The sequence below is a fragment of the Longitalea arenae genome, from assembly GCF_016924755.1.
Taxonomy (GTDB): domain Bacteria; phylum Bacteroidota; class Bacteroidia; order Chitinophagales; family Chitinophagaceae; genus Niastella; species Niastella arenae.
This window is the reverse complement of sequence record NZ_JAFFJX010000015.1, coordinates 1-57,671: the sequence shown is the minus strand read 5'-3', so window position 1 is coordinate 57,671 and position 57,671 is coordinate 1. Positions and strand designations below refer to the sequence as shown.

Here is a 57,671-nt window from a genome sequence, read left to right as displayed (position 1 = left end):
ATCCCGGAATGGATGTTCATTGATCCAAAGGCGGATACCGTTTATACGCAGGTTGATGAACGGGCCCTCGCCATCATGAAAAAAAGCGGAGTGCCGATAATGCCCATCCTGTCGAACAATTATCAAACCCGCTTCCTGGGCGCACCGGTGCACCGCATTTTAACCGATCCCAGGAAAAAAGAACGGCTGATCAATGACGTTATAAATATTTTGCAAAAGAACCAGTTCATTGGCGTGAATGTCGACTTTGAAGAGCTGGAGGAACGCTCCGACGAAGTACTCATTGCTTTTCAAAAAGAATTATATACCCGCCTACATGAAAAAGGCCTTCTTGTGACCCAGGACATAATGCCCTTCAATGCAGATTACAATTACGGGCAACTGGCAAAGTACAACGATTACCTGTTTTTAATGGCCTATGATCAGCATGCCGAAAATACCGATCCAGGTCCCATTGCCCACCAGCAATGGATTGAAGCAGCGGTAGATAAAGTAGCCCGCTATATTCCATCGAAGAAACTGGTACTCTCACTGGCAGCGTATGGGTACGACTGGCCTCAGCACAGCGCAGCTACCAGCATCACATATCAGCAGGCCCTGACCACCGCCCGCGAGTCGGAGGGCAGCATAGATTTTGACAATGACTCCTATAATCTGCATTACCGTTATTACGACGATAACGACAAACCGCATGAGGTATATTTTACTGACGCTGCCACCACTTTTAACAGCCTGCGTTTTGCCGCTGAATACGGTTTGGCCGGAACCGCTTTGTGGCGGCTGGGCAGTGAAGACAGCCGCATCTGGAAATTTTATAACCGGGATATGCGAAAACAGGCCCTGGCCACTTTCAATCTCAAAAACATCACCACCGTACAGGCGAGCAATGACGTAGATTATCTCGGCGAAGGGGAAGTACTCGATATTCTTTCTACACCCGTTAATGGACGGATCAGGCCCGAAATGGACAGCACCGATATGCTTATCAGCGAAGAACATTACGACAGTTTGCCCAGTATGTTCGTCGTCAGGAAATACGGAAAAGCCGACGCAAAGAAACTGGTGCTCACTTTTGATGATGGTCCCGATCCGGTGTGGACGCCCAAAGTACTTGACATCTTAAAAAAAGAAAATGTACCTGCCGCTTTTTTCGTGGTGGGAATGAATGCCGAACAAAATATCCCGCTCATAAAACGCATGTATCGCGAAGGTTATGAACTGGGCAACCATACCTTCACCCATCCTGACATAGCCAGTATTTCACCCAGGCGGGCCTTGCTGGAAATGGAAAGCACCCGGCTCTTGCTGGAATGCATCACCGGTCACTCTACCGTTTTGTTCAGGGCGCCATACAATGCCGATTTTGAGCCGGAGAAAATGGAAGAGCTGCTGCCAGTGGCCATCGCCCGCACTAAAAATTATCTGGATGTAGGCGAATCGATTGATCCACTCGACTGGGAGCCCGGTATTTCCGCAGACAGCATTGTAGCCCGGACCATCCGGCGTAAACAGGCGCTCACCGCCGCTGGCCTGAGCGGCAACGTTATTTTACTGCACGATGCCGGTGGCAATACCCGCAGCGCCACCATCGCGGCATTACCGCGCATTATACAGTATTTTAAAAAACAGGGCTACCAGTTCACTACAATTGCCGGCCTGCTGGGAAAACAAAAGACCGAGCTGATGCCTGCCGTACCCAGAGGGAAAGGATATTACCTGGTACAGTTCAATTACCTGCTCGCAGAATCGGGCTACTGGGCCGGCAAGCTCTTGTTCTTCCTCTTTGTTGCATTCATGGTATTATCCATGGCCCGGCTGGTCTTCCTTGCCTGGCTCGCCAACCGGCAACGACGCAAAGAAAAGCTGCTGCCATTCGCAGACGCGGGCCCCGAAAACGAGGCATGCCGTGAACAGCCGCTGGTATCGGTGATCGTGCCGGCTTATAATGAATCGGTGCATGCGGTTGATTCCATAAATAATCTGTTAAAGACGAACTGGCCCAACACCGAGATCATCTTTGTTGATGATGGCAGCAAAGATGGCACCTATGAAAAAGTATACAATGCCTTTCATAAACATCCGGCGGTAAAGGTGTTTACCAAAGCGAATGGCGGAAAAGCATCGGCTTTGAATTTTGGGATCCGGGAGTCGAAGGCAGATTATGTGGTTTGCATTGATGCCGACACCCGCCTGCACCACGACGCCATTCCGAAAATGATGCGGCATTTTATGGCAACGAACACTTGCCCGGGTGTTGTTCAGGGCGGGCCCTGCCGCACAGGAACCATCGGCGCCGTGGCCGGCAATGTAAAAGTGGGCAACCTGGTGAACCCGCTCACCCGCTGGCAAAGCATCGAATACATCACCAGCCAGAATTTCGACCGTAAAGCTTTTGCCTCGCTTAACGCTATTACCGTTGTACCCGGCGCCATTGGCGCTTTCCGTAAAGAAGCCGTGCTGGCTGCCGGCGGTTTTACCACCGATACGCTGGCAGAAGATTGCGACCTCACCATTCGCATCCTGCGCCAGGGGTACACCATAACGAATGAACACCAGGCCCTCGCATTTACCGAGGCCCCCGAAACGGTGACCATGTTCATCAAACAACGCTTCCGGTGGAGCTTCGGCATCATGCAAACCTTCTGGAAGCATCGGGAGCTGCTGTTCAGCAAACGGTATAAAGCACTCGGTTGGGCAGCCTTCCCCAACATCCTGCTCTTCCAGTTCATTATACCCGGTTTTGCGCCCTTAGCTGATCTTTTCATGCTTATCGGTTGCTTCACCGGCCATGCAGCTCATATGTTGTTCTATTATGGATTATTCATGCTGGTAGATGCTGCAGTATCCATACTGGCCTTTCATTTCGAGGGGGAAAAGAAATCACGCCTATTATGGTTACTGCCCCAACGGCTCATTTACCGCTGGCTGATGCTGATAGTACTGTTCAAAGCGATGCTGAAAGCCATTAAAGGCGAATTACAGGGCTGGGGTGTGCTGAAACGAACAGGAAGTCTGCAAAAAGAGAATGCCTCCTATGAGCTTGTGCCCGGCAGGTAGGCCAACCCGGCCGTGGTTGGAACCATGGCCCGCTACTCAGGTAACAAACCTAAACTTATCAAAAAAACTTTTCAATTATGCATCCTGCTAAAGTCAAATACATCACCAGCCTGCTCGATACCGAGAATGAACACCTGAATAAACTGAATGAAATAGTGCTACAATCGATAGAACAGGAAAACTCATTACTGCAGAGAATGGCTGAACAGCAGGAGGAACAGCTCAGCCTGGGACAGCGCCTGGCCGACCGGGTGGCGCGTTTTGGTGGCAGCTGGAAATTCATTTCCTGGTTTGCATTGCTGCTCTGCGTCTGGATCGGTATTAACCTGGTGCTGGCAGGCCGCCACCGGTTCGACCCCTACCCTTTCATTTTACTGAACCTGCTGCTGTCCTGTTTGGCAGCCATTCAGGCGCCGGTGATCATGATGAGCCAGAACCGGCAGGAGGAAAAAGACCGGAAACGCAATGAGAATGATTATGTGGTGAACCTGAAAGCTGAGATCGAGATCAGGGCCCTTCACCAGAAAATGGACCTGCTCATACAGGAACAATTTAAAAAGCTGATAGAGTCCCAGGCCGAACAGATCAAACTGCTGGAAATGATCATCAGGGAATTGAAGCGCAATAACCATAAGTAATGCAATGGGTAAATGCCAATAGATAATTGGCAATGGCAATGATCGATCGGCCTGAGGCATAAAAAAACGCCGCCCACCCGGAGCGACGTTTAAACCCTAAAGAAACCGACCTTCTTTGATGCTTGAGCTGTGTTTATTATGATCTGTGGTATCAGTGAATCTTGCAGCTGGCTGAATCGTATTGACACTGTGAAAGTATTCAAATGAGTTGCCCGGGAAAAATTTTACGGCCTGCTTAACCGGCGATTAACAATCATTATAACCTTGACCATCTGTAACAAGCTTCGTAACTTTCCTTAACAAGCAGTTAACCAGATTGCAAAAAATCTAAACATAATGGGTAGCAAATTTGCCTACAGAAGTTTATCAGATTATATGCGATCATCAACACTCAGATGGCTGGTATTATTGGCCAGTATTTTAATAATGCTGATCATGACCGTGCAGCTGTTCTGGCTTAATAAAGTGTATTCATTCGAACAGAAGACCTTCAATACAAACGTAGTTAAAAGCATCCGCGGCCTGTATGAAGACCTTGACCTGGTTGACACCCGCGTTCACCACCTGCAAGACCTTATCGAACATCCGAGCACCGATTATTTTTTATTTCGCGTCGATAATTTTCATACCGAAGACTCTATCGCCTATTACCTGCAGCATGAGCTCAATGATTTTGATGTATTGACCGATGTATATATTGCTTACTACGACGCCGGAAGAACTTCCTATAAGGACACAACCTATATCACGGCAGCGGCATCGCGCTATCCGCCCAGCATCATCAACCTGGCTGTTTACCATCGCAATTTCAGCTATGTATTGCTGTATTTTCCGCACCGCAATAAATATGTGCTGCAACAAATGAATTTCTGGTTCATCAGCAGCGCTATCGTGTTCGTGGTGCTGATCGGACTGGCCGTTATCCTGTTCTTTTTCTACCGGCAGCGTTTCCTGGCAGAGATCCAGAAAGACTTCGTGAACAATTTCACCCACGAATTCAAAACCCCGCTGGCGGTCATGAAAATCTCCGCAGAAGTTTTGTTGCAGGATAAGATCACCGCCCAGCCCGACCGGTTACGGAAATATGCCACCATCATAGAAAATCAAACGCAGCATCTGCAAGACCAGGTGGAAAGGCTCCTGCAGATCGCGCGATCAGACAGAAAGGACCTGCCCATTGAGAAAAAACAGGTAGCGCTGAAAGACCTCATTGAGCAGGCCGTTGCGAAAGTGCAACCCCTGATCGATGAGAAAAAAGCAGAAGTCAATATCCAGGTCGATGAAGAGCTGCAAAACATAGCGCTTTCTGCAGACCGCGCCCACCTGGAGCTGGCCATTGTTAACCTGCTCGAGAATGCCCTGAAGTTTTCGGCCAAGCCACATATTATCGTTTCCATTGGCGAAGAAGAGGGTAATATTTACATTTCTATTAAAGACAACGGCATTGGCATTGAAAAAAAATACCAGAAACGCCTCTTCCAGAAATTTTACCGCGTGCCCACCGGCGACGTGCATAATGTTAAAGGATTTGGATTGGGATTGAACTTTGTAAAACGGATCATCGATGCCCATCACGGCACCATTAAAATAAACAGCCTGCCCGGAATAGGAACCGAGTTCAGGCTTATTCTTCCAGCAACCTTAAATAGCTGATCATGCTAACAAAAAAAGTGAAAGTACTACTGGCCGAAGACGATCTGTCATTAGGATATGTCATAAAAGACAATCTGCAGGATGCAGGTTATGAAGTGGTGTTATGTCCCGACGGACAAGCTGCCATCGATCAATTCGATAAAACGCAATATGATATTTGTTTACTCGACGTGATGATGCCCAATAAAGATGGCTTCACTGTTGCCCGTAAGATCCGTCAGCAGAGCGACATGATCCCGATCCTGTTCCTCACCGCCAAATCAATGGAAGAAGATAAGATCAAGGGGTTCCTCACCGGCGCCGATGATTATATTACCAAACCTTTCAGCATGCAGGAACTGTTGCTGCGCATGGATGTATTCGTACGCCGTTCGCGTAAACTGCATGCCGACAACATTCAGGAATTCAGTATCGGTAACATGAAGTTCTCCTATACCGATCTGAAACTGCATGCACCGGCAGAAACCTTTACCCTCACTCAAAAGGAGGCTGACTTACTGAAATTCCTCTGCGAACATGCCAACCATATCTTAAAACGTGATGAAGTCTTGTTGAACGTGTGGGGTAAAGACGATTACTTCCTTGGCAGAAGCATGGATGTGTTCATGACCAAACTGCGTAAATACTTTAAAGCCGATCCCAATATCATGCTTGAAACCATTCACGGGGTGGGATTCCGGTTCAATGCAGCAGTAAGTTAGCCTGTAGATGCCGGTTACCGGCTACCGTCTACCGGCTCATGTGCATTCGATGGCACATTTTTGAAGCTCGTATTGCCAACTAGCAGGCAACTTCATTGTACGCGGTGGTAACAATATCTTTCAAGATCGTTTTTCGCACTTTCTTCAGGTTCACGAGTGTCCAGCCCTGTTTGCCCCATTTATTATCAACCGGGTAAATCATGGTTTTGTCAATGGCGCAAAAAACGGATTGATCCACTTCCGACAGCTTTACACAAATAATATCGCTGCCGGGAGCATGAGTGGCAAAGATCTTTTTCTTCACCCTGAAAGAAGTCTTTTCAAAGTGAGGCAGTTCTTCAACGCCGTTCAACGAAAGCACCAGTTGTTTGAAAGCATCAATAGTAACCATTGCCTGAGTGGATCAGCAGGTCGATGAAGAAAATACGTAAGTTTTTTTGCGTTGTGCGCCTCCCGCCTTCGGCGGATTCTGCCTAAACGGCAAAGGAGGTTCCGCAGCCGCAGGTTTTGCTGGCATTGGGATTATTAAAGGTAAAGCCACGGGCGTTCAAGCCATCCGCCCAGTCGATCTGCATTCCCATCAGGTAGATGCCATGCGATCTGTTCATGATAAAGGTCTGTCCCTCGAATTCAAATACCTCGTCGTCGGCCTGTTTATCATCGAAACCTAAGATGTAAGAAAGGCCTGAACATCCCCCGCCTTTTACACCAACGCGCAGGAATTTGGAACTGTCAAAGTCCGGAGCGTTCATGAGGCGACGGATCTCGGCCAGGGCGCCGGCAGTAAAACTCACAGGAACGGTCATTGTCATTTCCATACTTCGATCTTTTATATTGCAAAATTACGATAAAAGGGCTTACCGGGTGCCAGTTACCGGTCACCGGTTTGAACAGCATAGCTGTCTTTGATGTGATTTAACAGAACTTGTTGCAATGCCTGAAAACCGGCAACAGGCAACTGGTACCGGGGAACATTTGTTTTATATACTGTAACCCCCGGCTTTTCGTTTAAATAACTTATTACTAAGAACTTAAAACTAAGAACTATTTTTGTTCACCTAAAACCTATTGAATGCAACTTACTACCACTCAAATGGTACTTTCCATTGTAATTGCCCTTACCCTCGGCGGCGGCCTGGCTTATGCATTGTGGAAACAACGGAAAGAAGCCAAAGAACTGCTGGATAAGCACGAAAAACAAAAGGCAGCGGCGCCTTCTGCACAACCCCTTCAATTACAAGCTTATGAGCGTTTGATGTTACTGGTAGACCGGATTGCATTGCCCAATATCATCAGCCGTACCAGCCAGGCCGGATTAAGCGCCCGCGATATGCAGGCACTGTTAACCCAGCAGATCCGCCAGGAGTTTGAATACAATGTTACCCAGCAGATCTATGTTTCGCAGGAATCATGGGAAGCTGTGCGCAACCTGAAAGATCAGAATATCTTGATAATTAATCAGATCGCTTCGTTTTTACCGGCCGATGCCACTGGCCAGGACCTTAGCCGCAGCATTCTGGAAATGTTAATGCAATCACCCAAGGCCTCGCTGCACAATGTGGTAGCGGATGTGCTCAGCTATGAAGCGAAAAAACTGATGGTCTAGGAAACGAGTAAAAAACGGTCATGCCAGAAAAAAAACTATATACCGATAGCGCCATTGAAATAAAACAGGTGTACACCGCTGCCGATGTACCCGCTGCCCATCACGAAATGCCTGGTCAGTTCCCTTTCACCCGGGGCGTGCAGGAAGATATGTATCGCGGGAAATTATGGACCATGCGTCAGTATGCGGGCTTCAGTACGGCAGAAGAAAGTAATAAACGATATCATTACCTGTTGTCGCAGGGCGTAATGGGATTGAGCGTGGCCTTTGACCTGCCCACCCAGATCGGGTACGACAGTGATCATCCGCTCGCTGAAGGTGAGGTAGGAAAAGTAGGTGTGGCCATCGACAGCATTGAAGACATGCAAACCCTGTTCGGAGGCATTAAGCTGGAAGAAGTGTCCACCTCCATGACCATCAATGCCACCGCTTATATTCTGCTTTCGTTCTATGTAGCGTTGGCCAAACAACAGGGCGCCGATCTGAAAAAGATCACCGGCACTATTCAAAATGACATTCTGAAAGAATACGCCGCCCGGGGCACTTATATCTATCCCCCGCAGCCTTCCATGCGTATCATTACCGATATATTCGAATGGTGCAGCAGGGAACTGCCCAAATGGAATACGATCTCGATTTCAGGTTATCACATACGCGAAGCCGGCAGCACAGCGGTTCAGGAAATTGCTTTTACGTTGAGCAATGGCAAAGCCTATGTAAAGGCAGCACTGGCAAAAGGACTAGACATCAACGTATTTGGCCGGCGCCTTTCTTTCTTTTTTAATGCACATAATAACCTGTTTGAAGAAATAGCCAAGTTCAGGGCTGCCCGGCGCATGTGGGCCAATATCATGAAGGAACTGGGCGCTACAGATCCTAAAGCCATGATGCTGCGCTTTCATACCCAGACCGGTGGCAGCACACTCACCGCCCAGCAACCACAAAACAATATCAGCCGGGTAACGGTACAAACCCTGGCCGCTGTACTGGGCGGTACACAGTCCCTGCACACGAATGGCTACGACGAAGCATTGAGCCTGCCCACCGAAGAAGCAGCCCGTATAGCGTTACGCACCCAGCAGATCGTTGCTTTTGAAAGCGGCGCAGCCGACACGGTTGATCCCCTGGCCGGCTCTTACTATGTGGAAGCGCTGACCAGTGAAATTGAACAAAAAGCCTATGAGCTGATAGCGACCATCGATGCCATGGGCGGCAGCGTATCGGCCATTGAAGAGGGATTCATCCAGGATGCCATTGCCCGCAGCTCGTATGAATACCAGCGTAAAATTGAGAACGGAGAAAAGATCATTGTAGGCGTTAATAAATTTCAGTCGGCCGAAAAAGATAACACCCCCGTCTTTAAGATAGATGACTCCATTCGCCATGTACAGACCCAGCAACTGGCCAAACTGCGCAATGACCGCGACCCGGCCAAATGCGACCAGGTATTGCAGTATCTGTCTGACAAAGCGACTTCCGGTGAAAATATTATGCCCACCGTTATTGAAGCTGTTGAGCAAAAATGTACGCTCGGCGAAATTGCCGATACATTGCGGGAAGTGTTTGGGGAATACAAATAAGTTCTAAGTTTAAAGTTCTAAGTTTTTAGCAGCCGGTGTCAACGGTGAACTCAGAACTGTGAACTATAAAGTTTACCAGATAAACTTCTTACTATCAGTTACTCCGTTACCCGCAAGCCGGATCACATACAGTCCATGCGCTAATGAGCCCAGCGGCAATCTAACCAGGTGTACCCCGGCCTGGCGGTCAACTTTTATTTGCTGCAGTACCACGCCATTCAGCGAAAATACCGAAAGCATGTATACACCTTTTTCAGGCACTTGCAAGGAGGTAATTAATGATTCACCCTGTACACTTGTATGATCGATCATCGGCTTTGTAACAGTACCGTTATTTACGGTAACTACCGGCGACAGAAAGCTGCTTCCATCTGGCCTAATACCCTGGATGCGGTAATACAACTTTGAAAAAACAGCCGGTACATGCTGGTCGGAACAGGTGTAGGAATTCGTAGCCTTGTATTCTTTTTCCTTGTAATTATTGACAGTGGTAAAATCGGTGCCGTTTGTCGAACGCTGCACCTCAAAAACAGTTCCCGCCTGCACATGGCTCATCTGCCATTTCAGCTCAATTCCATTGGTATTATTGCGCAGCGCCTGTATGTTATTTACCCTTGCCGGCAGTACAGCTCCAATCCCCTGAATACTGATATTATCCAACACTAAACGGCTAAGCCCGCCACCGCCCGATACAATGGCATTGTATCCATATAAACGGAAAGTCACGGGTGTATACACATGCAAAAAACCACTGCCTAGATTAACCGTATAATCATTATAACTGGTGGTTAAGCTGTTTGAACCAAGATTTGAAGTGTAGCCGTCCAGGCTCGACCGCAGGCTCCATGAAGTAGGTCCTGATCCCGAAGCCCCGGTAGTGCTTCGGCGGATGCGCAGAATAACACTGGTAAGATCGAGTTGGTAACCGGTGTTCGGACTGATAGTAAACTGCAAATAAACGGCAGGATCAGCAGCGCCGGCCGGCCAACCATCTTCGCCATAATACTCGGAAGCGCCATGATACACTTTGGTAGGAATAGCCGTACTGAAATCTGCAGGCGAAACGGTATTAAAGGTGCCGCCCGTGCCATTGGTTGAACCGGTAAAGGTCCAGTTACCGACAGGTTGTGAGAAACAGGGTATGGTGGTAAATGTAAGCAGGAGTGCACCGCATAGGGTTAAAAACCGGAAAAGCCTGCCATGGGTTATGGCAGTTCTGGGTAGGGCAAAGTGCATTTCGGAACGGGTTTTCGGGATTAAAACACTTAATAAACGATAAATATATTTGCTTATTACACGTATGGCCGTCAATCGATTATAAACAATATAAGTACCATATAAAGTAGATTAAAAATCATATGTTTAGTCGGGGTGGCAACTCATAATTTTTTTCTACATTCAGAAAAACAATCCAGCATGCCACTAAAACAGTCAATTCGATGGATCCTGCAACCTCTTCTACTCTTCCTGATCACCGGCGTTCAGGCACAGCAAAAAGGCCAGGCGCTCGTCGATAAACAGGCAGCCGCTATGCTGCCGAGGGTCATTGAATGGCGCCGGTATTTGCACCAGCATCCCGAATTATCGAACCGCGAATTTAAAACGGCTGAATATGTTGCCGCTCATTTAAAAAAGCTGGGCCTCGAAGTACAAACAGGCATTGCAAAAACCGGTATCGTGGCCATATTACGGGGCGGTCAACCGGGACCTGTAGTGGCCTTGCGGGCCGACATGGATGCGTTGCCGGTAAAAGAACGTGTGGACCTTCCGTTTAAATCTACCGTAAGAGCCGAATACATGGGCGACACGGTATCCGTCATGCATGCCTGTGGCCACGATAGTCATGTAGCTATGTTAATGGGTGCTGCAGAAATACTGGCTTCTATGAAGAAAGACGTTCCCGGTACGGTCAAGTTCTTCTTTCAACCAGCAGAAGAAGGTCCGCCCGGTGATGAAGAAGGCGGAGCGCCTTTGATGGTGAAAGAAGGTTGTATGGAGAATCCCAAAGTAGATGCCGTTTTCGGAATGCATATTGAATCGGATATTGAAGTGGGGAACTTTGAATACAAGTCCGGCGCATTCATGGCCTCTTCCGACTGGTTTACCATTCACATAAAAGGTAAACAAAGCCATGGCTCACAACCCTGGAAAGGCGTTGATCCCATCGTAGCAGGCACTGAAATTGTGAACGCCCTGCAAACCATTGTAAGCCGTCAATCGGAGCTTACGAAGGCACCGGTTGTTATTACCGTTGGCAAATTTCATAGTGGGGTTCGGCCCAACATAATTCCGGAAGAAGCAGTGCTGCAGGGAACCATCCGGGCCCTCGACAGCAAGATGCAGCAGGAAACACATGAACGCATCCGTAAAATAGCCACGACCATTGCCTCGGCGATGGACGCTAAGGCAGAAGTTACGATCGATACCAAAACCCTGGTCACCTATAACGATCCTGCCCTGGTTAAAATGATGCTGCCTACACTCGAAAGAACGGCAGGTAAGGAAAATGTAAGGGAACGTGCATGGGTGACCGGCTCGGAAGATTTTTCATATTATGGTGAGAAGGCGCCGGTGTTTTTTATCTATTTCGGTGGTATGCCCAAAGGCGCTGACAGATCAAAAGCGCCACCGCATCATACACCTGATTTTTTCATTGATGACAGCCGGCTCGATGTGGGTGTGAAGGCGTTTTGTAATCTTGTTTTCGATTATGCGAGGGCCCATTCCGAACTAAGAGGTCGGAAGTAGGAAGTAAATGGAAATCAGCAGTCGGAGATTTAAATAAAAAACCTGTCAGGCTCTATCGGTCATTCAACATCACTATACCGATTTCGTTCCTGACAGGTTTTTTTATGTATGTACTTCCGATTTCTGACTTCGTTAAGCCTTCTTCTGCTCCTTTGCCCAGGTATCTTTCAGGGTAACCGTTCTGTTAAACACCATTTTCTCTTCAGATGTGTCTTTATCCAAACAGAAATAACCTTTACGCAGGAACTGGCAGCGGTCGCTGAAACGGATATTCTTCAAAGATGGTTCTGCATAGGCAGAGCTGATCACCTGTAAAGAATTGGGATTGATATAATCTTTAAAATCGCCTTCTTCGCTGGTGGGGTCTTCTACGCGGAATAAACGGTCGTAGAGGCGTACTTCCACATTAATGGCCTGCGCCACGCTCACCCAATGCAAAGTACCTTTTACATGTATGCCTGAGGTATCAGCTCCGCTTTTACTTTCAGGCAGGTAAGTACAATGCAATTCCGTTATTTTTCCGTTGCTGTCTTTAACAACTTCATCACAGCGGATGATATAAGCGCTTTTGAGACGGACCATTTGTCCGGGCGCCAGGCGGAAGAACTTTTTGGGCGGATTCTCCATGAAATCTTCCCGCTCGATATAGATCTCCCGGCCAAAAGGTATTTCGCGGTGGCTTGTGTTCGGATCTTCTGGATTGTCCTCGCTTTTGACGATCTCAAATGAACCATCGGCCGGATAGTTCGTAAGCACCACTTTCACGGGATCAAACACGACCATGCGGCGCAGCGCGATCTTGTTCAGGTGTTCACGCACACAGAACTCAAGCAGCGATACATCGATCATATTCTCGCGTTTGGCAATCCCTATTCGATCGCAAAACTCCCTGATGCTTTCGGGTGTATAACCCGCCCGGCGTAAACCCGAGATGGTTGGCATGCGGGGATCATCCCAGCCGCTTACAAATTTATCGTTCACCAGTTGCAGCAATTTTCTTTTGCTGGTAACAGTGTAATTCATATTGCGGCGGGCAAATTCATATTGATGCGAAGGATATATTTCCAGTTTTTCGATCAGCCAGTCATACAGCTCACGATGTGGCACAAACTCCAGCGTACAAATGGAATGGGTAACATTTTCAATAGAATCGCTTTGACCGTGCGCCATGTCGTACATGGGATAAATGCACCATTTGTCACCGGTACGGTGGTGATGCGCATGTTTAATGCGGTATAATACGGGGTCGCGCATTAACATATTGGCATGCGTCATATCGATCTTGGCCCGCAGGGTACGCGAGCCATCGGGAAATTCACCGTTTTTCATGCGGGCAAAGAGGTCGAGATTTTCCTCTACTGAGCGGGTGCGAAAGGGACTGTCCTTACCGGGTTCGGTAGGCGTACCTTTCATGGCAGCGATCTGTTCTGAAGTAGAATCATCCACATACGCCAGTCCTTTTTTGATAAGCGTAACAGCGAATTCATACATTTTATCGAAGTAGTCAGAGGCATATAATTCATTCTTCCACTTAAAACCGAGCCAGCGGATATCATCTTTTATGCTTTCGACATATTCAGTATCTTCCGTTACCGGGTTGGTATCATCGAACCGGAGATTGGTATAACCGGGATATTTTTGGGTGAGCCCGAAATTTAAACAGATACTCGAAGCATGACCAATATGCAGGTAGCCATTGGGCTCGGGCGGAAAACGGGTGACAATAGACTTGTACTTGCCCGATCTCAGATCCTCTTCAATGATCTCTTCAATAAAATTCAGACTTTTTTCTTCCGGTGTGGTGATCTCTGCCATAACTCAATAAATTGAATTTGGCAAATTTACGTAATTCTGGCGGCTTAGTGGGAGTGCAAACGATCCTTCTCGCAGGGATTGGATTTTTTTTCGCCGGTCAGCCACTGCAGCGTGCGAAACGCTTTGGCTTATTAGGGACAAATCGCCCCCCCCTCCGGCGAGTTTCATTCCGATTAAACCGGAATGAAACTTAAGGGCAGCTATGACAAAACAAATTCGTGTTCAGTGTAAGATCCTCGATTATAGCCATACTGCGCAAAAGCGTCAGTTACTACATTCTTTTTACATAGATCTGTTGAACCATTTTCGATTCAGTGGCCAGCTCAAATTTGTGGCTTTTGTTGTTGCTGTCACGGATGATGATCACCAGTTTACCATTTTCAACCGGCGCTCTGAATACTTTACTGAAATTCTTGCCGTTGAAAGTAGCCCGGTACAGGTTGTCGCCATTAACGTCATTTACCAGTACATCGAAACGGCCACCGTCAGCGTTCTCGAACTTAACATTAAAGTAGATCTGGCCTTCTTCCATTTTAAGGCACGATACAGTAGCATTTTCATCATCGATCGTAGAATCAGCAACTTTCGCTGACGCAGATGTGAGGGTTATTAAAACCGCCACCAGTAATAAAGCTGATTTCTTTCCTGAAGAAATAGCATTAAGCATGATTGATTTCATATTCGTTTTGTTTTTAGATACAAAAATTATTAATATGAAAGCAAATCGTTTATAAACTAGGCAAGCTTGGCAAGCGGCTGATTAACCAGAGAAGGCAAGCAGCGTTGAGTGGAAGGAGTTAAAAGAACGATTAATTCTGTTGCAAATTTATACAAAAAACGGAAAAAGGTAACCCAAACGTATGGATTGTGACTAAAATAATATTTTGGTAATATCATCGCCGCAGTAACCGGTTCTGTATCAATTGTTGCAGTACAGCTTCCCGTTCGGTGCGGCTGATGGGAATATGGTGTGCTCCAATACTTATTTCATTCCCTTCAATGCTTTCGACCTTTGCGGCTGCCACAATATATGATTTATGCGTACGAATGAAACGGCTGGCAGGTAAATGGCTTTCAATGCTGTGAAAAGTGAGATAAGTGATATACTTTTTCGTTGTTGTATGCACTGCTACATAATTCTCCAATGCTTCTATAAATAAAATATCATCGTACTGGATCTTCACCAGCTTATTATCCGCTTTTATAAAAAAGTAACCCGGATCTTCGTGAGTTCTGCCCCCAGGTTGGGTTATGGCTTCATGCATATTACGCGCTTTCGATACCGCCTTCCAGAAACGGTCAAACGAAAATGGTTTCAACAGGTAATCGATGGCATTCCACTCAAAACCTTCCACGGCATATTGCGGATAAGCCGTAGTGAATATCACCATGGGTGGGTAAACCAGGGTCTTTAGAAATTCCAGCCCCGTCATCCTGGGCATTTGTATGTCGAGGAACAAGAGGTCGATCTTTTCTTTCGTCAACAGCTCGGCTGCCTTTAACGGATTATCAAATTCCCCCGCCAGCTGCAGGAACGATGCATCCTGCATATACTCCTTCAACCCTTTCCGGGCGATAGGTTCATCATCGATTATAACGCAGCGGAGGATCATGTTAACAGCAGGTTCAGTTCAATTTTAAATCTATGGGCACTGTTCAATATCTGTAAGCCATGTTTACCCGGATACAATAATTCCAGCCTTCGCTTTACATTCGTTAAGCCGATGCCGCCTGTTGGTTCTGTGCTGCGCTGCTGATCGTCTTTCGAGTTCTCAACGATAAAAGTAAAGGTTCCGTTTTGCCGTTCCAGATCAACCCTGATAAAATTCTTTTCCTGGCTGTCGTGTGAAATATGCTTGAACGCATTTTCAACAAATGGAATCAGCAACAGGGGCGTGATACGAAAGCCTTTTACCTGCTCCCCTACCCTGATGCCTACTTCATATTGATTATCCTTTCGAAGTTCCTGCAGGCGGATATAATCCTGCAGGTAATGAACTTCTTTTTCTATTTCTATGGTATGGCGGTTACAATCATACAACTGGTAACGCAGCAGGCCGGCCATTTGCAATAAAGTGGTACGGGCTTCTGTATTCTGTTTATCGATCAAAAAATAGATAGTGTTCAGTGAATTGAATAAAAAGTGCGGATTCATCTGTGATCTCAAGAAATTCAATTCCGTTTCGGCTTTTTCTTTAGCCATCTCACCCAGCCGCCGCTGGGCATGCGCATGATCGGTTAACAGTTTAATGGCTGCGCCGGTGCTTACCAGCAAAAAATGCGGGATCACATTGTCGTACACCCGAACTTTAAACCGGTCCCAGATGTCAAAAGAGCTTTGCAGCAGGGCTGCTTCTATATACATCTTGCCAATGCTGAACGTAAAAACCAGCGCAGTAAATAGCAGGACAAACAGAAAGTATCTTTTCTTATACAGCAAACGGGGAATAAGCAGGTAATTGGTGAGGTACACCATCAGGGCCAGGTCGGCCACTTTTATAAAGGTAATATACCATCCTTTACCGGGGGGATAATCCTGGTACCGGAAAAAATGCCATCCGAAGAACAGCAGTCCCCAGCCAAGCAAATGATGCAGGTAATAACGTTGTATTAAACCAGCCGTATTCATACCGCTAAATAAATATACAAAATCGGCGTGGGATAAACTCTTACAGGTACTGCACTGTTTGCTTGATGAAATGCGGTTTGGGGGAAAAGAAAAAAGAGCTGTAGAAACAGCCCTTTACCATTAATCAATAACCTATGAAAAACACTATTTAATTATGTAAGTCAAAGATATACAGTGCAGTGCCTGCTTCATAATCAATTCGATGTTTGAATATAAAACCCCGATGAATATGCCGGAATATCCGATAAGCTATTTTTGGCGGGCGCCAAATAACAGGCTGCCAATGCGAACCATATTGCTTCCTTCTTCAATAGCCAGCTGGTAATCACTGCTCATACCCATCGATAGAGTATCAAAAGCGGCGTTACCCGGTAAAGTAGCAAAATGGTCGAACAGCATTTTAAGATAAGTGAATTCTCTGCGTACCTGCTCCATGTCATCGGTAAGCGAAGCCATGCCCATCAGGCCCCTTACCTGCACATGCCGAAGCTCACCTACATGTTTATACTTATGCACTGCATCGATGACCTGCACCAGTTCTATTTCATTAAAACCGAACTTGGTTTCTTCCTGGGCTACGTGTACCTGTAACAGGCAGTTGATCACCCGGTCGGATTTACGCGCCTGCTTATCTATTTCCAGCAATAATTTATAGCTGTCTACGCCATGTACCATGTGAACGAAAGGAGCAATGTATTTGACCTTGTTCGATTGCAGGTGTCCTATGAAATGCCAGCGGATATCATTGGGCAGCACCAGCTGTTTTTCGGCCAGTTCCTGTACATAGTTCTCGCCGAAATCACGATGCCCCTGGTCATATAATTCCTGGATATCTGCAACCGGTTTGGTTTTGGATACAGCAACCAGGGTTACTTTTTTTGCCTGCAACTGTTCCTTAATTTCCAAGTAAGCTTCTCTATTGACCGCCATCAAGAGTTCAATTTATTCAATGATAAAAACCTTTGCCTTATGAGCGGCAAAGGTACATTGATTGACGGTAAATAATAATGCCCTTACTTTAATATGGAGCGGCTGATTACAATACGTTGCACTTCGCTGGTGCCTTCGTAGATCTGGGTGATCTTGGCATCCCGCATCAGGCGTTCTACGTGGTATTCTTTTACATAGCCATAGCCGCCATGTACCTGTACGGCTTCCACCGTTACCCACATGGCTGTTTCACTGGCAAATACTTTGGCCATGGATGAACTTAATGTATAATCGAGGTGCTGGTCTTTTTCCCAGGCGGCTTTTAAACACAATAAACGGGCGCATTCGATGCGGGTAGCCATATCGGCCAGCTTAAACTGAATGGCCTGGTGATGCATGATCTCCTTACCAAATGCCTTTCTTTCCTTCGAATATTTTAAAGACAGCTCATAGGCTCCGCCGGCAATGCCCAATGCCTGTGCCGCAATTCCAATACGGCCCCCTGCCAGGGTCTTCATGGCAAACGTAAAACCGAAGCCATCGCCGCCAATCCTGTTCTCTTTCGGTACTTTTACATCCGTAAAACTGATGGAATGGGTATCGCTGCCGCGAATGCCCAGCTTATTTTCCTTGGCGCCCACTGCTACTCCCGGCCAGCTTTTTTCTACAATAAATGCATTGATGCCTTTACTTCCTTTGGAAATATCTGTCTGCGCCATCACCAGGTAAACGGAAGCAGAAGACCCATTGGTGATCCAATTCTTGGTACCGTTCAATACATAATGATCGCCTTTATCTTCGGCATAAGTGCGTTGCGAGGTGGCGTCGCTGCCGGCTTCCGGTTCACTTAAGAGGAAAGCCCCGATAAACAGCTCTCCGTTCTTCCGGCCCTGTGCGAGCGGCGTTAAGTATTTTTGCTTTTGTTCTTCCGATCCGAATTTTTCAAGCCCCCAGCAAACCAGGCTATTGTTTACACTCATACACACGCTAACGCTGGCATCAATCTTACTGATCTCTTCCATGGCCAGTACATAACTGATGGTGTCCATACCCGATCCACCATAATCGGGGCTCACCATCATGCCCATAAAGCCCAGTTCGGCCAGTTTCAATACCTGTTCCCGGGGAAATTTCTGGTGCTCATCACGTTCGATGACCCCCGGCAGGCACTCGTTCTGGGCGAAATCGCGGGCAGCCTGTTGGATCATTAAATGTTCTTCAGTAAGTTGAAATTGCATATCACGAATTTAATACTTGGCCGCAAAAATAACGGAATTGATCACAAAACTAACATTTGTTCGTATTAATTTTCATCTGTTAAGCCGGATTCGGTATATTTGATGCCCTTGTTTTTCCCTGCATAACTAATTAAAGACCAGCAAAAAATTAATAGATCTATGTCGCATAAAGAAAAGAAAATAGTTCAGGTTAGTTCAGAGATCGGCCGTCTGCGACGATTATTAGTACATAGTCCGGATAGTGGTGTAGGCAAGGTGGTGCCTTCGAAAGCCCAGGACTGGTTGTTTGAAGACATTGTGCACCTGGAAACCATGCGTAAAAAAGAGTATGATTATTACACCAAAATATTATTGTATTTCCTGGATCCGCAAAAGATCAGGGGCCGCCTGCGGGAAATAGACGCCGCCGAAAGCAGCCGGGACTTTTACAAACCAGGCAATTCAGCATTTTATGGGTCAGATAAGGTGGTTGAACTGGAGTGGTTGCTGGCCGACATTCTGCAGGACCAGGAGATAAAGCTGAAGATCGTTTCGGCGGTTTGTGCGGTGGAAGGCTGTTCTTATGCCACCGAGAATCAGTTGTTGAAACTATCGCCCCCTTTATTGTCAAAGGCCATTATCAGTGGCAGCATCGATGACGATCACCTGATCTTTCCGCCGATCCCCAACTTTATTTTTACCCGGGACATTGGCATTGTTATCAATGAATATGTATTATTGAACAAACCGGCTAAAACGGCCCGCTTCCGGGAAGCCCTGCTGGCCAAGTACATTTTCTTCAATCATCCGCTTTTTGCAGCCTATCGCGACAATATCCTGGAGATACCTGATATTGTGCACCATTTCCTGTTGCCCGGTGACGGTGAAGAAAAAAAAGTAACGCTTGAAGGCGGAGATGTAATGGTCGTACACAAAGAGCACCTGCTGGTTGGTATAAGCGAACGCACCACCATGGAAGCCGTTCACCTGCTGATAAACATGTTGTTTGAAAAGAACATCGTGAAGAAGATCTCGGTGATCAAAATACCCCGCCGGCGCGATTATATGCACATCGATACCATCTTTACCCAGGTAAAACGCAACGTGTGGGTAATGCTGGGGTCCTTCAGCAAGAAAGTAATTAAACACGAGGGGGCGGATGCGGTAGAACGCATCCTGGAAGGCAGTAAAAGAGAAGAGAAGATCAGGATCATACAGTTCAGGAAGAAAGCCCCGGAAAACCCGGTGTATTTCGATAACCTCGAAGATCTGCTGATCGATATCAGTGAGAACGACCTGGAATGCAAGTCAAAAGTAAAATTCATTTATTCCGGCAACAACCAGTTCCCCTTCGACAGCCGTGAACAATGGACGGATAGTTGTAACCTGCTGGCATTAAAGGAAGGCGTGGTACTTGGTTACGATCGCAACGATAAAACCATAGAAGCTTTCCGGGAAGCAGGTTTTACGATCGTACATGTAAAAGAGCTGCTCGACCAGTTTGAAAAGGAAGAAGTGATGCCCGACGACCTGGAAAACACCCTGATATTGATTCCATCGGCCGAATTATCCCGGGCGCGCGGTGGTTTTCATTGTATGAGCATGCCTTTACTTCGGGAAGATATAAATTAATGCGTTATGCAAACGACTTCACACATTCTGATGATAAGGCCGGTGAATTTCGGCTTCAATGCCCAAACAGCGGTGAACAATGCTTTCCAGGTGGCAGGCGCCGATGCAGCCGCTCAGGAAAAGGCCCAGGCAGAGTTTGATAATTTTGTGACCCTGTTGCGTGAAAATGGCGTAATTGTCACCGTTATCGACGATACACCCGAACCGCATACACCGGATTCTGTTTTTCCCAATAACTGGATCTCCTTTCATGAACAAGGCACCATTTGTTTATATCCCATGTTTGCCGAGAACCGGCGACAGGAACGTAAGCCGCCCGTGATCAAACAACTGCAGGAAATCTTTGCGATCACCAATACAATTGATCTGTCGGGCTATGAGCAGGAACAGCTTTTCCTGGAGGGTACTGGCAGTATGGTGCTCGACCGCGATCATAAAATAGCCTATGCCTGCCTCTCGCCCCGCACGAACCAAACCGTACTGGATGATTTCTGTAAAAAGATGGGTTACCGCCCGGTTTTGTTCACCGCGGTGGATGGGGCCGGTAAAGCCATTTACCATACCAACGTGATGATGTGCGTGGCTGACCGGTATGTGGTCATTTGTCTGGAATCGCTGCCGAACCATGCAGAGTTTCAAATGGTGCAGGAATATGTCGGTAAAACGGGCAAAGAACTGATCTCCATCAGCTTTGAACAAATGAATCATTTTGCCGGTAATATGTTGCAGGTGCAGAACAGGGCCGGAGAAAAACTGCTGGTAATGTCTACCCAGGCATACCAGTCGTTACGTGCCGAGCAGATCAAAAAGCTGGAAACTTATAACCGCATACTGCATGCGCCGTTGACCACCATTGAAACCAATGGCGGCGGCAGTGCAAGGTGTATGATGGCAGAAGTGTTCTGATGTGCTGATTTGCTGATGTGCTGATTTGCTGATTAAACCAGGGTTATCGAAAAAGGCATTATCACATTATCGAATTATCAAATTATCAAATTGTCAAATTAAATTCAGCGCTTCATCAAACGACATAGGTTCATAGCCTAATTCTTTTCTTGCTTTTTCTATAACAAACCCTGTTTTCAATGGCCGGCGGCCAGGTTGTTTGAAGGTAGAAGCATCCACCTTCACGATCTTGCTGGCATCGAGCTTGAATTTGTGGGCCGTTTTAATAGCGATATCATAGGGCGTTAACCAGTCCTTCCCCGAAATGTGATAAATGCCGGTCGCCTTTTTTTCAATGATCAGGGCAATGCCTTTTGCCAGGTCTCCCACATAGGTGGGCGTGCGCAGCTGATCGCTGACTACCTGAATGGTTTTGTTCTGTTCAAGACTTTGTTTCACCCAGCTTACAATATTGCTGCGGGTGCCTTTCAACAGGTTACCATATACGAGGCATGTACGCACGATAGCGAAGGGGATCTCGCTGGTTTCAACCATACTTTCAGCCTGCAGTTTGGTAAAGCCGTATAAACTGATCGGTTTTGTATCATCCTCTTCGGCATAATTTCCCCGCTCGCCATCAAAAACAAAATCGGTTGAAATATAAATGAAGTGACTGCTAAAAGTTTCAGCATCTGTAAGCACCTGCGAAGTACCCTGCACATTCACCCGTTCGCATTGTTGCGGGCGCAGCTCACATTCATCTACCTGGGTCATAGCTGCGGCATGCACTACTACATCGGGTCGTTCGAGGTTCATGATTGCAGCAGTTTCCATTCCATCGGCAATATCCATTGGATGATAGGTATAGTTGGCTGATGGTTCAAATGGCAATCGCGATTCGCCCCGGCTTGTTGCCACTACCTGATAGTGCTTATCAAGTAATAATTTGGTCAAATGCTGACCTAATAATCCATTAGCTCCGGTGATCAATACTTTCATTAAAAATTATTATTGCGTTTAACCAGATACCCGCCGGATGATAATCAAATGCAGGCTCTGGGCGTTTCATATTCCTTTACAATATTTCGTTTGCTTTCATTCAACAGGCGCTGTAACCGCAGGCATACGGTTGCTTAATTTATTAAGCATTTCTTTCTCACACATTTACTATCTTGAACCTCGAAAAGGCGTTCAGCTTCAACCGCATACCCTAAACCCGTTTCCTTAATAAAACCACAATAATGGATAAAAAAAATAGTGTTTCGCAAAAAAAACATCAATTTATAAAACAATTTTAGTGTTTTTTTGAGTCAGCGTGTACTTAATACGTGTATCAAAACAAAACCTTATTTTTGGGCCGCCTTTCAAAAAACTGGTAAACAGCCTTTATCGATTTCCTTTGCAGATTCGAAGATTTATAAATAAAACAGATTTTATTCATGGCAAAAAAGGTGACTAAAATCGGTGTCCTTACCTCGGGAGGTGATTCTCCGGGTATGAACGCCGCCATACGGGCAGTTGTGAGAACCGGAAATTATTATGGATTGGATGTGTTTGGTATCATGCGCGGTTATAGCGGTATTATTGAAAATGATATTGTACCCATGCACTCGCGCAGCGTAGCCAATATTATTCAACGGGGTGGAACGATCTTGAAAACAGCCCGCTGCAAGGAATTCTTTCAACCCGAAGGACGTCAGAAAGCTTATCAAAATCTTAAAAAACTGGGCATCGACGGCCTGGTGATCATTGGCGGCGACGGCTCTTTCAGAGGCGCCGACATTTTCAGCCGTGAATTCGACATTCCCTGTATTGGTTTACCCGGTACCATCGATAAAGATATTGCCGGAACCGATTTTACCATCGGTTTCGATACAGCCGTAAATACTGCGGTGGAAGCAATTGATAAGATCCGCGATACGGCCGATGCACACGACCGTTTGTTCATTATTGAAGTAATGGGCCGCGATGCCGGCTATATTGCCCTGCACAGTGGTATTGCCACCGGTGCCGAACATATTTTAATACCTGAACGTAAAACGGATATTGAAGAGCTGGTAGCTTCGCTTCAGGAAAAAGAACGCCGTAAAAAGCTGGTGAATATGGTGGTAGTGGCCGAAGGTGATGAATTCGGGGGCGCTAATGAAGTAGCCAAAGTGGTAAAAGAACGCCTGCCGTTCACCGATACCAGGGTTTGTATCCTGGGTCATATTCAACGGGGTGGTTCGCCAACCTGTCTCGACCGCCTCATTGCCAGCCGCATGGGTTATGCTGCTGTTGAATCATTGCTGGAAGGCCGGCACAATGTAATGGTGGGCATCCTGAATAACCGGATGCACTACACCTTGCTGGAAAGAGCGGTAAAATCTAAACAAAAGATCAGTGAAGAATGGATCAAGATCGTAAAGATCCTGGCCAGCTGATCATTGTTATATACCATATACCTGCATCGATTAAACCTGAATTTTAGAAACAAGAAACAAATACAATGGCACGAGATATTACCAAGTACCTGCATAATGAAATGGATAAGGAAGCAGGCATTCAACATAGTACGCATAGAACCAAAATTGTAGCTACCGTAGGGCCTGCCTGTGACACCTATGAAAAATTGCTGGAGCTGGTAAAAGCAGGGGTTAATATTTTCCGCCTGAATTTTTCGCACGGTACGCATGAAAACAAAGCACAGATCATTGAACATATCCGTGCTATCAACTCTAAAGAGCCTTATAATATTTCCATACTGGCCGACCTGCAGGGCCCGAAATTACGGGTTGGTGAAATCGAGAACGGCGCCCTGCTGATTGAACCCGGCGATATCCTCACATTCACTTCCAAGGAAAAAGTAGTTGGCACCAAGGAAAAGATCTATGTCTCCTACCCTAACCTGCACGAAGATGTGCAACCAGGCAACAAGATCCTCATCGACGATGGCAAACTGGAAGTGGTAGTAGTTGACGTTACAAAAGCCGGTGATGTAAAAGTACAGGTAACATATGGCGGAATGTTACTGCCTAAAAAAGGCGTTAACCTGCCAGATACCAAGATCTCTCTTCCGGCATTAACCGAAAAAGACCTGGTTGACCTCGACTTTATAATCGACCAGAAAGTAGATTGGGTGGCCCTGTCGTTTGTGCGGAAAGTGGATGATATCATCGACCTGAAGAAAAGACTGCTCGACCGCAACAGCAAATCAAAAGTTATTGCCAAAATTGAAATGCCTTCGGCCCTGGCCGACCTGCGCAATATTATTCTGGAATCAGATGGTGTAATGGTGGCCCGTGGCGACCTGGGTGTTGAGCTACCGGTTGAAAAAGTACCGTTGGCGCAACGCGACATCATTCGCAAATGTATCCACCGCGCCAAACCGGTTATCGTCGCAACCCAAATGATGGAAAGTATGATCGACCGCGTAAAACCCAACCGCAGTGAGATCACCGACGTGGCCAATGCCGTGCTCGAAGGCGCCGATGCGGTGATGCTGAGTGGTGAAACCGCCACCGGTAAACACCCGGCCCTGGTAGTAGAGACCATGCGCAAGATCATCCTCGAAGTAGAACGCACAGAATACCGCTATAACCGCGAAGAGGACCTGAAACCGCTGCCGCACTCACCTTCTTTCTTAAGCGACGCTATCTGTTATAATGGTTGTAAACTGGCTAAGGATACCAAGGCGGATGCACTGATAGGTATGACGCAAAGTGGTTATACCGCTTTTGTGCTCAGCAGCTATCGCCCCTATTCGCCCCTGTACATCTTTACCAAGGAAAGAACACTGGTAAACCAGCTGAGCTTAAGCTGGGGGGTTCGGGCCTTCTTCTATGACGAAGAGGAAAGCCTTGATGATATCATGTTCGACCAGATCAGGATCCTGAAAGAAAGAGGCTTCCTGAAAACCGGCGATGTGGTGGTGAACACTGGTAGTACACCGGTACACCTGCATATACCGACCAACGTACTCAAGATCACGAAAGTAGATTAATACAAAAGTGTTGTAAACAGCAAGTGGCGAGTGGGACTGTCCTACCCGCCACTTGCCGTTTTAAAGACTTCTGCCACACTTAAAAAAATATGGCTCACCGGTGCTAACGGCCAAAAATCAGAATGGCACCTCATTTAGAGATGCCATTCAGCAAATATGGTGATACTGCTATTGGTATTGAATGTAGATAGGCTGTGGTTTCAGTTTCAAGACTTCTGCGGGTTGCAACACATGGCTGTTGGCCTCGCGCAGGTCGTTCTTGTAGAATATCTTAAAACCAGTGAACTGTACGGGTTCTTTATAAACGAATTGTTTATAGGTGTTGAATTTGCGAGCCTGGTGTCCCCAACCATCCATATCCATAACGATCTGAACTTCAGGCTGTAATTTGATCTGTTTGTAATTAGTTACCATACCCTGGGTAAAGCGGTGCACTACCAGGATCTTGGGTGGCAGGTTATGGGCTTTCACCAGTTTGGCCAGGTAGTCGGTGGTGTAATTGATGTCGGCGGCATCCATAGTGCCGATCACGGAACCAGGCTTTTTACCCGTTTTCATCGAGAATTCAGGATCAATACCCAGGTGCACATTCGGCATTTTCAGGTATTTCTCGAGCTGTGGCACTTCTTCCTGCAGCGTGCTTAAAGCTATTTGAATATCGAGGAAGACCAGTGCGTTCATTTTCTTCGCCATATTGATCGCCCTTTCAATATGAGAAGCAGGCATGCGTAGCCGGTATTTACCGGTTTCACCGGGGCTGCCCTGGGCCGTTACGGCTATATAATGTATCGCTGGGATCACTTCGACCGAAGTATCAGCTGCCTGCCATTTTTTTACTTCGCCATTTAATTTATCGATAACCACATCCTCAGCATATTCTCCCAATACACCCATTTTTTTGGAATAGAAATTACCATAATAGGCTATAACACGTTTAAAGGGGAAAATAGCACCTGGTTTTGGATAAACACCTTTTACCGGCCATTTGCCGCTTGAGTCGCCATTGGCGTTCTTTAGCAGTTTTGCCTCATATAATGCCGTATCCAGTGGTGGTATGGAAGGTTTTACAACGTCTGTATCACTTTTTACAGCCAATTTGCCACTGTCCCCTGCCAGGCCTGGCTGTCCCTTGGCATCGCCTGGTTTACACATACTGAAAGATAACGCGGAAACGGAGAGTACGAATAGTGCGCCTGACCAAATACGGGCAGATTTCTTCATGGTAATTGATTTTTTAACAGAAGGCCACCAGGCCTTATTTTGGTAATTCATAAGTTACTCTACAGAAAGGGGGTAAAGATCGGGTAATTTGTTAACAACGCCTTATATGTGAATATATTTTAGCAGCTGATTGATTTAGCAGTCTCTTTACATTTTGAAATTTTAGGCTGGCATGGCCTGATATAAAAATTTCAAGTGTAACTTTATAGTACGTTAACAGTTAGCGGGTTGATCCGGTTACTATGTTAGCGGGTTTACCCATTAGCATTTTACAAACTTTAAAATGTCCTGCCATGGGTACGCTTCAACAAATTCATCAGTGGAGCCTTACACATCATCCCCGTTGGCTGGTAGTGCTGCGGGTAGCTTTGGGCATCTGTCTCTTTGTTAAAGGCATTTTCTTTCTTGTAAATACGAGTACCTTGGAAGAACTGGTAAAGGGGAGTCTTGTTGCCAACCGGTCTGACTGGCTGGTTATTTTTATCACCTGGTCGCACCTGCTGGGTGGCTTTTTGATAATCATCGGATTGCTGACGCGGTGGGCTGCTTTACTGAATATACCAATATTAATGGGCGCCATTATTTTCATTAACACCCAACGGGATGCCTTTGGCAATTTTGAATTGCCCTTTGCCTTCATCGTATTGTTGTTACTTATATTATTCCTGGTGGAAGGAGGCGGGCCAATTTCGCTCGACAACTTCTTCAGCAAACACGAAGCTTAATTCGATTTTGAGATTGCGGGATTTCGGGATTTCGAGATCTGAAAATCTTAGGTTTCCCAATCATGCGCTTATTGAGATTTGCCGGAAAGTTCACTCCAGTGAATCACAACATCTCGCAATCCCGAAATCAGAAAGAAATCACCCTAATCTTAGCACAGAAGCTCTACTTAACTATTCTCCCTCATAGATAACGCCTGAAGTGGGCGTTTCATGCAGTTCAATGCGATGCATGGCCGGCAATGCTGGTTTCAGTTGATCCCAGATCCATACGGCAATCAGCTCGCAGGTAGGGTTTTCCAAACCGGGAATATCGTTCATAAGCTTGTGATCGAGCTGTGTCACCACCGGTTTGATGATCTTTTTCAGTTCAGCAAAATCAATGATCCAACCCAGCCTGGGGTCTGGTTTGCCTTTCAGCCACACACGCAAACGATAAGTATGGCCATGAATGTTCTTGCACTTATGTCCCTCGGGCACATTGGGCAAAAAATGAGCTGAATCAAATGTAAATTCTTTATAAAGCAGCATAGGAGCCGCAAAGGTAAGAATATTGTACTAATGTGATAATTTGATCATTAATCCTATTCACCATTCACCCTGGACGATAAAATACCTGGCAACCGATGCTGCCAGCAGTTGAAGTATCGCTGATTGATCCCTGGCACATGTATATAAATATATTGGGCCCAGGGCACCAATCCTTACATACATAAAAAGGTTTCCATTGATTTCATTTTCGATTGGTTTGCTTTGAATCAAAAACAATTCAGCAGCGTTTAAAATTCTTATGCATCTGTACTCGAAAATTGTACCTATAAATGTATTCACATATCCAACTAAATACTGTCTGTAACGCACACTGCTTTTTTTGAAAAAATTATCCGATTACCATCCATAAACAACCTGCTGATCAAACCTTCTGATAAATTAACAGTCTACCCTCTACTGCCGGCCGCTTCTTTTTAATAAATATTTTTAGTCCACCTTTTTTGTAGACTTAGTAAATTGATGTATCATTGTGATGAAATAGACCACCATGCGACTTTATTATTCAAAAGCACGATGTTGATCCTATAACCTTAGGGGTATATATTTTTCATCATTAAATATCGACGCATGAATCGCATATATCGCAATAGCTGGTTGATTGCGTTACCGGCTCTTATTTTGCTTACATCAGCTGTTTTTCCGGCCAAACCATATAGAATAGAAGGTGCTGTTAAGAATAGTGCTACAGGGAAATACATTGAGAACGCGTATATCTATGTGACTTCGGGGGAAGAAGAAGCCCTTTCAAATAACAAAGGCGCTTTTACGGTTTCAACCTGGCAGGAATTACCGGTCACTTTATCAATAGAGCATCCTGTATATAATAAAAAGAAGATCCGGATAACAGATGCATCGCAGTATCAACTAATAAAACTGGATCCGAAACAATAAAGCAAATATCCGCACCAATTTTTACCGGTTATGAAATTGAACCTGCTGGCACTGGCAGTGCCCTTTTTTGTTGTTTTCATGGCCCTTGAGTTTTTTATAGCACGGCAAAAAAAGAAGCCCGTTTTTAATCTGCACCATTCCATTGCGAATATCAGCGTAGGAATTGCAGAACGGCTGCTGGATGTATGGGTTACCGGTTTGTTCTTTTTTATATATGATTATTTGCAGAAAAAATTCGGGCTGTTCACCATTCAACCGGGCATCCTGTTATGGATCGTACTGTTGTTATGTACCGATTTTCTCTGGTACTGGTATCACCGGCTGGCGCATGAGATCAATTTGTTTTGGGCCGTACATGTTGTGCATCACCAGAGTGAAGATTTCAATTACACCGTTTCAGCCCGGATAACCGTGTTCCAGGCTTTTGTACGCACCGGCTTCTGGGCAGTATTGCCTATACTGGGTTTTCCGGCATCCATGATCACCAGCATTCTGCTGGTACATGGGTTGTACCCTTTCTTTATTCATACACAATTGATCGGAAAACTGGGCATACTGGAATATATCCTGGTAACTCCTTCACACCATCGGGTACACCATGCCAGCAATGAACATTACCTCGATAAAAACTATGGCGATGTATTCATTATCTGGGATAAACTGTTCGGTACATTTCAAAAAGAAGAGGATGATATAACTATTCAATACGGGCTAACCCATCCGCTTAAAAGTTATAGCTTTCTGTGGCAGCATTTCCATTTCATTGCTGAATTGCTGTTAGCTGCCCGCAAAACCAAAGGAATTGTAAATAAAGTGAAACTGCTCTTTGGCAAACCCGATTGTATAGATCACCGCTTTCGCGACCAGGCGGAAGCAAAACTGCTGGTACGAAAGAATGATATTCCGGTTGATAAACCGCTTAACAGGTATGTGGTATGGCAGATCGTATTGAGTATCGTGTTGCTGTTTGTGTTCATTCTTTTTGAACGATACCTGCCCCTGCATCAACAGTTACTTATCACGCTGGCTTTATTGCTCACGCTGATCAATTGCGGGGCTATAATGGAACAGAAACAATGGGTGGTTCATGTCGAATTCCTGCGATTGTTAACTGTTACCATTGGAGTAATGATCGCCTATTCAACCGGATGGTATATCGTATGGCTGATACCGGCTGCTGCGATCATATTCACTTACTATTTTGACGATATCAGGATCTGGTATTTGAGATGCATCTACCCTCCATCCGTTAAAGGCGAGCAATAAAGTGCTTCAAGTTCACTATTTCTTACATGAGTTACGTGGCCGAGGGGGAAGGCGGAGGCTAGCAAACCCTCTTACGGTGGTTCGAATCCACCCGTAACTGCTGTTTTTCATATGGCAAGCAATCATTCATTCATTCATTCAGGGCGGTGTTTCTACACTGCCTTCTTTTTGTACGGGCATAAAAAAAGCTCCCGGAACCGGGAGCATGTATGAACAGGCAATCGTTATAATTTAAATGATTAACCAAAGTTTCTTTTTTCTCGCCAATCAAACAAGTGTTAGTGCGGAATTTGGCGCCGCAACGAGCCTGCAGGCATTATATTAAATAAAATATCATGTTTTGTTTCTGATTGCTGAATTCATCTCCACCTGCAAATTGAGGCCATATTCTCGTGATCTCAACTCAAAAATGCTTTAGTGTGGCAGAAATTCACGTGAATTCTTTAGCTTTTTACTATCCATTGGAAATTCAATGTCTGCGAAAAATAATTTTAATTTTTTTTTAAAAGGGCGCTTCAAAGCCTGCTTTTTGGTAAAAAAAGGGAATAAAAAGCAAAAAGGTGCTGTATTCACAACACCTTTTTACGTACACTTCACCCAGACCACCATCCGTTTCTCACTAATGTTTTCTTTATCCACCGATCGCTTACCGGCCTTTATTCATGGTCTGTAAGTATAGTTAAGCCCTTTTACGCTTAACAGTATGGCATTCTTCCTCAATGGCCCTTGCTAATTCGGGCTGGCTAAGCCTGCCATGGTACACCCGGTCATTAATAAACAAGGTAGGTACATTGCGAACCCCTTTATTCAATCCTTCCAACAGGTCAGTCCGCACGGTCCAGCCGTATTTACTTTCTACCAGGTCGGGCAAAAAATTCTTACTGGTCACTCCCGCTTCCCGGGCATACTCCCGTAAGCTGATGGTGCCCAGCCGGCGATGGTGCGCATACAACAGATTGTGCATTTCCCAGAATTTACCTTCCTGGGCGGCTGCCACTGCGGCTTCAGCCGCTTTATGCGCATGCTGATGGATCTGGGTCATTGGAAAATGCCGGTAATTGAATCTGATCTTTTTGCCATGCGAATCGAGCAGTTTTACAATCACCTTATGTACTTTGGCACATTCCTCACTTTCATAATCGCCATATAAAACGAGACTTACCGGCGCATCCGGCTCACCAGCCCACAGCCCTTTGGTTGAAATGATATCCTTGTTTTTATCATTTTTTACAGGCATATATCGCTCCTCTTTGTATTGTTTTTTTGCTTTTATGGATCGACGAAAAAAAGCCACTCTACTTACAGCAGAGTGGCCTGGTCTCAACTAACTAATAATTCCTCAAATTCACCTGTTCATACAAAACCTGTCAGGTCTACCCCAAAATCTTTACCTCGTAATGGACCTGACAGGTTTTTGTTCACATGTTTTCTCTCACTCACATTAAATAACATCATCTCGATCATATAGTTCTCAGCTGGCGGCAAATCCCATTCTTTTAACGATTCATTAAAAATTCTACCAACATCTCCTGTCATATTATTACCACTTTGCTTATTTCACTCTTTCCGGCGCCTCATTCCTGAACACCACTACTCCATCAAATACGTCGACCATGACTGGTTTCGACTTATCGATGTCGGCGGCCAGGATCTTTTTACTCAGGGGGTTAACGATCTCCTTCTGGATCAGCCGCTTCAAAGGCCGGGCGCCAAATTGTATATCAAAGCCCTGCTCGGCCAGGTATTCGAGCGCATAATCGCTGAACCGGAGATCGATCCCATTTTGAAGCACCTGCTTTTTCAGGTGATTCAACTGGATCTGCACAATACCAATGATCTGTTTCTTCAGCAATGGCTGGAACATGATGATCTCATCTACCCTGTTCAGGAATTCCGGTCTTATGGTTTGCCGCAGCAAATTCATCACTTCCACTCTGGCCCTTTCAGTCGCTTCGTCTACCGCATTTTCCTTTACATCCTCAAACGCCTCCTGTATAAGGTGGCTGCCAATATTGCTGGTCATGATGATAATGGTATTCTTGAAATTCACCACCCGGCCCTTGGCATCGGTCAGGCGGCCATCGTCCAGTACCTGCAAGAGCACGTTCCATACGTCAGGATGCGCTTTTTCAATTTCATCGAGCAAGACCACACTATATGGTTTACGACGAACCGCCTCGGTAAGTTGCCCGCCTTCTTCATATCCTACATATCCGGGAGGCGCACCCACCAAACGGCTCACGGTATGTTTTTCCTGGTATTCGCTCATATCTATACGGGTCATCATGCTTTCATCGTCGAACAGGTAATCGGCCAGTGCTTTTGCCAGCTCAGTTTTACCAACACCGGTAGTTCCCAGGAAAATAAATGAACCTATCGGCTTTTTGGGATCATGCAATCCCGCGCGGCTTCTGCGAATGGCATCCGCTACCGCCGTAATTGCTTCGTCTTGTCCTACCACACGCTCGTGCAGCTTTTCTTCCAGGTACAACAGCTTCTCTCTATCACTCTGCAACATACGGCTCACCGGTATGCCGGTAGCTTTAGCGATTGTTTCGGCAATATCTTCTGCATCCACTTCTTCTTTCATCAACCGTTTGTTCTCGCTGATGGCATTCAATTGGTTTGAATACTCGTTGATCAGCTGCTCCTGTTCTTTTATTTTACCGTAACGGATCTCTGCCACCGTACCATAATCACCATTCCTTTCCGCCTGCTCGGCCTGTTGCTTCAACTGTTCGACTTTTGCCTTGGCATCCTGCACTTTATCAACCAGTTCTTTTTCTTCCTGCCATTTGGCTTTTACAGTATCCCGTTCCACACTCAGGTTGGCTATTTCGGTATTCAGCGCTTTCAGCTTCTCTTCGTCGTTCTCCCGTTTAATAGCCTCGCGTTCAATCTCCAGCTGGCGTATTTGCCGTATCAAATGATCCAGCTCTTCGGGCATGGAGTTCATTTCGAGCCGCAATTTCGCGGCAGCTTCATCGATCAGGTCAATCGCCTTATCGGGCAGGAACCGGTCGGTAATATAACGGGTCGACAATTCCACGGCAGAAATGATCGCTTCATCTTTAATGCGCACATGATGGTGGGTTTCATAACGGTCTTTCAACCCACGCAGAATTGATATCGCATCCTCAACCGATGGTTCATCTATCATTACTTTCTGGAACCTGCGCTCAAGGGCTTTATCCTTTTCAAAAAACTTCTGGTATTCATTCAGGGTAGTAGCGCCAATGGCCCGCAATTCACCCCGCGCCAGGGCGGGTTTCAGGATATTGGCGGCATCCATAGCGCCTTCACCGCCACCGGCGCCTACCAGGGTATGAATCTCATCGATGAACAGAACGATCTCGCCGTTGCTCTCGGTCACTTCTTTCACTACACCTTTCAGCCTTTCCTCAAACTCCCCTTTATATTTGGCGCCGGCGATCAGTTGTCCCATATCCAGCGCATAGATCACCTTTGTTTTCAGGTTCTCCGGAACGTCGCCATTGACGATCCGGTGGGCAATTCCTTCGGCAATAGCCGTTTTACCCACGCCCGGTTCACCTACCAGGATCGGGTTGTTCTTGGTGCGGCGTGATAAGATGTGCAATGTTCTGCGGATCTCTTCATCGCGGCCTATAACCGGGTCTAATTTGCCACGGCGCGCCAGATCATTCAGATTCCGCGCATATTTATTCAGGGCATTGAATTGGGTTTCCTGCGTTTGCGAGTTCACAGTGGCGCCCTTGCGTAACTCTTTAATAGCTGTTATAAGGCCTTTCTCGCTTAGTCCCGCCTCTTTCAACAAGCGGGCGGTGGAATCATTGCCCTGGACTATAGCCAGCAACAAATGCTCGGGGGTAATAAATTCATCATTGAACTGCTTCAATGCCGCACCAGCCCTTAATACCACGTTGTTCGTTTCCCGGCTAACCGTCTGTGCCGCATCGCCCGTTGTTTTGGGCAATTTACCTATAGACTCCTGCAACTTGTTTTCGAGCAGGTTTACGGTCACATTGTTCTTTTTCAAAAGGTACTCAACCGGAGAATCCTCCTGGTCGAGCAATGCCTTCAACAAATGCTCCGTTTCAATATTCGGACTTTGTGAATTAAAGGCCAGTTGCTGCGCCTGTTGAAAAGCCTCTGCCGCCTTTATGGTAAAATTTCCTAAGTTCATATGATTAATGTGATGATTTGATAATGTGATCATTTGATAATTGAATACAATCCAACCAATTCATCCTGCTGTTTTTTCCAACCCTTTACCCATGCTCAACGTAAAAATCAACGATCCGGTTTTTTACCGGGGCCATCATATTCAATTATGCTGTACATTACCTGCAAATCACAATCCAGGCCAAAAATTTATGCATTTATGTCACTAAAAACTAAATCCATCTGCCTCAGTTGCAGTCTTTTAACCCTATTCCTGTTAATCTTTCAGTTTTCTATCGCCCAATCCGATTTCAGCCAGGTTGATGCGCTGCTGAAAAAGAATCAGAAATTGTTGGGTAACGACCTTGTTGCCCTGGTATATAAAGATGGCAAGCTCATTTACACCAAAGAACTGGGTGAGTTCAATGCCAAAACCCCGGCTCCTATCGCCAGCGCCAGTAAATGGCTGACCGCTGCGCTGGTAATGATCTTTGTCGATGAGGGCAAGCTTGACCTGGATGCGCCCGTAAGTAAGTACCTGCCCGTATTTGATAAATACATGAAGAGTTATGTAACCATCCGGCAGTGCCTGGCGCATACTACCGGTATTGAGAACGATAAAGGCAGTTTATTGAAGATCATGCAACGCAGCAAATACATGAACCTCGAAGAAGAAGTGAACGCCTTTGCGGCCAAAGAGATCTCAAACAATGCAGGAACGGAGTTCCATTATGGGACCATTGGGCTCAACGTCGCCGGCCGGGTCTTGGAGGTGATCGCCAAGAAACCATTCGACCGCCTTATACAGGAAAAGCTATTACGTCCGCTGAAAATGAGGGCCACATCGTTCATGAATGAGAACGGTTATGCACCCAATCCCTCCGGTGGCGCCCGCAGTACCGCGAATGACTACATGAACTTTTTATCCATGATCCTGAACAAGGGAATGTTTGAAGGCAAAAGGATCCTGAGTGAAAAAGCCATAGAAGAAATGCAGAAACCCCAGTTCACCAACCTGCCTGTAAAATATACGCCCAAGGTGGCCGAAGGTTATCACTATGGATTAGGCGAATGGATCCAGGAAGAGGATGCCAATGGCAATAGCACAGTAGTAAGCAGCCCTGGTTTATTCGGCACCTGGCCTTATATTGATAAATGCCGCAACTATGCCGCTATCGTTTTTGTGAAATCGTTGTTAGGAGAACAGAAGAAAGAGCTTGTAATGCAATTTAAGAACGCTGTTGATGGCGTGGTTGGTGGTGGCTGTAAATAGTCATGATCACATTAGCTAATTAAAAAAGGGCATTCCGGTTTCCGGAACACCCAGGTGTTCATCATCAGTCGTAATTCGGTTATGAGGAGTTCAGTTTATTATACTGCTTTGGGGCGGAAAAATAATCACTCTTGGTAACCTGGAGGAGTAGCTGAGATTACAAAAATGGCAAATACACAAAACCACTTAATACAACTAGTAATAAACAATGTGATCATTGATAATGTGACGATGTGATAACTGCTTCTGCGCGCCCCTGTGACCATTCACCATCCCCGCACTCTTAACTACCTGTATTGTTAAATCCATGTAATTCCGCATTCCGGGCGCTTGCAAAACCGGCCGGATATGCTTATATTTAATTAATCAGCTATATTTCCGAACCAGACCGTACTCTTATGAAAGCAATCTCTTATATGGTGCCAGTTGTGATGTTATTATTATCCTTTCTTTACAATAACAACCCCTTTATCGTTAAAGAGGAAGCTCAACAGGCTTTTCAATTATTGAACGCTATTCGAAACAACCCGGCAAAATATTACAGGGAATTACACCTCGATGCAAAATTGCCTGTCACCAAAACGCCCTTGCGCTGGAACGACACGCTGGCCAGGGTAGCGGAAGCCAAGGCCATGGATATGGCCAAACGCAATTATTTCGACCATGTTAATCCCGAGGGTTACGGCATTAATTATTTCATTCACCAAAGTGGTTATACGCTCAATGCCGACTGGCTGAAAGATAAAAAAGAGAATTTTTTTGAATCCATTGGCTCCGGGCACGATTCGGGTGTAGAGGCCATAAAATCCCTGATCATCGATGCAGAAGACCCTGGCAAAGGCCACCGCGATCATTTGCTGGGCATCGGCAAATGGGATGCTACCCTTAAAGATGTGGGCATCGGCTTTGTCAAATGCGACGGTGGTAAATATCAATCCTATATCTGTATCATTATAGCCAAACACAACTGGTAGAACATCATATATAATAAATGCCACCCCGATATTATCAGGATGGCACTCATAATGTATAGCCAGGCTACCTATTTTGCTATTCCCATGGGCGAGAAGTACATAAAGGCGGCAATGATAAACAACAACACGATCAGCGTTAATATTACATCCTTCTGATTCCAGCTTGCTCTTGAAGCGGCTTTGTCTTCTGCCACTGTAGTAGCAAAGGTCAATCCTTTTATCTGCTTTTCATTGGGTGGCGGTGAAGCCAGACTTACAGCGATCATCAATACCACTGAAAACGCAAACAAGGCGATACAGAAGTATAAAAAGTTCATGGTGGCGAAATCGTACAGAATGCCCGAGAGGCTTCCTTTCATCAGTTCGAACACCAGCTTCAAAATACCAATGATAAATCCTGCTACCATAGCAGTATATGCTCCTCTTGCATTAATGCGTTTTGAAAAAACGCCCAACAGGAAGGCAGCTGCAATAGGCGGCGCCAGGTACGATTGTACGCTTTGCAGGTACCCATACAATCCTTTTGAAATGTTCTTCATCAACGGGATCCAGATCATACCCAGCAGCACCACAATACCGGTTGCAATCCGGCCAACCCGCACCAACTCGTGGCTGCTGGCATGTGGTTTCATTTTCTGATAAATATCCATGGTAAATAAAGTTGAGCAGGCATTATATACCGAAGCCAGCGAGCTCATTAAGGCAGCCAGCAAGCCACCCGCCAGCAGTCCTCTCAGCCCTACCGGCATAAGCGCCTTTACCAGGGTTGGAAAGGCAGTGTCTGTATCTGACATGTTTAACTTGCCCTGCTGATGTAACACATAGGCGATCAATCCCGGGATCATGAAGATAAAGAAAGGAAGCAGCTTTAAATAAGCAGCGAAAATGGTTCCGCGTCTGGCTTCCTTTTCGTTGCGCGCCGCCAGGCAACGTTGCACAATATGCTGGTCGGTACACCAGTACCAGATACCCACAATCGGCGAGGCAAACAAAATTCCGGCCCAGGGGAAATCAGGGTCTGATAACGGCGGGAACATATTTACTTTTCCTTTAGGCAGCGCACTCATCAGCGCATTCCAGCCGCCCACTTTATCCAGTCCCATAAACAATAGCACTGCCGAACCCAATAATAAAACAATGGCCTGTATGGCTTCGGTATACATTACAGCATGCAATCCACCAAAAATGGTATATACCCCGGTAACCACCACCAGGATGATGGCGCCCGTCCAGAAGTCGACCCCCAGCAGCGAATTAAATACCAATGCGCCTGCATAGATGGTTACCGCCGCTTTGGCGATCACATAACTGATCAGCTGAATGATCGACAAGAGCCATCTTGCTTTGGCATTAAACCGTCTTTCCAGGAACTCAGGCATGGTGTACACCATACTTCGCATATAAAAGGGTACAAATACCCAACCCAGCGTAAGGATGATCCAGGAGTGCAATTCGTAATGCCCCATCACCACCCCACTGTTGGCGGCAGTTCCGGCCAAACCCACGATATGTTCAGAACCTACGTTGGAAGCCAGTATAGAGGCGCCTATCACAAACCAGCCCAGGTTACGGTTAGCCAGAAAATAATCAGACGGAGAGTCTTTTGCTTTTTTGATTGACCAAATGGAGATCGCTGCAATCACAGCCATGTACAGGCCTATGAAGAGCCAATCGATTGGACCAAGAAATTGCATATGGCAAGCGTTTTGTTTTTACAATCGTTATACCCGGTTTCCTTGTGAATATGGCATGTGTTAGTAAACCAGGCGGGGATTTCTGATCTCGGGATTTAAGATTTTGAGATTTGTTGATGTTTGAACACCCGGACAAATCTCAAAACCCAAAATCCATAGATCCCGGAATCCCAATATCCCGAGATCGCAACATCCGAAGATCCTAAATGTATTGATTGATGATGTTCTCCAGCCACTCCTGTTTACCGCTGATCTGTTTGGGCTCGCCGTTTGACAGGGCGTACTCGCGCAGGTCTTCCAGCTTCAGGGCGCCGGTCTCAAACTCTTTTCCTTTACCACTGTCGAATGAAGCATAGCGGTCTTTACGGAATTTCAGGTAAGGCGATTTCTGCAATACCCGGTCAGCGATCGTCAGCGCGCGGGCAAATGCATCCATACCACCGATATGTGCAATAAAGATATCCTCCAGGTCAGTAGAATTACGGCGCGTTTTCGCGTCGAAGTTTACCCCGCCTCCCGCAAAGCCACCGGCTTCCAGGATGATGAGCATGCTTTCTACTAATTCATTCAGGTCAATGGGGAACTGGTCGGTATCCCAGCCATTCTGATCATCGCCCCTGTTGGCATCGATGCTTCCCAGCATGCCGGCATCGGCAGCTACCTGTAATTCGTGCTGGAAGGTATGTCCGGCCAGGGTAGCGTGGTTTACCTCAATATTTATTTTAAAGTCTTTATCAAGCCCGTAATGACGCAGAAAACCGATCACGGTAGCGCAGTCAAAATCGTATTGGTGTTTGGTAGGCTCGCAGGGTTTGGGTTCAATGAAGAATACGCCCTTGAATCCCTGTTTGCGGGCATAGTCGCGCGCCATCGTGAGGAAACGGCCCAGGTGATCGAGCTCCCGTTTCATATTGGTGTTCAGCAGGCTCATATAACCTTCCCGGCCACCCCAGAAGACATAATTTTCACCGCCCAGCGCAATGGTAGCATCCAATGCATTTTTTACCTGTGTACCGGCATAAGCCACGGCAGCAAAGTCAGGGTTGGTGGAAGCTCCATTCATATAACGGGGATTTGAAAACACGTTGGCTGTACCCCACAATAATTTCACGCCGCTTGCCTGTTGTTTTTGTTTGGCATAGTCCACAATATTTTGCAGGCGGCTTTCATATTCTTTTAAGTTAGCCCCTTCATCAACCAGGTCAATATCGTGAAAGCAATAGTAGGGAACGCCCAGTTTGGTAATGAATTCAAAGGCTGCATCCATTTTGTCTTTCGCACGTTGGTTGGCATCGCCGGCTGCATCCCAGGGAAAATGTTTTGTGCCTGGACCAAAAGGATCGGCGCCGGTGTTACAGAAGGTATGCCAGTAACACACTGCAAACCGTAAATGTTCTTTCATCGTTTTGCCGGCTATTACCTTATTTTCATCATACCATTTAAAGGCCAGTGGATTGTCGCTTTCCACACCTTCGTATTTGATGGAACCAATACCTTTGAAGTATTCTTTTTCTCCTGTTATGATTTTCATATGCGTTATAGTTATTTACTTGATTTTTTTTGCAGAACGCTGAACGCTTAGGGTGTAATAAACATTTTACAAGTTGTGCCTGCGTTCATTTTATTTAGCCGAACTCGTCCCGGCTTCAGTCAGGTCTATCACATTAGCACATTGTCTAAGAGTTCCTTCCATTCCTCATAAACCGCTTTATACTCGTTCTTCTTTGTAGGCTCAATGACCGTCAGGGGCTTTACCTGGGTGAATGCTTCTTTCGGTGTTTTATATACGCCGGCGCCAATACCAGCGCCGATAGCTGCCCCTACACTGCCATCGCAGTTGTATAATTCAACCGGTACATGCGTGGTATTTACAAATGCTTCTATAAAAAGATCGCTCAGGAAGAGATTGGCTTTTCCGGCCCTGATCACCTGGGGGTTCATACCGTTCTCCCGCATAATGTCCAGTCCATACCGGAATGCACAGGCAATGCCCTCCTGGGCAGCGCGGAATAAATGGGCCTGCGAATGCAGGTTCAGGTCAATATGATGGAAGTGTACGCCGATGATCTGGTTTTTCAGCATACGTTCTGCACCATTGCCAAAGGGCAATACCCGCAGGCCATCGGCGCCTACAGGCACTTTCGACGCTTCATTGTTCATTTGCGAATAACTGATAGCCGGCGTGAAGATATTTTTAACCCAGCGGTTCAATATACCCGTGCCGTTTATACATAACAATACACCCAGTCGCTTCTTTTCATTGGTGTAATTAACGTGCGCAAAGGTGTTCACGCGCGATTCAGGATCATAGGTAAGCTCATCGCTCACTCCGTAAATAACACCTGATGTACCCGCCGTTGCTGCCACTTCACCGGGCTCCAGCACATTTAACGACAATGCATTATTGGGCTGATCACCGGCTTTATAGGTAACGGGAATTCCCGGCTGTAAGGATAAAACAGCCGCAATACTTTCCGTTAAGCGGCCATGATCGGAAAATACATTTTGCACCTCGGGTATCAGCTTGCCGTCAAATGCAAATTGATCCATTACATCTTTACTGATACTGTCGTTCCTGAAATCCCAGAAGATACCTTCCGATAACGCAGAAATGCTGGTAGTGATGTTTCCTGTCATTTTCATGGCAATAAAATCACCGGGCAGCATGATCTTAACGGCTTTATTATAGGTAGCCGGTTCAGCTTCCTTTACCCAGGCCAGTTTCGAAGCGGTAAAATTACCGGGCGAGTTCAGCAGATGTGACAGGCTCTTTTCCTTACCAATGGCTTCAAAAGCTTTATCGCCTATTTCAACAGCGCGGCTATCGCACCAGATAATGGAATTGCGCAAAGCTTTCTGGTCAGCATCAACCATAACCAGCCCATGCATCTGGTAAGAAATACCAATGGCGCCAATATCAGCGGGATTATACGCCTGGCTTGCATGTGCTTTTTTAATAGCCAGTTGCACGTGTTCCCACCACATGTCGGGCGATTGCTCGGCCCAGCCAGGTTGCGGTGATATAATAGGAGACTCTGTTTCGGGATATTGAGCAGATGCTTTTACGGTTTGTGTTTGGGCATCTACAACAGAAACTTTGATAGAGGATGTGCCTACATCAATTCCAAGCAATAACATATGGCAGCTTAATTTCTGATTTCTATGTGAGAAAAATAATTGCAGGATCCATAAAAGGCAGCAAGCTCGAGATAGTTCTGATTCTACGCCCTACACCTGCTGCCCTGTTAACCAAAAACCTTTATCGAAGAATCGAAATTATTAGATAATAATAAATTAGCCTTCCACTTTATTTTCGAAAACATAAACTATTTTAATATAACTGATATACAATATGTTTATTTTTGCTTAAAATAGTGTAACGGAGGGGCTAAGGCATGAAACCTTTAGTTGAAAAATTACCGCTTTCCCAGAACACCTCATTTGTAGCGCGCACCTATCGTACGCCGCATTTTGAAGTGCCCTGGCACCAGCATATTGAATACGAGCTGATCCTGTTCATTGAAGGCGAAGGCACCGCCTTTATCGGGAATTATATTGGCGAATTCAAGACCGATGATGTTTTTTTCCTGGGCAGCAACCTGCCGCATACCTTTCAAAAAGCCCATAAAGACCTTATCACGGCTGCTGTGGTGGTGCAGTTCACCGACGATTTCTGGGGACCGGATTTTATGCATTTGCCCGAAAGCAAAAGCATTCAGAAATTATTCGCCGCGGCCATGCAGGGCCTGAAGATAAAAGGCGCCACCCGGCAGCAACTGAGACCCTTATTAATTGAGCTGGAATACCTGGAAGGCTTCGCCCGCATCATCCGGCTCTGCGAATGCCTGCAGGCCATAGCCGCCGCTCATGAATATGAAACGGTCTCTACCCAGGAAGTGAAGACCTTTCAGGCAAAAAATAAGGACCGCATCGACCGGATCTTCCAATTCACCATTGATAATTTCCAGGAACCGATCGCCCTTTGTGATGTAGCGGCTACCGCCGGTATGAGCATTCCGGCCTTTTGCAGTTACTTTAAAAAATGCACCAAGAAGACCTATGTCGATTTCTTAAATGAAGTACGCATTGGGCATGCCTGTAAGCTGTTGATCGATACCCAAAAGACTGTACTGGAGATCAGTATTGAAAGTGGTTTTAATACCCTGGCTAATTTCAACAAACAGTTCTTAAAGCTGAAACAGCTTACCCCATCTGGTTTCCGTAAAAAGTTCCGCATCCAGGAGCAGGAAGATTATTTACAGGATGAATTCAGAATACTGAATGCGGAAAGCTAAATGCTGAACGAAAAACGCCGAAGGCGACAATAACAACATAAACTATAAACAATAAACCACAAACTTAAACATACCGAACAAATTAAGTCCTTCGTTCGTGAACTGGGTTTCGACTTTTGCGGCATAGCCCGGGCACAGCGCCTGGAAGAGGATGCCCGGCGGCTCGAGCAATGGCTGCAACAAGGCCTGCATGGCAACATGCAGTATATGGAAAATTATTTCGACCTGCGCATCGACCCCACCAAACTGGTGCCGGGCGCCCAATCGGTGATCACTGTATTGCTGAACTACTTTCCGCAGCAACAACAAACAAGCGGCACACCCCGTATTTCAAAATATGCCTATGGAGCAGATTACCACGAAGTGATCAAAAAAAAGCTGCATACCCTGCTGGCGCTTATCAATGAACATATCGGGGAAGTACAGGGAAGAGGTTTTGTGGATTCAGCACCGGTACTCGAAAGAAGCTGGGCCCAGCGCAGCGGCCTGGGCTGGATCGGCAAGAACGGTAACCTGATCACCAAACAACAGGGTTCTTTCTTTTTTATTGCCACCCTCATCGTTGATCTTGAGCTGGAATACGACGATCCCATTGCCAAAGATTATTGCGGGAGTTGCCGCCGCTGTATCGATGCCTGCCCTACCGGTGCTATTTCGGAAGGCAAAGTGATCAATGGCAGCCAGTGCATTTCTTATTATACGATAGAATTAAAAGATCTTTTACTGCCTGACGATAAAAAAGGCCAGTTCGCCGACTGGATGTTTGGCTGTGATGTATGCCAGGATGTTTGTCCCTGGAACCGCTTCGCCCAGCCTACCCGTGAAACGGGTTTTACGCCAATACCCGAGATCCTCAACTTCACTACCAAAGAATGGGAATCACTGACAGAAGAAGCATTCAAAAAGATCTTCCGTCATTCCCCACTAAAACGCGCCAAATTCCAGGGCATACAACGAAACGTAAGATTTTTGAAAGGTTGAAGCTGTGCCGCACTTCTTGTACATCCGATTAAGTAAGTGCGGCAGACCTTATAACTGCACGCCGATCTTCACAGATAACCGGTGCAAATAGCTTTTGTAGGTTTCAAACGATTCATAACAACGGCTGGCAGGACAAGCTGGGCTGTATTCATAATAGCGGTTTATATTTTTATAGCTATAACCGGTGCTTACCACCCAATGACCTTTGCCCTGAAAACCAAACTTATAACCAATACCGGCATCCGCATACCACCCATTGGTGTACCTGTTATGATACCATTGACTCAGCTGCTGTTTTTTTTGCTCAACGAAATGAAGGCCACCATCCACATACAGGAAGGGGGTCGATGGTCTATCGAATACATACTTCCTCAGGTCTAAAAATACCGGGAATCCCAGGCGGTAATAGTGATCAAGCCCCACCCCTATACCAGCAAACCAGGTTTTATACCGTATACCATTAACCGTCTGAAGTTGAAAATACTCGCCCCGGCCGCCATGTAGTACGCCTGCCTGGTTTATTGAACTGAAGGAACAGGAACAGCCTTTACTGGCAGGCCGTTCCTGTTTTGCTTCCTGTGCACTGGTTATGAGAACATACCCAGTGAGAACAACTAATAGAAAGATCTTTATGCGCATATCAGTTAATTCAGGCTTATTTTACTGAGTAAGCGGATGTGATTTACATTGGAATAATCAAACTGATATAAACCATCTTTCGCCACCACCAGCGCTTTTTTATTCCAGGCAATTACATCATAGGTTTCCATACCACTGATCTCCTTTATCAGTTTCAGGTTGGCCGGTTCAGCAGCATTGTACACTTTAACGCCGGCCTTGCCATCACAGATGAACAATATATTCCCTTCTTTCCCTAACCCGAAAGGATTGGTTAGACTATAGGTCTTGATCAATGTAGGCTTAAAAACATCCGTGATATCGATGGCTTCCAACTGGTTTATGTTGCCGCCACAAAAGGTACCCGAACGCAGGGTAACATAAGCGGTATTGTCATCGGCGATCACGGGGTCACAACTGCGGGCATGGGTGAACTGCGCCTGTTTAATCGGATTGCCCGGCGTTGATACATCATAGATGAACATACCTTGCGTAGAGCCAATGAATAATTTATTCTTGAACGGATAGATGGTTTCGATGGTCTGGTTATCTATATATGACTTTTTAACGAACTGCGGATCCTGTGGGGCAGAAACATCGAACGCATACAACTCGCGTTCAGTTACCGTATACAGGTAATTATTCAACAAGGTAAAGCGGGCCATCGATCCGCCAATGCCGCTTTTGCCGGTGGCAGCACTTGCAAGGCCGCCGGTGCTCGAGAAATAGTCCAGCCCGATAATGCCACCCGGATAACGGTCTACAGGAAGCGTTGTATCATGCCTGATCCAACTTACGGGAACTTTAATGGAATCAGGATTCCTGGTGTTATAATTCCTGTAATAAGGTATCCGATTGGGAAAGGCATCGGTCGTAAATTTTTTGGCCACTACAGCCTGCGGATTGCTGATATCGAATGTTACCAGGTCGCTATATGCATCGGCATATAAAGTAGTTCCGTTCACCGCCAGGTCAACATTGCCGGGGATGGGAATAAACGAAATTCTTCTGGGCGCTGTGGGCTGACTGTTATCAATGATATGAATACCTTCATTCTGCTCATTCAGAAATATGTATTTTCCATACATGTAGATCTTACCGGGATTCTTAAGAGCATGTGCCGGACCACTTTTCATTTCGGCCCGTACTTCAGTCAGTGTTTTATAAACCGGTTCATACCATGTATAGGTGCGGGTGGCTTTCTCTTTATCGCAGTTAGAAAAAAAGGTGATGAGTATTACAGTCACCATTAACTGTAAAAGCAGTTTAGGATGCCGTTTCATAAGTTTAGCTTTTCATAACTGACAAACTGCATGAAACAAGCGTTGCAATAACCTGAAATTTTTACAGGACCGCTTTTACAATCTTCCCAGCATCATTTTAACGCTAAGTCCGGTAGACCAGAGGTATTGTCCGGCAGATACTTCTTTATTAACCAGGCCCTTGAGTGCATATCGCAGGTTAGGCCCAATCCAAACAGGATGTTTGCTCTGTTGGAACAGACCAACATTCAGGCCGGTCACAAAATTGAACTGGGTTTTGTTCAACAAACTGTTGTCTTCGTAGTACACGCCCTTTACACCTTCAAAATGTAAGGCTTGTGCAGAAATGAGGTGGCCTATAGAAACGCCGCCTTCAAAGGCAATAGGTGGTAATCTTCTTCCTTTATTTATTTGCCAGTTCAACAGCAAGGGAATTTCAATGTAATGAAATTTATACCGTTGTTTCTGACTGTAAAACACTCTGTTCCGGTCCTGGCTCTGGTAATTTGCAGATGCCCCCCCGCGCATCGTATCTATATAACCCGGGCTGTCATAATAGTGAGGAACCACTTTCAGGTTACTCGTGCCAATGTTAACGTCAATGGCCGAATCGAACCTTTTGCCTACCTGGGTATTTACGCTTATAAATGCATATTCCAGTCCGAGCGATATTTTAAGCCGCGGCGATAAAGTACGTTGCACAAACACACCCGCTGAAAACGCAAGATCGGGTTGAATGGCCGATGCTTTTCTCACCGCCATCGTATTGGCCGTAACGTTGATCAGGGAGTTGGGAGAAGCGTTGGACGGATTTACGCTGGCTGCGCTTCGGGCCGACAGATCTTCGGCTAAGTATTTGTCCTGGCCAAGTAATCCCCTCAACTGAAACAATTTACTTTCAGAAATACGCGAATACCCGGCATCTGCAACGATACCCCAATGCCATAAAGAGCTTTTCCTCCGCGGAATAGATACTGTATTGGCCTTGCTGCTGCTCAATGAATCGGGCGTCGGCAAAGTGGTGAACCGGCTGCCAAAAGGTGCTGGCGCCGCTTTATTGGTAGCAATTGAATTGTAAGGTCCTTCAACCAATGCAGGTAGTGAATTATTCAAAACAGGTGCTTCTGCTTCCGGTGATTGTTCAACATCATTAAATGTGATCAATTCCTGTTGAACCGGTTTATGCTGTTGTTTAGAAGTTGTACCGGTCCCTTTCTTTTTTCTGTACCGGGGTTTTTCAATGCTGTTCTTATTATTCTGGCTAGTGGTAAAATTGGGACTAGTGATAAGTGGTGCAGCAGCAACCCTTCTGTCGGCGATGATGGCAGGCGACGGTGGTATTTCATTCGGCGTACTGCTTTGTTCGCCAGCTTGCGGCGCAGTTACCGGATCTTGCGTAGCGGGTTGGGTGCTGCCGGTTTGCGGTGAGGAAGCGTTTGCCTGTCCCTCACCGGAACTTTGCACATGCTCAGTTGCAGGTTGAGCTGCCGTATTATTTTTATGGATAGCAGGTAAAGTAGAATTAGTCGATTCAGTAGATTTTTGGGTTGAAGAAGACATGGAAGCAGCTTCGGCAACTTCTGTTCCGGATGCGGTTTGCCAGCTATAGTGGTACAGGAAGTAACCGCTGGAAGTTACTCCTACAAAAAGGGCGGCCATCCACAACCACATAAAGCGGCGGCGGCGTTTGCCTAGACGGATATTTTTTTCCACCTCCATCCATACCGAATCAGAAGGACGCAGCTTGAGCTCCTGCATCTTCTGATGTACCTGTTTCTCAAATTCGTGGTCGGACATACGTTTCCTTTTTTGATTCTACGGTCGTTTTTTTTAACCAGGTGATCAATAATGCACGTGCACGGGCATATTGTGACCGGGAAGTTCCCTCATTAATTCCAAGCATTTTACCTATTTCTACATGAGAAAATCCTTCAACTGCATGCAGATTGAATACAGTTTGATAGCCGGCCGGTAACTGGCGGATCAACTCGGCCAGGTCCTTTGCCTGCAGTGCCACTTCGGGGTTATCATCTGACACCGGGTGCAGGCTTGTTTCAGGAAAGGATAGATCGGTTTGATACCGGCTGTTCTTTTTGAGATAATTTAAAGCCGTATTCACCATGATCCGGCGGATCCAGCCGCCCAGTTCTCCCTCAAATTTAAACTGGTGCAGGTTGCGGAATATTTTAATAAACCCTTCCTGCAAAACGTCCTCTGCATCGGCAACAGACTTGGTATAACGATAGCACACGCCCAACATACTCTCAGCAAAATGCTCGTAGAGCTGTCGTTGGGCCTCCGGCAGCCCCTTCAAACAATCTTTTACCAGCCTGTTATAATCCATTTCTTGTAATGTGGTTGACAATACCCGACGCCTTTCCGTTGCACCTGTTATACAAAAAGCAATTTTATAATTATTATCGGCTTTATTGAAATCGTGTTTTTCCATATATATTACCGGCGAGGCAGTAGGCAGTTGGCAATTGGCGCTTGCCCCCTTCCATTGAAAACTGCCAACTGAAAACTGCCAACTGTGAACTATTTTTGCTCCCCTTATGGCTACATCACTTACCGAAAGAGATAAAAAGGTTGTATGGCACCCCTATACGCCCCAGAAATCGATGCCGGAACCCATTCCCGTCGTAAAAGGAGAAGGTGTTTATATTATTGATGCAAACGGGAAAGCCTATATCGACGCCATCAGCAGCTGGTGGGTCACCATTCATGGGCATGCCAACCGCTATATCGCCGATAAAATATACGAACAGGCTAAAACCCTGGAACAGGTGATATTTGCGGGTTTCACGCACGAACCGGCGGTTCGCCTGGCAGAACGGCTGCTTGATATCTTGCCGGGGCAGTTTGCTAAAGTCTTCTATTCAGATAATGGTTCTACCGCCGTTGAGGTAGGCGTAAAAATGGCCTTACAATTTTGGTGGAACCGGGGTAATACCCAACGCAATAAAGTTTTGGCGTTAACCCATAGCTACCATGGCGATACCTTTGGCACCATGAGCCTGAGTGAGCGGGGTGTATTCAATATTGCCTTTCATGACAAATTATTCGAGGTGATTTTCATCGATCCGCCCCAAAAAGGTAATACCGGTTATAATATTCCCTGGAACGAGATCGCCTGCATGATCTATGAGCCATTGTTACAGGGCGCCGGAGGCATGAATATGTATGAAGCAGCCGCCCTGAACGAATTGATGAAACAGTGCCATGACCATGGGGTGCTTTGTATAGCCGATGAAGTAATGACGGGCTTTGGCAGAACCGGCCGGCTTTTCGCCAGTGAATATGTGGAAGAAAAACCGGATATTATTTGCTTATCAAAAGGGTTGACCGGTGGCACCATGGCTTTGGGAGTTACTGCCTGTACCGAAAAGATCCACAGCGCTTATGTAGACGATGACCGGCGGAAGACTTTTTTCCATGGGCATTCCTTTACCGCCAATCCCCTCGCCTGCGCCGCTGCCCTGGCCAGTATGGATCTCCTGCTGCAGCCGGATTGCCGGTTAAATATGGAGCGAATTACCGATCAGCATAAGAACTTCGTTCAACAATTAAAGGCCGATATACGGTTTGCCAAGCGTATTAAAAATCTGCGTTCACTGGGAACCATCATGGCTTTTGAAATAGAATCAGGGCCTGATGGCTATTTGAATGCAATTGGCCTTGAAATCACCCGCAAAGCGCTTGAACAGGGTGTGTATTTACGTCCTTTGGGTAATACCGTATACATAATGCCGCCTTATTGCATCACACAACAGGAGCTGGAAAAAGTGTATAAAGTGATAATCAGTATTTTGGAGGCTTAAGCGCCCCAATCATCCGCCGAAAGCTCGAATCGGATCTCGCCATTAGGCATTTTACCGGTCTCTGCAAAACCAAAGCTTCGGTAAAAATCAGCGGCCCGGGTATCAGGGGCGGTACTTAACCAGATGGTCTCGCGGGTTTGACTGTAATACCAGTCGAGTAAAGTGATCAACAGCTCGCGGCCAACGCCCTGTCCTTCATATTCGGGCTGCACAAACAGCGCCCACACATTATGCTGTACCAGGTCGCCGATGGCAAAACCTACCACCTGGTTATCCATCTCACACACCCAACCTTTTCCCCGCTTTGATAAAAAATCAACATAATCCTGTTGAGATGCCAGGCCGGGATTGGACAACGCATTTTCTTTTACGGCCTGACGAACCTCATTCATTTGCGGTATATCGGTTACAAGGGCTTCTCTTAAATTCATATTATAATTTTATCTCCGTCGTTTTTTAGACGAACTTATCTTAAGAAAAAATATGATACCCGATAAAGTAGCCGTGATCCCGTTGGCCAACATTAAAGGCGTATCGTGAATATACAACCCATAAATGAACCAAAGTATGGTTCCAATAAAAAGCATTGAAAAAGTAACAAGTGAAAGATCTTTGGTTGATCTCGTTCTGATGGTTTTATACGCCTGCGGAATATAAGCCGCTGTGGTAAGCAGGGCAGCGATCATGCCGATAGTGGAAATTGCCATAGATAACAAAACTACAGAATCATATTCCGACAGCTCCAATTACTTTAACAATTTTACTTTGATATCCCTCAAATATATAGATGTATTGAGAAATAAACCGGTGAGCACCCATTATTTGATATTCATCAACCAAAATCCATAAAAAAACCCTGCTGTAAACAGCAGGGTCAAATCTTAAACGAACTGTATGATCAACAAATGTTAAAAACTGGGGTCTGTGGGCGTATTGGGATTATTATCATGTTCCTGGAACGGATAAGGCAGGTAACTGCGCTTACGCTCACTAACGGGGCGGTTGAACCGGCGATTGTCGATCAGTCGCAAACCCGACATATACAGTTCTATCGCCCGTTGACGATAGATCTCCTCCAGGATGGCCGCCTGTGTAATGGCCCCTGTATACGGCAGCAGGCCGGCGCCTACCCCAAATGGATCGTTAGCCGGCTGCTTGGTAAGTACCTTATTCAACTCCACCACCGCATCCGGCAGGTTCGACTGGCGGGCATAGGCTTCCGCTTTGGTCAGGATCATTTCACCGGGTAAATAAACAGGAATGGCCATGGTGGAAGTGGCGCCAAACCCGCTGATGCGGTATCGCGGCGCCGTGGTGGCATTAATAGCAATATAGAATGGCACCCGTTTATCGGCTAAATTCGGTTCCAGCGATTGCGGTAAACCCATGGTGGAATCAATGGGCTGGTACACGTTATTGGTAGAAGTTGCCGTTTCAAAGATCGGGTTCAGGGTAACCAGGTCGAAGTTCAAAGTCGACTTCTTGGTGAGGTCAACGGCATTCGCCGCAGCTAACGCCTGTGCATAGTTGCCGGTGAACAAACTGTAGCGGGCTCTCAGGGCCTGCAGTGTGTTCACGATATCGATTCCAGCCGGAATATTCGACAGGAAGGAAGGACTGATGGCATTGGCATTTACGGTCGCCAGCGCATTGTTCACCACATTCAAAGCCCTGTTAAAGCCTTCGGTATTGGCAACAAAACCTGCCTGTAGGCCAACGCCCGTGGTATCAGGCACCTGCTCCCAGAACATCGACATGTTGGCGATGGCCAGCGCTTTAAAAATGCTGGCGTAGGCAATTAACCCACTGGCATAGTTCTTATCGCCCAACTCAGGGGCATAGTTCAAAACTATATTGGCATCGTAAATCACCTTATTGCTGTTGGTCCAGAACGATAACACCATGGTATTGGTAGGGTCTACCCGGTCGCCGCCCAGAAAGAACTGGTACTCGGCTGTATTACCCTGGTTAATGATATTCAACTGCCTGGTGAGAAATCCATCGGTGGTGATCAGGTTGTATAAAGAGCTGGCCCTGCCGGCTGAATAAGCTCGCTGAACGCCGATAGCCACACCCGTTAAACCTGCGGCGGAAGTAATTCTGTCGGCAGCTGCATTATTGGGATCAGTAAATTCTTTTTTACAGCCAACAGTCGTCAGCAGCACCGCAACCAGGGCAAAACAGCTTGTATATTTTATTGTATGTAGTTTCATAAAATCAAATTTGCGTATTAGAATTTAGCGGCCACATTAAAACTAAAAGTCCGGGGAATAGGCACTGTTCCAAAATCAATTGCCCGCAGCAGGGTGCTTTGTCCACCCGCATTCACTTCAGGATCATATCCTTTGTAATCATCCCAGGAAATGAGGTTACGGCCACTTACACTCAGCGTTAAGTCGTTAAAGAACTTCACTTTGCCGAAACGGTAGCTCAGGTTCACCTCACGCAGTTTCACAAACGAACCATCATCCACCCGCCATTCTTCTATCTGGTATACACTGTTGATGTAGCCACGGGGCAGCTCGCCCAGGTGTTCCTGTTCCGCTACTTTCCCGTTACCAACGCCCTGCCGGGTCCTGAAATCGGCATTCCATACATCATAACCCTGCACCGCGTCAAGCTGCACCCGCAACCCCAATTTTTTAAAGCTCACTTCGTTGATGAGGGATCCGGTGTAATCGGGATTGGGATCACCAATGATCTTCCGCAAAACAGTACCGCTGGGTAAGCCATTGTTGTCGCGCTGCGGTGTATAGGAAGTGAAACTATTCTGGGTACCTCTTTCTGTTAGCGGGAAACCAGATGCATTTTTAACCTCGCCGCCACCGCCATCCCTGGCGAAGAAGGTTCCGTAAAACACGCCTGCAGGCGCACCTTCTATCAGGTATACCGGAGCTCCGGCATTGGTACTGAAGGCAGCTGCCTGCCCTATGCCTACTGCTTTATTCCGGTTACGGTTGAAGATAGCAGTGATGTCCCAGTTCCAGTCTTTATTACGCACCGGGGAACCGGTTAACATGATCTCGAACCCTTTATTCTCCAAGGTGCCAAAATTGTCGAGCAGGCTGGAATAGCCATTGGTTGGGGCAATATTGCGCGAGATCAGCAGTTCCTGCACTTTCTTAATATAATAGTTGAACTGTAAGCTCAGCCGGTTCGTAAAGAAAGAGAGGTCAGTACCCATTTCCAGTTCCTGTTGTTTTTCCGGCGCCACATTCACATTTGCCAGTTGGGCGACAGAATAGAGGGCAGTTCTTCCCAAAAATGTACTGCTCCTGTAAGAATTGAAACGTTCGTAGGGACCAATACCTGTCATATTACCAGACTCTCCATAAGCTACCCGCAGCTTGGCCACGTTCCACCATTTTGAAATGGCAAGTCCGCTCCACCAGTCAGTTTCCGATAAGAGGTAGCTACCGCTTCCTTTTAAATACACCTGGCTGCGTTCATCTTCACCAAATGCCGAGGAACCATCTACCCGCACAGCACCGGTGACAAAGAGCTGGTTCTTGAATTTAAAATTCTGTTGCAGGTAAGCGCCCGAAACCGAGAACTCGCTACGCGTGTCCGTACCCGGTAATACCGTACTGGCGCTGCTTACCGATTCAATAAAAGGCGTCATGCCCCTGCCCTGTAAGATGCTCAAATGAGATTTTTCATATTGTACTGCATAACCTACCTGGGTGGTTGAGCCCCAATTTTCCCCGAGATTCGCCTGATAAGTACCGTTTAATTCATGGTTGATCTGGAAGAAATTATTGGCGCCGGTGCTGGCATATCCATTCAATGTAGGATCAAGCGTTGCGCCACCACCCCAGAAAGCAGTGTTAACGTTATAGGTAAACGGGGGCATAAAAGTATTACCCCGTTGCCCGTAGTTGTCAACGCCTATCGTATAATCAAAGGTCAGTCCTTTGGCGGGTTTTACTTTTAACTTCGCATTGGCAATAAGGCGGTTCGTTTCCTGCCTTTGTTTGAAATCTTCAATTACCGATACAGGGTTTACGCGGCCGCGTTCGCCCACTGCCTTTAGATTCCCTAAAGCATCCCGCTCCCAGATATTGTGAAAATTCCCAATGATGGTAAGCGAGTTCATGGGTGAAAAGAAGGAATTGCCATCGGGCTTCTCATCGGCAGCGCTGTTTATATAATTCAACCCTACACTCAGGTTTGCCCATTTGGCCAGTTCCTGGTCGAGGTTCACCCGGAAACTGAAGCGTCTGAAATCGGTATTCTTGACAATGCCCTCATTATAGAAGTAAGAAGCGGATGTATAATACTTGGTTTTGTCTTTGCCGCCGCTTACTGAAATATTGTTATCGGTACCCAAACCCGTGCGGAAAATATAATCCTGGTAATCGTAGCGTGTAACGGGCGTGGTAGTAGTAGGCAGGGCGGAGGGTGTTCCAACGGCCGTGATCAGGTCCTGCGTTAAAGCGCCCGGACCATCGGCTGGGCCGCCAAACTTAACCGGCGCCTGGTTTACATCCAGTTCTTTACGCAGTTCGCTCATCATAATACCGGTGGAAAAATTCACTACCGGTGCACCAGTGCTTCCGCGTTTGGTAAAGATCTGGATAACACCATTATTGGCGCGGGAGCCATAAATAGCCGAAGCCGCAGCCCCATTCAATACTTCTATATGGTCAATATCGGCCGGGTTAATATCCACCATCCGGTTCTGACCAATAGTGCCAATAAAATTGGCGCCATCATAACCGTTCTGGGTATTGGTAACCCGGGTGGTCGCATTATTTACGATAACTCCATCCACAATATAAAGGGGCTCTGAAGAGCTGTTTACCGAACCAATCCCCCTTAGCCTTACCGACATGCCGCCGGCGGGGTCGCCTGAGTTCTGGATGATCTGCGCTCCTGCTGATTTGCCCTGCAAGGCTGCCAGTACATTACCCGTAGCTCCTTTGTTAAGCGCATCGCCCTTAATGGTGCTGATATAACTACCCACCTGTTTACGGGTGGTTCCTTCCGATGTACCGGTTACTACCACTTCATCCAACCCCAGCGCATCTTCGAACAGCGTAATACTCACGGTATAACTTTCGGCGCTGCCTACCTGCAGATTTTGCGTGGTGGTCTTAAATCCAACGCCGGAAAATTCCAGCGCATAGTTGCCGGGCTTTAATGGAGCCGATAAAGTGTAATTACCCGATGGGTCGGTAGCGGTTCCATAATTGGTATTCCTGATCGTCACTGAAATGCCGGTTAGCGGTTGGCTGGCCGCTCCGGTGATCTTGCCACTGATACGAACCTGTGCAAGGGTCAGGCTCACTACCAGCTGGCTGAACAGTAATAAGACAACTGCTTTTACTGGCCGGCTGATCGTTAATGAAATTTGGGTCATAATCCTTTTTTTCGAATTAATAATTAAATACCATGAACTGGACTAAGGACAGGTTTATAAAACATTACTTTTCGGGTAATAGTAACAGTAGGGTACCGGAAAATGCATGATCCTAATGCCTGATGGCAGGCATTGAATATTTTGGAGTGACGGTTGGATCAATATGTGAGTAGGTATTTCCGGTAGCTTTTAAGGGATGGTTTTTCTTCCCTGATCGGTTGCGAAGCCCCAGCAAATGAATGGCCTGTCTGAAGGTGTAAAACATGGCGTAACAGTTAGTTAACACCAAATTCAGCATAAAAACGCAAATTACCAAAACAAAAAGCAATGCACTGCGGCTTTATGCAGCTTTAGGATTAAAGTAATTAGTAATACCTCCTTTTCCGGCTAAACCATGCAGAACTTGCTAAGATTAAGGTTTTTTGAGGCTGTAAAGCATAAGCGATTGGACATAAGCAATTGAATTTTCCCGATCAATAGTCATCTGTTCCAGGTTACAGGTTCCAGGGCCTTGCAAATTTGTAAAATGCCGCCAGTAAATGGGAGCATGAAACCTAACCTGAAACCTGTAACACTTTCTTGGAAGCAAAAAGGGATCACTTAAATAGCCGGCAACCGGTATCTGGCAACCGGTAACTGGTAAAAATAAAAGAGCCATCCTTCGCTAACGCTCAGGACAGCTCTTTCTTACTTTACTCTTTTATACGTGAAACCTATTGTACGTTGAAAGCCACTTGCTCATTTCCCCATAACAAGGCTACTTTACCGCTTTTATCAACGGTGAACGTCATACGCTCCGTGAACTGCGGTGCTTTGGTGGGTTTTACATTCACCCGTAAAGCATCATCGCCCTGCGCATATTTGTAAGCGCCCCATTGGTTGGGTGTTTTATTGAAAATGATCACCCATTCTTCTTTATTGGGAATGGTGAATAAACCATATTTACCAGCCGGCAGGGATTTGCCTTCAATCTTTACATCCTTGCTTACTTCAAAAGTGGTTGCTTCATTAGCACCAGTACGCCATACTTTGCCATAGGGCGCAATATCCTTTCCGATCTCCCGGCCTTTTACGGAAGGCTGGCTGTAGTCGATAGTAATAACGGTACCGCTATTGGTTGTTTCTGTTACCTTGGCGGGGGGACTTGGTCTTTTTGATTTATCATCCTGAGCCTGTGCGCCCATTGCAATCCATGCTATGGCTGACAAAAGCAATAACTTTTTCATCTGGAATGTTTTTTATAGTTTTTTAAATGTCAGAGAGTTATTTCCTCGGGCAGATAAAAAGAACAAGTTATCATGCTCCGCTTTATACTACCTGATTTAATAAATGAAAAATAAGCCTTTATGGATTTTCCTCCAGCAACTTTTTCAGGTTACCCAGCGATTTCTCCATAGACGGCCCCAATTGCTTATCAAAAACTATGCTACCAAATTTTTCCCAGGGGTACCAGCGCAATTTTATATCAAAATACCATTGCAGCACCAGTTGCCCGTCTTCGCCGAGCCATACAAACCCACTGGAAAGCATGCGCGCATTCTTTTGCTGCCAGTTGGTAAGCAGAGAATCACCCACCAGCGCATTTTTCGTGACTGTCAGTTGATCGCTCGAAAACTGCTGATCGGTATATTGCTTATTGGTAAGGTCTGCACTGTTCACCAGCTCATTCCAGTTTTTCCATTGCCGCAGATCCGCAAGAGCGGCCCGCAAACTGTCTTTAGGCGCTGAAATATTAATGGCGCGGGAAACCCGCACCTGCGATGGTATGATCAATGAAAAAAGATAAATGACAATTGACAGGATGATCGCACTGATAATAGCCAGTTTTATAAATCGCATTCGGGAATTTTTAGGATTTCTTGATTTTGGGATTTCTTGATTTTGAGATTTTGGGATTCTTGATTGCTGGATTCCGGATTTTTAACATTGTAAGAACCCGGGACCCGGATCTTGTTTTCCGGGTTTGAGATTTCGGGATTTTGACACTCATTCTGATGGTCGCATATAAAGTAATCCTGAAATCGTACATCCCGAAATCAGCAATTACCTTTTCACTCCCACCTGAAGATCCTTATCAGCACACTATAGGCCAACAGGCACCAAACAATAAGAATAGTGATCTCCTTACCTACCCCCAGCAGGTGCATTCCTTCAAATGACACTTTCCGCATGGCATCATTCAGCGCCGTTAAGGGCAGGTAATTGATGATCGCCTGCAGGCTGTCGGGCAATAACCCCTTTGGAAAAAAGGTGCCTGATAAAAAGTACTGGGGAAACATGAACAGGTTGGCATAGATCGGTATCACATGCTGGTTTTTGGCCAGGCTGCTGATGATAAAGCCAAAGCCCATAAACACGGTAATTCCCAAAAAGCTCAGCACCAGTAGTTCCAGGAAGGTGATAACCCCATGCGCCAGCGTAAAATGATAAAAGAAGGTGCCGAATAGGATCAATACAATGGAAGTAGTTAGCTGAAATAGCACCCGCGCCAGGCTTTCGCCCAGTACGATAAAAGTTTTTTTAACCGGGGTGGCAAACATCCGTTTTAATACCAGGGTTTCCCGAAGGGTAAAAAAGACGAACGCTACTCCAAATACAGCCGAACCTATAAGGGAGAAACCCAGCATACCGGGCAAATAAAAGTCGATCATCCGGTAGCGGCGTCCGGGGATCTCTTCTACTCTGATCGTAGCCACCCGGTATTCATTACCAATTGCAGTGACCCGGGCAATAATGCTTTCCAGCACTTCCCGCACCGCAGGCAGCTCACGCTGGCCGGCCGAGGTGGTCTTTAACCGGATCTCATATTGAGGAGATGTATGTTCCGGAAGCCTGTGCACGTCGATCATTGCGGTGATCCGTCCTTTTTTCAGGCGGTCGAGCAGTTCTTCCTCGCTGCCCTCATGTACATCGAACAGGGCGTTGCTTTTTATCCAGTAATAAAGGGGACTCAGGGTATCGCTTTTAACGTCGAAGGCAATATCATAGGCTTTTCCGCCACCCCCCGCCAGGGCGCCAAAGACCATGATCAGCACAATGGGAAAGAAAAGGCTGAAGAATATGGCCTGGGGGCTTTTAAAGATGGCCCGCATAGTGGCTTTGCATATCGCCCACATGGCGGTCCATTGGTTATATTGACCAGACATAGATTGCTCAAAAATTAGGCGGCAAAGCTATTATTAAATGATGAGACGACAATCGCTATTGGTTTACGCCCGCATTCCGGAATATAGCTGGTTCGGTGAATTCGGGCAAGTAGTTACAGGTCACAGGTTGCAGGGTACAAGGCCCCAACACTTAGAAGAGCCGTCATTTAATATATCGGCCTGCACCAAGAGCCCTGTTACTTGTAACCTGGAACCGGAAACTGCCAACTGCCAACTGTGACTTGCGAACCATTGGTGTCCGGTAAAAATAGTGTTTTTTGTAAGAGAGGTTGATAATAAAAGGTTTGACGACCTTTTTTTGAGTTTTATCAGGTTACAAGCCCTATAAAGGAGAATAATAAAGGATTTTTAGGTAT

The 57,671-nt window shown here is 46.3% G+C and carries 48 protein-coding genes and 1 tRNA gene (1 of these 49 running past the window's edge); 20 read left to right on the top strand and 29 right to left on the bottom strand.

Annotated features, from left to right (window positions below):
* From JT717_RS22955 to JT717_RS22940, 4 genes are all read left to right on the top strand, one after another.
* Positions 1-3,057: the 3' portion of a trifunctional glycoside hydrolase family 18/polysaccharide deacetylase/glycosyltransferase family 2 protein gene (locus JT717_RS22955; RefSeq protein WP_205513375.1), read on the top strand. The gene continues 438 nt to the left of window position 1, outside the view; only the last 3,057 of its 3,495 coding nucleotides appear in the window; its start codon lies beyond the left edge, outside the window; it ends in the stop codon at positions 3,055-3,057.
* A 77-nt stretch (positions 3,058-3,134) separates the two neighbouring features.
* Positions 3,135-3,695: a DUF1003 domain-containing protein gene (locus tag JT717_RS22950; protein WP_205513374.1), complete on the top strand. Its 561-nt coding sequence runs from the start codon at positions 3,135-3,137 to the stop codon at positions 3,693-3,695.
* 336 nt (positions 3,696-4,031) lie between these two features.
* The gene (locus tag JT717_RS22945) at positions 4,032-5,348 is read left to right on the top strand and encodes a sensor histidine kinase (RefSeq protein ID WP_205513373.1); all 1,317 of its coding nucleotides are present in this window, start codon (positions 4,032-4,034) and stop codon (positions 5,346-5,348) included.
* Between the two features lie 2 nt (positions 5,349-5,350).
* On the top strand, positions 5,351-6,049 hold the full coding sequence (locus JT717_RS22940; protein WP_205513372.1) for a response regulator transcription factor: 699 nt from the start codon (positions 5,351-5,353) through the stop codon (positions 6,047-6,049).
* Between the two features lie 79 nt (positions 6,050-6,128).
* Here JT717_RS22940 and JT717_RS22935 read toward each other — a convergent pair whose 3' ends face one another.
* Positions 6,129-6,440 (bottom strand): MmcQ/YjbR family DNA-binding protein, encoded by a 312-nt coding sequence (locus JT717_RS22935; RefSeq protein ID WP_205513371.1) that lies wholly within the window; start codon positions 6,438-6,440, stop codon positions 6,129-6,131.
* Positions 6,441-6,522: 82 nt separating this feature from the next.
* On the bottom strand, positions 6,523-6,867 hold the full coding sequence (locus JT717_RS22930; RefSeq protein ID WP_205513370.1) for a HesB/IscA family protein: 345 nt from the start codon (positions 6,865-6,867) through the stop codon (positions 6,523-6,525).
* Positions 6,868-7,121: 254 nt separating this feature from the next.
* Here JT717_RS22930 and JT717_RS22925 point away from each other — a divergent pair, with 254 nt between their 5' ends.
* Positions 7,122-7,655, top strand: coding sequence for a DUF7935 family protein (locus JT717_RS22925; RefSeq protein ID WP_205513369.1), 534 nt, complete (start codon positions 7,122-7,124; stop codon positions 7,653-7,655).
* Positions 7,656-7,675: 20 nt separating this feature from the next.
* Entirely contained in the window at positions 7,676-9,235 is a 1,560-nt protein-coding gene (locus JT717_RS22920; protein WP_205513368.1) for an acyl-CoA mutase large subunit family protein, read from the top strand.
* 72 nt (positions 9,236-9,307) lie between these two features.
* Here the strand turns inward: JT717_RS22920 and JT717_RS22915 are convergent, their stop codons facing one another.
* A complete protein-coding gene (locus JT717_RS22915) occupies positions 9,308-10,471 on the bottom strand; it encodes a T9SS type A sorting domain-containing protein (RefSeq protein ID WP_205513367.1) in 1,164 nt (387 codons plus the stop codon).
* A gap of 180 nt (positions 10,472-10,651) precedes the next feature.
* On the opposite strand from JT717_RS22915, the gene JT717_RS22910 reads away from it, so the two are divergent.
* Complete coding sequence (locus JT717_RS22910; RefSeq protein WP_205513366.1) at positions 10,652-11,983, top strand: amidohydrolase; 1,332 nt, start codon at positions 10,652-10,654, stop codon at positions 11,981-11,983.
* A 132-nt stretch (positions 11,984-12,115) separates the two neighbouring features.
* On the opposite strand, the gene JT717_RS22905 is transcribed toward JT717_RS22910, so the two are convergent.
* The 6 genes from JT717_RS22905 to JT717_RS22880 form a co-directional block, all read right to left on the bottom strand.
* On the bottom strand, positions 12,116-13,798 hold the full coding sequence (locus JT717_RS22905; protein WP_205513365.1) for a glutamine--tRNA ligase/YqeY domain fusion protein: 1,683 nt from the start codon (positions 13,796-13,798) through the stop codon (positions 12,116-12,118).
* 271 nt (positions 13,799-14,069) lie between these two features.
* Positions 14,070-14,477: a hypothetical protein gene (locus tag JT717_RS22900; RefSeq protein ID WP_205513364.1), complete on the bottom strand. Its 408-nt coding sequence runs from the start codon at positions 14,475-14,477 to the stop codon at positions 14,070-14,072.
* A 214-nt stretch (positions 14,478-14,691) separates the two neighbouring features.
* Positions 14,692-15,411 carry a LytR/AlgR family response regulator transcription factor gene (locus tag JT717_RS22895; RefSeq protein WP_205513363.1) on the bottom strand — a complete coding sequence of 240 codons (720 nt, stop codon included), beginning with the start codon at positions 15,409-15,411 and terminating at the stop codon, positions 14,692-14,694.
* Positions 15,408-16,427: a sensor histidine kinase gene (locus tag JT717_RS22890; RefSeq protein ID WP_205513362.1), complete on the bottom strand. Its 1,020-nt coding sequence runs from the start codon at positions 16,425-16,427 to the stop codon at positions 15,408-15,410. Before JT717_RS22890 ends, JT717_RS22895 begins: the two co-directional genes overlap by 4 nt.
* Before the next feature lie 249 nt (positions 16,428-16,676).
* Positions 16,677-17,357, bottom strand: a complete 681-nt coding sequence (locus tag JT717_RS22885) for a YggS family pyridoxal phosphate-dependent enzyme (RefSeq protein ID WP_205513361.1) — start codon at positions 17,355-17,357, stop codon at positions 16,677-16,679.
* Positions 17,358-17,440: 83 nt separating this feature from the next.
* Complete coding sequence (locus JT717_RS22880; protein ID WP_205513360.1) at positions 17,441-18,595, bottom strand: acyl-CoA dehydrogenase; 1,155 nt, start codon at positions 18,593-18,595, stop codon at positions 17,441-17,443.
* Positions 18,596-18,754: 159 nt separating this feature from the next.
* On the opposite strand from JT717_RS22880, the gene JT717_RS22875 reads away from it, so the two are divergent.
* Positions 18,755-20,206 carry an arginine deiminase family protein gene (locus tag JT717_RS22875; protein WP_205513359.1) on the top strand — a complete coding sequence of 484 codons (1,452 nt, stop codon included), beginning with the start codon at positions 18,755-18,757 and terminating at the stop codon, positions 20,204-20,206.
* Between the two features lie 6 nt (positions 20,207-20,212).
* Positions 20,213-21,112: a citrulline utilization hydrolase CtlX gene (ctlX, locus tag JT717_RS22870; RefSeq protein ID WP_205513358.1), complete on the top strand. Its 900-nt coding sequence runs from the start codon at positions 20,213-20,215 to the stop codon at positions 21,110-21,112.
* A 93-nt stretch (positions 21,113-21,205) separates the two neighbouring features.
* On the opposite strand, the gene JT717_RS22865 is transcribed toward ctlX, so the two are convergent.
* Positions 21,206-22,090 (bottom strand): SDR family oxidoreductase, encoded by an 885-nt coding sequence (locus tag JT717_RS22865; RefSeq protein WP_205513357.1) that lies wholly within the window; start codon positions 22,088-22,090, stop codon positions 21,206-21,208.
* 440 nt (positions 22,091-22,530) lie between these two features.
* Between JT717_RS22865 and pfkA the strand changes: the two genes are divergently transcribed.
* Positions 22,531-23,514 (top strand): 6-phosphofructokinase, encoded by a 984-nt coding sequence (pfkA, locus tag JT717_RS22860; RefSeq protein WP_205513356.1) that lies wholly within the window; start codon positions 22,531-22,533, stop codon positions 23,512-23,514.
* Positions 23,515-23,579: 65 nt separating this feature from the next.
* Complete coding sequence (gene pyk, locus JT717_RS22855; protein ID WP_205513355.1) at positions 23,580-25,073, top strand: pyruvate kinase; 1,494 nt, start codon at positions 23,580-23,582, stop codon at positions 25,071-25,073.
* A gap of 168 nt (positions 25,074-25,241) precedes the next feature.
* On the opposite strand, the gene JT717_RS22850 is transcribed toward pyk, so the two are convergent.
* A complete protein-coding gene (locus JT717_RS22850) occupies positions 25,242-26,294 on the bottom strand; it encodes a hypothetical protein (protein ID WP_205513354.1) in 1,053 nt (350 codons plus the stop codon).
* A 293-nt stretch (positions 26,295-26,587) separates the two neighbouring features.
* On the opposite strand from JT717_RS22850, the gene JT717_RS22845 reads away from it, so the two are divergent.
* The gene (locus JT717_RS22845; RefSeq protein WP_205513353.1) at positions 26,588-27,019 is read left to right on the top strand and encodes a DoxX family protein; all 432 of its coding nucleotides are present in this window, start codon (positions 26,588-26,590) and stop codon (positions 27,017-27,019) included.
* A 171-nt stretch (positions 27,020-27,190) separates the two neighbouring features.
* Here the strand turns inward: JT717_RS22845 and queD are convergent, their stop codons facing one another.
* On the bottom strand, positions 27,191-27,547 hold the full coding sequence (gene queD, locus JT717_RS22840) for a 6-carboxytetrahydropterin synthase QueD (protein ID WP_205513352.1): 357 nt from the start codon (positions 27,545-27,547) through the stop codon (positions 27,191-27,193).
* Between the two features lie 588 nt (positions 27,548-28,135).
* On the opposite strand from queD, the gene JT717_RS22835 reads away from it, so the two are divergent.
* The 3 genes from JT717_RS22835 (at position 28,136) to JT717_RS22825 (ending at position 29,825) form a co-directional block, all read left to right on the top strand.
* A complete protein-coding gene (locus JT717_RS22835) occupies positions 28,136-28,459 on the top strand; it encodes a carboxypeptidase-like regulatory domain-containing protein (protein ID WP_205513351.1) in 324 nt (107 codons plus the stop codon).
* Positions 28,460-28,489: 30 nt separating this feature from the next.
* Positions 28,490-29,725 (top strand): sterol desaturase family protein, encoded by a 1,236-nt coding sequence (locus JT717_RS22830; RefSeq protein WP_205513350.1) that lies wholly within the window; start codon positions 28,490-28,492, stop codon positions 29,723-29,725.
* A 29-nt stretch (positions 29,726-29,754) separates the two neighbouring features.
* Positions 29,755-29,825 (top strand) — tRNA-Cys (locus JT717_RS22825).
* Between the two features lie 579 nt (positions 29,826-30,404).
* On the opposite strand, the gene JT717_RS22820 is transcribed toward JT717_RS22825, so the two are convergent.
* From JT717_RS22820 to clpB, 3 genes are all read right to left on the bottom strand, one after another.
* The gene (locus JT717_RS22820; RefSeq protein ID WP_205513349.1) at positions 30,405-30,962 is read right to left on the bottom strand and encodes a DsbA family protein; all 558 of its coding nucleotides are present in this window, start codon (positions 30,960-30,962) and stop codon (positions 30,405-30,407) included.
* 116 nt (positions 30,963-31,078) lie between these two features.
* Positions 31,079-31,261, bottom strand: a complete 183-nt coding sequence (locus JT717_RS22815) for a hypothetical protein (RefSeq protein ID WP_205513348.1) — start codon at positions 31,259-31,261, stop codon at positions 31,079-31,081.
* A 16-nt stretch (positions 31,262-31,277) separates the two neighbouring features.
* A complete protein-coding gene (clpB, locus tag JT717_RS22810) occupies positions 31,278-33,890 on the bottom strand; it encodes an ATP-dependent chaperone ClpB (RefSeq protein ID WP_205513347.1) in 2,613 nt (870 codons plus the stop codon).
* Positions 33,891-34,088: 198 nt separating this feature from the next.
* Here clpB and JT717_RS22805 point away from each other — a divergent pair, with 198 nt between their 5' ends.
* Both JT717_RS22805 and JT717_RS22800 read left to right on the top strand, forming a co-directional pair.
* Entirely contained in the window at positions 34,089-35,141 is a 1,053-nt protein-coding gene (locus JT717_RS22805; protein WP_205513346.1) for a serine hydrolase domain-containing protein, read from the top strand.
* A 398-nt stretch (positions 35,142-35,539) separates the two neighbouring features.
* Positions 35,540-36,115 carry a CAP domain-containing protein gene (locus tag JT717_RS22800; RefSeq protein WP_205513345.1) on the top strand — a complete coding sequence of 192 codons (576 nt, stop codon included), beginning with the start codon at positions 35,540-35,542 and terminating at the stop codon, positions 36,113-36,115.
* 68 nt (positions 36,116-36,183) lie between these two features.
* Here the strand turns inward: JT717_RS22800 and JT717_RS22795 are convergent, their stop codons facing one another.
* From JT717_RS22795 to JT717_RS22785, 3 genes are all read right to left on the bottom strand, one after another.
* The gene (locus JT717_RS22795) at positions 36,184-37,809 is read right to left on the bottom strand and encodes a sodium:solute symporter (RefSeq protein WP_205513344.1); all 1,626 of its coding nucleotides are present in this window, start codon (positions 37,807-37,809) and stop codon (positions 36,184-36,186) included.
* A 202-nt stretch (positions 37,810-38,011) separates the two neighbouring features.
* Positions 38,012-39,340 carry a xylose isomerase gene (gene xylA, locus JT717_RS22790; RefSeq protein ID WP_205513343.1) on the bottom strand — a complete coding sequence of 443 codons (1,329 nt, stop codon included), beginning with the start codon at positions 39,338-39,340 and terminating at the stop codon, positions 38,012-38,014.
* 128 nt (positions 39,341-39,468) lie between these two features.
* A complete protein-coding gene (locus tag JT717_RS22785) occupies positions 39,469-40,947 on the bottom strand; it encodes a xylulokinase (protein ID WP_205513342.1) in 1,479 nt (492 codons plus the stop codon).
* 257 nt (positions 40,948-41,204) lie between these two features.
* Here JT717_RS22785 and JT717_RS22780 point away from each other — a divergent pair, with 257 nt between their 5' ends.
* Both JT717_RS22780 and queG read left to right on the top strand, forming a co-directional pair.
* Positions 41,205-42,104: an AraC family transcriptional regulator gene (locus JT717_RS22780; protein ID WP_205513341.1), complete on the top strand. Its 900-nt coding sequence runs from the start codon at positions 41,205-41,207 to the stop codon at positions 42,102-42,104.
* A 51-nt stretch (positions 42,105-42,155) separates the two neighbouring features.
* Positions 42,156-43,085 (top strand): tRNA epoxyqueuosine(34) reductase QueG, encoded by a 930-nt coding sequence (queG, locus tag JT717_RS22775; protein WP_205513436.1) that lies wholly within the window; start codon positions 42,156-42,158, stop codon positions 43,083-43,085.
* Positions 43,086-43,133: 48 nt separating this feature from the next.
* Here the strand turns inward: queG and JT717_RS22770 are convergent, their stop codons facing one another.
* From JT717_RS22770 to JT717_RS22755, 4 genes are all read right to left on the bottom strand, one after another.
* Positions 43,134-43,724, bottom strand: a complete 591-nt coding sequence (locus tag JT717_RS22770) for a hypothetical protein (RefSeq protein WP_205513340.1) — start codon at positions 43,722-43,724, stop codon at positions 43,134-43,136.
* 5 nt (positions 43,725-43,729) lie between these two features.
* On the bottom strand, positions 43,730-44,986 hold the full coding sequence (locus JT717_RS22765) for an LVIVD repeat-containing protein (RefSeq protein WP_205513339.1): 1,257 nt from the start codon (positions 44,984-44,986) through the stop codon (positions 43,730-43,732).
* A gap of 75 nt (positions 44,987-45,061) precedes the next feature.
* Positions 45,062-46,762, bottom strand: coding sequence for an outer membrane beta-barrel protein (locus JT717_RS22760; RefSeq protein ID WP_205513338.1), 1,701 nt, complete (start codon positions 46,760-46,762; stop codon positions 45,062-45,064).
* Positions 46,743-47,414, bottom strand: a complete 672-nt coding sequence (locus JT717_RS22755; RefSeq protein WP_240348369.1) for an RNA polymerase sigma factor — start codon at positions 47,412-47,414, stop codon at positions 46,743-46,745. Before JT717_RS22755 ends, JT717_RS22760 begins: the two co-directional genes overlap by 20 nt.
* Before the next feature lie 106 nt (positions 47,415-47,520).
* On the opposite strand from JT717_RS22755, the gene JT717_RS22750 reads away from it, so the two are divergent.
* Entirely contained in the window at positions 47,521-48,786 is a 1,266-nt protein-coding gene (locus JT717_RS22750) for an adenosylmethionine--8-amino-7-oxononanoate transaminase (RefSeq protein ID WP_205513337.1), read from the top strand.
* Here the strand turns inward: JT717_RS22750 and JT717_RS22745 are convergent.
* From JT717_RS22745 to JT717_RS22715, 7 genes are all read right to left on the bottom strand, one after another.
* A complete protein-coding gene (locus tag JT717_RS22745) occupies positions 48,783-49,217 on the bottom strand; it encodes a GNAT family N-acetyltransferase (protein ID WP_205513336.1) in 435 nt (144 codons plus the stop codon). The two genes, JT717_RS22750 and JT717_RS22745, sit on opposite strands and share 4 nt — an antisense overlap.
* 9 nt (positions 49,218-49,226) lie before the next feature.
* Entirely contained in the window at positions 49,227-49,493 is a 267-nt protein-coding gene (locus JT717_RS22740) for a SemiSWEET family sugar transporter (RefSeq protein ID WP_205513335.1), read from the bottom strand.
* Positions 49,494-49,694: 201 nt separating this feature from the next.
* Entirely contained in the window at positions 49,695-50,999 is a 1,305-nt protein-coding gene (locus JT717_RS22735; RefSeq protein WP_205513334.1) for a RagB/SusD family nutrient uptake outer membrane protein, read from the bottom strand.
* A gap of 17 nt (positions 51,000-51,016) precedes the next feature.
* Positions 51,017-54,148: a SusC/RagA family TonB-linked outer membrane protein gene (locus JT717_RS22730; protein ID WP_205513333.1), complete on the bottom strand. Its 3,132-nt coding sequence runs from the start codon at positions 54,146-54,148 to the stop codon at positions 51,017-51,019.
* Positions 54,149-54,861: 713 nt separating this feature from the next.
* A complete protein-coding gene (locus tag JT717_RS22725) occupies positions 54,862-55,374 on the bottom strand; it encodes a DUF2911 domain-containing protein (protein ID WP_205513332.1) in 513 nt (170 codons plus the stop codon).
* Between the two features lie 118 nt (positions 55,375-55,492).
* Positions 55,493-55,987, bottom strand: a complete 495-nt coding sequence (locus JT717_RS22720) for an SRPBCC family protein (RefSeq protein ID WP_205513331.1) — start codon at positions 55,985-55,987, stop codon at positions 55,493-55,495.
* 212 nt (positions 55,988-56,199) lie between these two features.
* On the bottom strand, positions 56,200-57,294 hold the full coding sequence (locus JT717_RS22715; protein WP_205513330.1) for an ABC transporter permease: 1,095 nt from the start codon (positions 57,292-57,294) through the stop codon (positions 56,200-56,202).
* Positions 57,295-57,671 lie beyond the last annotated feature (377 nt).

Bases quoted from the DNA above. Each gene is read 5' to 3' on its own strand.
- JT717_RS22725 (WP_205513332.1), bottom strand. From the start codon at position 55,374: ATGAAAAAGTTATTGCTTTTGTCAGCCATAGCATGGATTGCAATGGGC.
- JT717_RS22780 (WP_205513341.1), top strand. From the start codon at position 41,205: ATGAAACCTTTAGTTGAAAAATTACCGCTTTCCCAGAACACCTCATTT.
- JT717_RS22925 (WP_205513369.1), top strand. From the start codon at position 7,122: ATGCAACTTACTACCACTCAAATGGTACTTTCCATTGTAATTGCCCTT.
- JT717_RS22945 (WP_205513373.1), top strand. From the start codon at position 4,032: ATGGGTAGCAAATTTGCCTACAGAAGTTTATCAGATTATATGCGATCA.
- JT717_RS22740 (WP_205513335.1), bottom strand. From the start codon at position 49,493: ATGGCAATTTCCACTATCGGCATGATCGCTGCCCTGCTTACCACAGCG.
- JT717_RS22745 (WP_205513336.1), bottom strand. From the start codon at position 49,217: ATGAATTTAAGAGAAGCCCTTGTAACCGATATACCGCAAATGAATGAG.
- JT717_RS22720 (WP_205513331.1), bottom strand. From the start codon at position 55,987: ATGCGATTTATAAAACTGGCTATTATCAGTGCGATCATCCTGTCAATT.
- JT717_RS22820 (WP_205513349.1), bottom strand. From the start codon at position 30,962: ATGCCTGTAAAAAATGATAAAAACAAGGATATCATTTCAACCAAAGGG.
- JT717_RS22765 (WP_205513339.1), bottom strand. From the start codon at position 44,986: ATGAAACGGCATCCTAAACTGCTTTTACAGTTAATGGTGACTGTAATA.
- JT717_RS22865 (WP_205513357.1), bottom strand. From the start codon at position 22,090: ATGAAAGTATTGATCACCGGAGCTAATGGATTATTAGGTCAGCATTTG.
- JT717_RS22835 (WP_205513351.1), top strand. From the start codon at position 28,136: ATGAATCGCATATATCGCAATAGCTGGTTGATTGCGTTACCGGCTCTT.
- JT717_RS22935 (WP_205513371.1), bottom strand. From the start codon at position 6,440: ATGGTTACTATTGATGCTTTCAAACAACTGGTGCTTTCGTTGAACGGC.
- JT717_RS22875 (WP_205513359.1), top strand. From the start codon at position 18,755: ATGTCGCATAAAGAAAAGAAAATAGTTCAGGTTAGTTCAGAGATCGGC.
- queD (WP_205513352.1), bottom strand. From the start codon at position 27,547: ATGCTGCTTTATAAAGAATTTACATTTGATTCAGCTCATTTTTTGCCC.
- ctlX (WP_205513358.1), top strand. From the start codon at position 20,213: ATGCAAACGACTTCACACATTCTGATGATAAGGCCGGTGAATTTCGGC.
- JT717_RS22895 (WP_205513363.1), bottom strand. From the start codon at position 15,411: ATGATCCTCCGCTGCGTTATAATCGATGATGAACCTATCGCCCGGAAA.
- JT717_RS22910 (WP_205513366.1), top strand. From the start codon at position 10,652: ATGCCACTAAAACAGTCAATTCGATGGATCCTGCAACCTCTTCTACTC.
- JT717_RS22800 (WP_205513345.1), top strand. From the start codon at position 35,540: ATGAAAGCAATCTCTTATATGGTGCCAGTTGTGATGTTATTATTATCC.
- JT717_RS22805 (WP_205513346.1), top strand. From the start codon at position 34,089: ATGTCACTAAAAACTAAATCCATCTGCCTCAGTTGCAGTCTTTTAACC.
- JT717_RS22900 (WP_205513364.1), bottom strand. From the start codon at position 14,477: ATGAAATCAATCATGCTTAATGCTATTTCTTCAGGAAAGAAATCAGCT.
- JT717_RS22885 (WP_205513361.1), bottom strand. From the start codon at position 17,357: ATGGCGGTCAATAGAGAAGCTTACTTGGAAATTAAGGAACAGTTGCAG.
- pfkA (WP_205513356.1), top strand. From the start codon at position 22,531: ATGGCAAAAAAGGTGACTAAAATCGGTGTCCTTACCTCGGGAGGTGAT.
- pyk (WP_205513355.1), top strand. From the start codon at position 23,580: ATGGCACGAGATATTACCAAGTACCTGCATAATGAAATGGATAAGGAA.
- JT717_RS22730 (WP_205513333.1), bottom strand. From the start codon at position 54,148: ATGACCCAAATTTCATTAACGATCAGCCGGCCAGTAAAAGCAGTTGTC.
- JT717_RS22760 (WP_205513338.1), bottom strand. From the start codon at position 46,762: ATGTCCGACCACGAATTTGAGAAACAGGTACATCAGAAGATGCAGGAG.
- JT717_RS22755 (WP_240348369.1), bottom strand. From the start codon at position 47,414: ATGGAAAAACACGATTTCAATAAAGCCGATAATAATTATAAAATTGCT.
- JT717_RS22795 (WP_205513344.1), bottom strand. From the start codon at position 37,809: ATGCAATTTCTTGGTCCAATCGATTGGCTCTTCATAGGCCTGTACATG.
- JT717_RS22905 (WP_205513365.1), bottom strand. From the start codon at position 13,798: ATGGCAGAGATCACCACACCGGAAGAAAAAAGTCTGAATTTTATTGAA.
- JT717_RS22890 (WP_205513362.1), bottom strand. From the start codon at position 16,427: ATGAATACGGCTGGTTTAATACAACGTTATTACCTGCATCATTTGCTT.
- JT717_RS22880 (WP_205513360.1), bottom strand. From the start codon at position 18,595: ATGCAATTTCAACTTACTGAAGAACATTTAATGATCCAACAGGCTGCC.
- JT717_RS22920 (WP_205513368.1), top strand. From the start codon at position 7,676: ATGCCAGAAAAAAAACTATATACCGATAGCGCCATTGAAATAAAACAG.
- JT717_RS22735 (WP_205513334.1), bottom strand. From the start codon at position 50,999: ATGAAACTACATACAATAAAATATACAAGCTGTTTTGCCCTGGTTGCG.
- JT717_RS22830 (WP_205513350.1), top strand. From the start codon at position 28,490: ATGAAATTGAACCTGCTGGCACTGGCAGTGCCCTTTTTTGTTGTTTTC.
- JT717_RS22815 (WP_205513348.1), bottom strand. From the start codon at position 31,261: ATGACAGGAGATGTTGGTAGAATTTTTAATGAATCGTTAAAAGAATGG.
- JT717_RS22950 (WP_205513374.1), top strand. From the start codon at position 3,135: ATGCATCCTGCTAAAGTCAAATACATCACCAGCCTGCTCGATACCGAG.
- clpB (WP_205513347.1), bottom strand. From the start codon at position 33,890: ATGAACTTAGGAAATTTTACCATAAAGGCGGCAGAGGCTTTTCAACAG.
- JT717_RS22770 (WP_205513340.1), bottom strand. From the start codon at position 43,724: ATGCGCATAAAGATCTTTCTATTAGTTGTTCTCACTGGGTATGTTCTC.
- JT717_RS22785 (WP_205513342.1), bottom strand. From the start codon at position 40,947: ATGTTATTGCTTGGAATTGATGTAGGCACATCCTCTATCAAAGTTTCT.
- JT717_RS22845 (WP_205513353.1), top strand. From the start codon at position 26,588: ATGGGTACGCTTCAACAAATTCATCAGTGGAGCCTTACACATCATCCC.
- JT717_RS22750 (WP_205513337.1), top strand. From the start codon at position 47,521: ATGGCTACATCACTTACCGAAAGAGATAAAAAGGTTGTATGGCACCCC.
- JT717_RS22930 (WP_205513370.1), bottom strand. From the start codon at position 6,867: ATGGAAATGACAATGACCGTTCCTGTGAGTTTTACTGCCGGCGCCCTG.
- JT717_RS22715 (WP_205513330.1), bottom strand. From the start codon at position 57,294: ATGTCTGGTCAATATAACCAATGGACCGCCATGTGGGCGATATGCAAA.
- JT717_RS22850 (WP_205513354.1), bottom strand. From the start codon at position 26,294: ATGAAGAAATCTGCCCGTATTTGGTCAGGCGCACTATTCGTACTCTCC.
- JT717_RS22940 (WP_205513372.1), top strand. From the start codon at position 5,351: ATGCTAACAAAAAAAGTGAAAGTACTACTGGCCGAAGACGATCTGTCA.
- xylA (WP_205513343.1), bottom strand. From the start codon at position 39,340: ATGAAAATCATAACAGGAGAAAAAGAATACTTCAAAGGTATTGGTTCC.
- JT717_RS22915 (WP_205513367.1), bottom strand. From the start codon at position 10,471: ATGCACTTTGCCCTACCCAGAACTGCCATAACCCATGGCAGGCTTTTC.